This is a genomic window from Streptomyces sp. NPDC054872 (genome assembly GCF_053610705.1).
The window spans coordinates 57672-115342 of record NZ_JBSGYY010000009.1 but is presented as its reverse complement, the minus strand read 5'-3'; the positions used below and the strand labels follow the sequence as shown (position 1 = coordinate 115342).

50 protein-coding genes and 1 pseudogene (2 of these 51 cut by a window edge) are annotated in these 57671 nt (G+C 70.8%); 36 read left to right on the top strand and 15 right to left on the bottom strand.

Going from position 1 to position 57671, the window contains the following annotated elements; all coding sequences use genetic code 11:
- Window positions 1-124: the 5' portion of a hypothetical protein gene (locus tag ACWGIH_RS13565; RefSeq protein WP_351173867.1), read on the bottom strand. It extends 50 nt beyond the left edge of the window; 124 of the gene's 174 nt are visible here — the first part of the coding sequence; the start codon lies at window positions 122-124; its stop codon lies off the left edge, out of view.
- A 304-nt stretch (window positions 125-428) separates the two neighbouring features.
- Between ACWGIH_RS13565 and ACWGIH_RS13560 the strand changes: the two genes are divergently transcribed.
- The 4 genes from ACWGIH_RS13560 (at window position 429) to ACWGIH_RS13545 (ending at window position 3963) form a co-directional block, all read left to right on the top strand.
- Entirely contained in the window at window positions 429-1082 is a 654-nt protein-coding gene (locus ACWGIH_RS13560; protein ID WP_135331070.1) for a response regulator transcription factor, read from the top strand.
- 6 nt (window positions 1083-1088) lie between these two features.
- Window positions 1089-2321 carry a sensor histidine kinase gene (locus tag ACWGIH_RS13555; RefSeq protein WP_453443337.1) on the top strand — a complete coding sequence of 411 codons (1233 nt, stop codon included), beginning with the start codon at window positions 1089-1091 and terminating at the stop codon, window positions 2319-2321.
- Window positions 2322-2714: 393 nt separating this feature from the next.
- On the top strand, window positions 2715-3011 hold the full coding sequence (locus ACWGIH_RS13550; protein WP_055544889.1) for a DUF4193 domain-containing protein: 297 nt from the start codon (window positions 2715-2717) through the stop codon (window positions 3009-3011).
- 13 nt (window positions 3012-3024) lie between these two features.
- Window positions 3025-3963, top strand: coding sequence for a hypothetical protein (locus ACWGIH_RS13545; RefSeq protein ID WP_453443336.1), 939 nt, complete (start codon window positions 3025-3027; stop codon window positions 3961-3963).
- Between the two features lie 97 nt (window positions 3964-4060).
- Here ACWGIH_RS13545 and ACWGIH_RS13540 read toward each other — a convergent pair whose 3' ends face one another.
- On the bottom strand, window positions 4061-4510 hold the full coding sequence (locus ACWGIH_RS13540) for a DUF3093 domain-containing protein (protein WP_453443335.1): 450 nt from the start codon (window positions 4508-4510) through the stop codon (window positions 4061-4063).
- Window positions 4511-4568: 58 nt separating this feature from the next.
- On the opposite strand from ACWGIH_RS13540, the gene ACWGIH_RS13535 reads away from it, so the two are divergent.
- From ACWGIH_RS13535 to ACWGIH_RS13460, 16 genes are all read left to right on the top strand, one after another.
- A complete protein-coding gene (locus ACWGIH_RS13535; RefSeq protein WP_363209930.1) occupies window positions 4569-5153 on the top strand; it encodes a PaaI family thioesterase in 585 nt (194 codons plus the stop codon).
- Window positions 5150-5686, top strand: a complete 537-nt coding sequence (gene dut, locus ACWGIH_RS13530) for a dUTP diphosphatase (RefSeq protein WP_453443333.1) — start codon at window positions 5150-5152, stop codon at window positions 5684-5686. The genes ACWGIH_RS13535 and dut overlap by 4 nt, the downstream gene beginning before the upstream one ends.
- 1 nt (window position 5687) lies before the next feature.
- Window positions 5688-6461 carry a DUF3710 domain-containing protein gene (locus ACWGIH_RS13525; protein ID WP_453443332.1) on the top strand — a complete coding sequence of 258 codons (774 nt, stop codon included), beginning with the start codon at window positions 5688-5690 and terminating at the stop codon, window positions 6459-6461.
- 316 nt (window positions 6462-6777) lie between these two features.
- Complete coding sequence (kdpF, locus tag ACWGIH_RS13520) at window positions 6778-6867, top strand: K(+)-transporting ATPase subunit F (protein WP_033264828.1); 90 nt, start codon at window positions 6778-6780, stop codon at window positions 6865-6867.
- 8 nt (window positions 6868-6875) lie between these two features.
- A complete protein-coding gene (gene kdpA / locus ACWGIH_RS13515) occupies window positions 6876-8540 on the top strand; it encodes a potassium-transporting ATPase subunit KdpA (protein WP_453443330.1) in 1665 nt (554 codons plus the stop codon).
- Between the two features lie 107 nt (window positions 8541-8647).
- On the top strand, window positions 8648-10762 hold the full coding sequence (gene kdpB, locus ACWGIH_RS13510; protein ID WP_453443486.1) for a potassium-transporting ATPase subunit KdpB: 2115 nt from the start codon (window positions 8648-8650) through the stop codon (window positions 10760-10762).
- A gap of 23 nt (window positions 10763-10785) precedes the next feature.
- Entirely contained in the window at window positions 10786-11466 is a 681-nt protein-coding gene (locus tag ACWGIH_RS13505; RefSeq protein WP_453443329.1) for a potassium-transporting ATPase subunit C, read from the top strand.
- 167 nt (window positions 11467-11633) lie between these two features.
- On the top strand, window positions 11634-14885 hold the full coding sequence (locus ACWGIH_RS13500; RefSeq protein ID WP_453443327.1) for an FtsX-like permease family protein: 3252 nt from the start codon (window positions 11634-11636) through the stop codon (window positions 14883-14885).
- A gap of 183 nt (window positions 14886-15068) precedes the next feature.
- Window positions 15069-17798, top strand: a complete 2730-nt coding sequence (locus ACWGIH_RS13495; protein WP_453443325.1) for a hypothetical protein — start codon at window positions 15069-15071, stop codon at window positions 17796-17798.
- Window positions 17791-18711 (top strand): ABC transporter ATP-binding protein, encoded by a 921-nt coding sequence (locus tag ACWGIH_RS13490; protein ID WP_453443324.1) that lies wholly within the window; start codon window positions 17791-17793, stop codon window positions 18709-18711. Before ACWGIH_RS13495 ends, ACWGIH_RS13490 begins: the two co-directional genes overlap by 8 nt.
- A 162-nt stretch (window positions 18712-18873) precedes the next feature.
- Window positions 18874-20100, top strand: a complete 1227-nt coding sequence (locus ACWGIH_RS13485) for an alginate lyase family protein (RefSeq protein WP_453443323.1) — start codon at window positions 18874-18876, stop codon at window positions 20098-20100.
- Between the two features lie 74 nt (window positions 20101-20174).
- Window positions 20175-20855, top strand: a complete 681-nt coding sequence (locus tag ACWGIH_RS13480; protein WP_453443321.1) for an ABC transporter ATP-binding protein — start codon at window positions 20175-20177, stop codon at window positions 20853-20855.
- A 129-nt stretch (window positions 20856-20984) separates the two neighbouring features.
- Window positions 20985-23531, top strand: a complete 2547-nt coding sequence (locus ACWGIH_RS13475; RefSeq protein ID WP_453443319.1) for an ATP-binding protein — start codon at window positions 20985-20987, stop codon at window positions 23529-23531.
- A gap of 44 nt (window positions 23532-23575) precedes the next feature.
- Window positions 23576-24259: a response regulator gene (locus ACWGIH_RS13470; RefSeq protein WP_453443485.1), complete on the top strand. Its 684-nt coding sequence runs from the start codon at window positions 23576-23578 to the stop codon at window positions 24257-24259.
- Window positions 24260-24348: 89 nt separating this feature from the next.
- Window positions 24349-24747, top strand: coding sequence for an OB-fold nucleic acid binding domain-containing protein (locus tag ACWGIH_RS13465; RefSeq protein WP_160507673.1), 399 nt, complete (start codon window positions 24349-24351; stop codon window positions 24745-24747).
- Window positions 24748-24750: 3 nt separating this feature from the next.
- Window positions 24751-25491 carry a DUF3159 domain-containing protein gene (locus ACWGIH_RS13460; protein ID WP_453443317.1) on the top strand — a complete coding sequence of 247 codons (741 nt, stop codon included), beginning with the start codon at window positions 24751-24753 and terminating at the stop codon, window positions 25489-25491.
- Between the two features lie 72 nt (window positions 25492-25563).
- Here ACWGIH_RS13460 and ACWGIH_RS13455 read toward each other — a convergent pair whose 3' ends face one another.
- The 4 genes from ACWGIH_RS13455 to ACWGIH_RS13440 all read right to left on the bottom strand — a co-directional run bounded on the left by ACWGIH_RS13455 (window position 25564) and on the right by ACWGIH_RS13440 (window position 27619).
- Complete coding sequence (locus ACWGIH_RS13455) at window positions 25564-26241, bottom strand: potassium channel family protein (protein WP_453443315.1); 678 nt, start codon at window positions 26239-26241, stop codon at window positions 25564-25566.
- Entirely contained in the window at window positions 26241-26909 is a 669-nt protein-coding gene (locus tag ACWGIH_RS13450; protein ID WP_367045579.1) for a potassium channel family protein, read from the bottom strand. The genes ACWGIH_RS13455 and ACWGIH_RS13450 overlap by 1 nt, the downstream gene beginning before the upstream one ends.
- A 141-nt stretch (window positions 26910-27050) precedes the next feature.
- Window positions 27051-27290, bottom strand: coding sequence for a hypothetical protein (locus ACWGIH_RS13445; RefSeq protein WP_190082440.1), 240 nt, complete (start codon window positions 27288-27290; stop codon window positions 27051-27053).
- The gene (locus ACWGIH_RS13440) at window positions 27290-27619 is read right to left on the bottom strand and encodes an ArsR/SmtB family transcription factor (protein WP_363209915.1); all 330 of its coding nucleotides are present in this window, start codon (window positions 27617-27619) and stop codon (window positions 27290-27292) included. Before ACWGIH_RS13440 ends, ACWGIH_RS13445 begins: the two co-directional genes overlap by 1 nt.
- A gap of 218 nt (window positions 27620-27837) precedes the next feature.
- Here ACWGIH_RS13440 and ACWGIH_RS13435 point away from each other — a divergent pair, with 218 nt between their 5' ends.
- The 5 genes from ACWGIH_RS13435 (at window position 27838) to ACWGIH_RS13415 (ending at window position 36554) form a co-directional block, all read left to right on the top strand.
- A complete protein-coding gene (locus tag ACWGIH_RS13435) occupies window positions 27838-30114 on the top strand; it encodes an MMPL family transporter (protein WP_453443312.1) in 2277 nt (758 codons plus the stop codon).
- A 61-nt stretch (window positions 30115-30175) separates the two neighbouring features.
- The gene (locus ACWGIH_RS13430; protein WP_453443310.1) at window positions 30176-32224 is read left to right on the top strand and encodes an APC family permease; all 2049 of its coding nucleotides are present in this window, start codon (window positions 30176-30178) and stop codon (window positions 32222-32224) included.
- 107 nt (window positions 32225-32331) lie between these two features.
- Window positions 32332-33699, top strand: a complete 1368-nt coding sequence (locus ACWGIH_RS13425) for a class I SAM-dependent RNA methyltransferase (RefSeq protein ID WP_453443308.1) — start codon at window positions 32332-32334, stop codon at window positions 33697-33699.
- A gap of 120 nt (window positions 33700-33819) precedes the next feature.
- Window positions 33820-35358: a cryptochrome/photolyase family protein gene (locus tag ACWGIH_RS13420; RefSeq protein WP_453443307.1), complete on the top strand. Its 1539-nt coding sequence runs from the start codon at window positions 33820-33822 to the stop codon at window positions 35356-35358.
- A 35-nt stretch (window positions 35359-35393) separates the two neighbouring features.
- A complete protein-coding gene (locus ACWGIH_RS13415; protein ID WP_453443306.1) occupies window positions 35394-36554 on the top strand; it encodes a spore photoproduct lyase family protein in 1161 nt (386 codons plus the stop codon).
- A 493-nt stretch (window positions 36555-37047) separates the two neighbouring features.
- Here the strand turns inward: ACWGIH_RS13415 and ACWGIH_RS13410 are convergent, their stop codons facing one another.
- Both ACWGIH_RS13410 and ACWGIH_RS13405 read right to left on the bottom strand, forming a co-directional pair.
- Window positions 37048-38967 carry a discoidin domain-containing protein gene (locus ACWGIH_RS13410; protein WP_453443305.1) on the bottom strand — a complete coding sequence of 640 codons (1920 nt, stop codon included), beginning with the start codon at window positions 38965-38967 and terminating at the stop codon, window positions 37048-37050.
- 47 nt (window positions 38968-39014) lie between these two features.
- Window positions 39015-40829: a coagulation factor 5/8 type domain-containing protein gene (locus ACWGIH_RS13405; RefSeq protein WP_453443303.1), complete on the bottom strand. Its 1815-nt coding sequence runs from the start codon at window positions 40827-40829 to the stop codon at window positions 39015-39017.
- A 401-nt stretch (window positions 40830-41230) separates the two neighbouring features.
- Between ACWGIH_RS13405 and ACWGIH_RS13400 the strand changes: the two genes are divergently transcribed.
- Entirely contained in the window at window positions 41231-42283 is a 1053-nt protein-coding gene (locus tag ACWGIH_RS13400) for a LacI family DNA-binding transcriptional regulator (RefSeq protein WP_453443302.1), read from the top strand.
- A 26-nt stretch (window positions 42284-42309) separates the two neighbouring features.
- On the opposite strand, the gene ACWGIH_RS13395 is transcribed toward ACWGIH_RS13400, so the two are convergent.
- Together ACWGIH_RS13395 and ACWGIH_RS13390 are read right to left on the bottom strand one after the other, a co-directional pair.
- Entirely contained in the window at window positions 42310-42798 is a 489-nt protein-coding gene (locus tag ACWGIH_RS13395) for an ATP-binding protein (protein WP_453443300.1), read from the bottom strand.
- A gap of 8 nt (window positions 42799-42806) precedes the next feature.
- On the bottom strand, window positions 42807-43670 hold the full coding sequence (locus tag ACWGIH_RS13390) for an MEDS domain-containing protein (RefSeq protein WP_453443298.1): 864 nt from the start codon (window positions 43668-43670) through the stop codon (window positions 42807-42809).
- 128 nt (window positions 43671-43798) lie between these two features.
- Between ACWGIH_RS13390 and ACWGIH_RS13385 the strand changes: the two genes are divergently transcribed.
- Window positions 43799-44707, top strand: coding sequence for an aminoglycoside phosphotransferase family protein (locus tag ACWGIH_RS13385; protein WP_453443297.1), 909 nt, complete (start codon window positions 43799-43801; stop codon window positions 44705-44707).
- Window positions 44708-44733: 26 nt separating this feature from the next.
- On the opposite strand, the pseudogene ACWGIH_RS13380 reads toward ACWGIH_RS13385, so the two are convergent.
- From ACWGIH_RS13380 to ACWGIH_RS13370, 3 genes and pseudogenes are all read right to left on the bottom strand, one after another.
- Window positions 44734-44892, bottom strand: a pseudogene (locus ACWGIH_RS13380) (TOBE domain-containing protein); the annotation flags it as partial.
- Window positions 44893-45081: 189 nt separating this feature from the next.
- The gene (locus ACWGIH_RS13375) at window positions 45082-45489 is read right to left on the bottom strand and encodes a TOBE domain-containing protein (protein ID WP_453443295.1); all 408 of its coding nucleotides are present in this window, start codon (window positions 45487-45489) and stop codon (window positions 45082-45084) included.
- A gap of 108 nt (window positions 45490-45597) precedes the next feature.
- A complete protein-coding gene (locus tag ACWGIH_RS13370; protein WP_453443294.1) occupies window positions 45598-46404 on the bottom strand; it encodes an arylamine N-acetyltransferase family protein in 807 nt (268 codons plus the stop codon).
- Between the two features lie 107 nt (window positions 46405-46511).
- Between ACWGIH_RS13370 and ACWGIH_RS13365 the strand changes: the two genes are divergently transcribed.
- From ACWGIH_RS13365 to ACWGIH_RS13340, 6 genes are all read left to right on the top strand, one after another.
- Window positions 46512-47666 (top strand): epoxide hydrolase family protein, encoded by a 1155-nt coding sequence (locus ACWGIH_RS13365; RefSeq protein WP_453443293.1) that lies wholly within the window; start codon window positions 46512-46514, stop codon window positions 47664-47666.
- Between the two features lie 129 nt (window positions 47667-47795).
- Window positions 47796-49028, top strand: a complete 1233-nt coding sequence (locus tag ACWGIH_RS13360) for an enterochelin esterase domain-containing protein (protein WP_453443291.1) — start codon at window positions 47796-47798, stop codon at window positions 49026-49028.
- A 118-nt stretch (window positions 49029-49146) separates the two neighbouring features.
- Window positions 49147-49527: a cell division protein SepF gene (locus ACWGIH_RS13355; protein WP_160507707.1), complete on the top strand. Its 381-nt coding sequence runs from the start codon at window positions 49147-49149 to the stop codon at window positions 49525-49527.
- A 164-nt stretch (window positions 49528-49691) separates the two neighbouring features.
- Window positions 49692-50858: an ATP-binding protein gene (locus tag ACWGIH_RS13350; RefSeq protein ID WP_453443290.1), complete on the top strand. Its 1167-nt coding sequence runs from the start codon at window positions 49692-49694 to the stop codon at window positions 50856-50858.
- Window positions 50855-51178: a nucleotide pyrophosphohydrolase gene (locus ACWGIH_RS13345; protein WP_453443289.1), complete on the top strand. Its 324-nt coding sequence runs from the start codon at window positions 50855-50857 to the stop codon at window positions 51176-51178. The genes ACWGIH_RS13350 and ACWGIH_RS13345 overlap by 4 nt, the downstream gene beginning before the upstream one ends.
- Window positions 51179-51455: 277 nt before the next feature.
- Window positions 51456-51938 carry a DUF6099 family protein gene (locus ACWGIH_RS13340; RefSeq protein ID WP_453443288.1) on the top strand — a complete coding sequence of 161 codons (483 nt, stop codon included), beginning with the start codon at window positions 51456-51458 and terminating at the stop codon, window positions 51936-51938.
- 65 nt (window positions 51939-52003) lie between these two features.
- Here the strand turns inward: ACWGIH_RS13340 and ACWGIH_RS13335 are convergent, their stop codons facing one another.
- Together ACWGIH_RS13335 and ACWGIH_RS13330 are read right to left on the bottom strand one after the other, a co-directional pair.
- On the bottom strand, window positions 52004-52228 hold the full coding sequence (locus ACWGIH_RS13335) for a hypothetical protein (protein WP_453443287.1): 225 nt from the start codon (window positions 52226-52228) through the stop codon (window positions 52004-52006).
- Window positions 52229-52513: 285 nt separating this feature from the next.
- Entirely contained in the window at window positions 52514-53437 is a 924-nt protein-coding gene (locus ACWGIH_RS13330) for an LLM class F420-dependent oxidoreductase (protein ID WP_453443286.1), read from the bottom strand.
- Between the two features lie 178 nt (window positions 53438-53615).
- On the opposite strand from ACWGIH_RS13330, the gene ACWGIH_RS13325 reads away from it, so the two are divergent.
- The 3 genes from ACWGIH_RS13325 to ACWGIH_RS13315 form a co-directional block, all read left to right on the top strand.
- The gene (locus ACWGIH_RS13325) at window positions 53616-54068 is read left to right on the top strand and encodes a cold-shock protein (protein ID WP_453443285.1); all 453 of its coding nucleotides are present in this window, start codon (window positions 53616-53618) and stop codon (window positions 54066-54068) included.
- Window positions 54069-54190: 122 nt separating this feature from the next.
- Entirely contained in the window at window positions 54191-55711 is a 1521-nt protein-coding gene (locus tag ACWGIH_RS13320; protein WP_453443284.1) for a 3' terminal RNA ribose 2'-O-methyltransferase Hen1, read from the top strand.
- Window positions 55708-57671: the 5' portion of a polynucleotide kinase-phosphatase gene (locus ACWGIH_RS13315; RefSeq protein WP_453443283.1), read on the top strand. Its footprint extends 643 nt past the window's final position; 1964 of the gene's 2607 nt are visible here — the first part of the coding sequence; its start codon is at window positions 55708-55710; the stop codon falls past the right edge of the window. The genes ACWGIH_RS13320 and ACWGIH_RS13315 overlap by 4 nt, the downstream gene beginning before the upstream one ends.

Sequence of the window (57671 nt, the reverse complement as noted above, 5' to 3'; positions counted from 1 at the left end):
GGAGATCTTCGAGCTCGGCCTGCTCGACCTCGGCAAGGAAGTCGTCGCCCGTCTCACGGGCCTTCGTGAGGTCGGATTCCGTGGCCTTTATGCGCTGCAGCAGTCCTGCGGTAAAAGCGTCCATGGTTGCGCCCCCTCGGCTGGGTCGTGGGTCGATGGCACGGGGGTGTGCCCTCAAGAAGGGGCGATCACGTCTCAAGCCGCCCTGGAGGAAGCGGTTCGTGGCGCGCCACATACAAAGCGTGATCGCGGGGTGTGAGGTCGTCCTCCCCTCGCTCCCTCTCACGGAAACCTCAACCCCCGGAGAAAATCCCGCATTCCCCGGCCGGGACACCGCCTTACAGCCGGTTTATGGCCGAAAGGGGCAGGATGGAGGCCACACCCCACGAACAGACCTGCCCGCAGGGGCACAGAGGAAGGACAGCGCCGTGCGCGTACTCGTCGTCGAGGACGAGCAACTGCTCGCCGATGCGGTGGCCACCGGACTGCGCCGGGAGGCCATGGCCGTCGACGTCGTGTACGACGGAGCGGCCGCCCTGGAACGCATCGGGGTCAATGACTACGACGTCGTGGTGCTCGACCGGGACCTCCCGCTCGTGCACGGGGACGACGTCTGCCGCAAGATCGTCGAGCTCGGCATGCCGACCCGTGTCCTGATGCTCACCGCGTCGGGTGACGTCAGCGACCGCGTGGAGGGCCTGGAGATCGGCGCCGACGACTATCTCCCCAAGCCCTTCGCGTTCAGCGAGCTCACGGCACGCGTGCGTGCCCTCGGCCGGCGTACGAGCGTGCCGCTGCCGCCCGTCCTGGAGCGCGCCGGGATCAAGCTCGACCCGAACCGCCGCGAGATCTTCCGCGACGGCAAGGAGATCCAGCTCGCGCCGAAGGAATTCGCCGTCCTCGAAGTGCTGCTGCGCAGCGAGGGAGCCGTCGTCTCCGCCGAGCAGCTCCTCGAGAAGGCATGGGACGAGAACACCGACCCGTTCACGAACGTGGTCCGGGTGACCGTCATGACCCTGCGGCGAAAGCTCGGCGAGCCCGCCGTCATCGTGACGGTGCCCGGCTCCGGCTACCGGATCTGATCCCGGGTGGCCGCGACCCCGGCGCCGCCAGCAGCGCCTCCGAAACCCACCTGGGACCCCAGGAAGGCCGAACCGCCCTTCCCGTGGCTGCGCCCCACGATCCGCATACGCCTCACGCTGCTGTACGGCGGCATGTTCCTGATCGCCGGCATCCTGCTGCTCTCGATCATCTACCTGCTCGCCGCGCAGGCACTGAACGTGGGCAGCGACCTGCCGTTCAAGATCGTTTCCGGCCAGGTGGCCAGCGACATGTGCAACTTCCCGAGCTCACCGTCGGCCGGCGAGCTCAACAACGCCATGAACGCCTGCGTCAACGAACAGCGCCAGCACGCCCTGGACAACCTCCTGAGCCGCTCGCTGCTCGCCCTGCTCGGGCTCGCGGTGATCGCCTTCGCCTTCGGTTACGCGATGGCGGGCCGCGTCCTGTCACCGCTGGGCCGCATCACGCGCACCGCGCGCAGGGTGGCCGGCACGGACCTGTCGCGGCGCATCGAACTGGACGGCCCGGACGACGAGTTGAAGGAGCTCTCGGACACCTTCGACGAGATGCTGGACCGCCTTGAGCGGGCCTTCACGGCCCAGCAGCGGTTCGTCGGCAACGCCTCGCACGAGCTGCGCACGCCGCTGGCGATCAACCGCACGCTGCTCGAGGTGCACCTCTCCGACCCGGGGGCGCCCGCCGAGCTCCAGCAGCTCGGCAAGACGCTCCTGGCGACCAACGAACGCAGCGAGCAGCTCGTGGAGGGCCTGCTGCTGCTCGCCCGCAGCGACAACCAGATCGTGGAGCGCAAGCCGGTCGACCTCGCCGAGGTCGCCGACCGCGCCGTCGACCAGGTGCTGACCGAGGCGGACGCGAAGGGCGTGGAGATCCGCGGTGAGCGCGGCCCGGCCGTCGTGCAGGGCAACGGCGTCCTCCTGGAGCGGATCGCCCTGAACCTCGTCCAGAACGCCGTCAGGTACAACGTGTCGGGCGAGGGTTGGGTCGAGGTCACCACGGAGGCCCAGCACGGCCAGGCGGTTCTCGTGGTGTCGAACACGGGCCCCGTGGTGCCCGCGTACGAGATCGACAACCTCTTCGAGCCGTTCCGGCGGCTCAGGACCGAGCGCACCGGCAGCGACAAGGGCGTGGGACTCGGCCTGTCGATCGCCCGGTCGGTGGCACGTGCCCACGGGGGCCGTATCATCGCGGAGCCGCGCGAGGGGGGAGGGCTCGTGATGCGGGTCACCCTTCCTCTCTGAGATGCTGCCGCGGACGCGCCGCCATGTTCGCTTTGCGCGGAATTTTCGGGACCTGTTCCCGAAGACTTTCTGTGCGATCGATCACAGGGGCGAATTTTCGGCCATCTACTCTCCGTGATCGTGAAAGTCGTTGGAAAGCCGGGAAAATCCGGGTTTTCAGGGGTCTTGATCACGGGAAGTACACGGGGTGGCGCCTGTGGAGTGCGACATTCGGACCGTGTACGGTCCCGATCGCCATCCAAACCGATCACCTCTTCAGGGGTGCGGTTGGGTGTCGATTGAGTAACAGACCTTGATGTGAGGCAAAATCTCCGCCTCAGGTCGGGCACAAGTCCGGCCTCTCACGCGTTACGTGCGCTGAGACACCGCAGACACCCAGAGGGGGAGAGCGACATGGCAACGGACTACGACACCCCACGCAAGACCGACGATGACGTCAACGAGGACAGCATCGAGGAACTGAAGGCGCGGCGGAACGACAAGTCGACCTCGGCAGTGGACGTCGACGAGTTCGAGGCCGCAGAGGGCCTTGAGCTGCCCGGCGCGGACCTGTCGAACGAGGAGCTCGCCGTACGGGTGCTCCCGAAGCAGCAGGACGAGTTCACCTGCATGAGCTGCTTCCTGGTGCACCACCGCAGCCAGCTGGCCAGGGAGAAGAACGGCCAGCCGATCTGCCGCGACTGCGACTAGGGCAGGGTCGGCCGTGACAGGCTCGACCCCGCCGAGGAAGCGCCGCTTCGGCAAGCGCGGAGCGGACCAAGAGAGCGCCGTCCCCAACGGCGTGCGTGACGACGAGCGGGGCTCTTCCCCCACAGGAACAGCCTCGCTCGGACCGGCGAACGCCCTGGAGCCGGCACACGACGAGACGGCGGCCGACAAGGCGTCCAGGACCTACGGGTCCAAGGGCCGCGTTGCCGCCGTCACGGACGGAGTCATGGCGGGCGTACGCATGAGCGGACGCGGCGCCAAGGCCGGCATCGGCTATCTCGCCGACCGGCTCATCGAGAACGCCCCGCGGGTCCCGATCCGCGATCTGAGCACCCTTCGCAGACAGTTCCCGGGCCTGGACGCGGAGCGGCTCGCGGACAAGCTCATCTCCGGCGCGGCCAACGCGACCTCGACGGTCGGTGCCGGGGTCGGCGCCGCGGCGATGATGCCCGTGCCGCCCGCGATGCCCGCGGAGATGGCCGCCGAGATCACCGGGGTCGCGGCGATCGAGCTGAAGCTCATCGCCGAACTCCACGAGGTCTACGGCAGGCGCCCGCCGGGCAACCTCAAGGAGCGAAGCTCCGCCTACCTCACCGCGTGGACCGAGGAGCGCGGCATCGACGTGGTCAAGCCCGCGTCGATCAACGCGGCGCTCGGCGGCCAGATGAAGCGCGAGCTGCGCCAGCAGATCATGAAGCGCATGGTGCGGAACCTCCCGAACCTGATGCCCTTCATGGTGGGCGCCGCGGTCGGGGCCGTGATGAACCGCCGGGACACCAGGAAGCTCGCTGAGCGGGTCCGTGCGGACCTGCGGAGGTCGCAGGTGCCCTGGGACGCCCTGCCGGAGCTGCCGCCCCTTGAGCAGCCCGTGAAGCCGTTCGACCCCCTGCGCCCGCTGCGCCACGGCACGCCGCCCGAGGAGCTGGGGCGCTGACGCGGCAGGACCCGGATGAAGGTCCCCGGCAGCAGTCCCCGAGGCAGCGGATCCCCGGCCCCCCTAGGGGGCGGATCACCGAGAAGGCAGCAGACCCCTACGAAGAAGTCCGGACCGCCGTGAGCGCTGCCGCGAGCGCCTCGGGGTGCCGCGTCGACACGTACACGTACGGAGTCGGGTCCTGCGGGTCCGTGATCTCGACGCGCAGTGCCGTGGGGATGTAGGCGCGCAGCAGCATGAAGGCGCGCGGGTCGGCCTTCGGGCCGCGCCAGGCGCGCGCCCCTTCCGCGTCGAGCACCTCGGGCTCGCCCAGTGCGGCGACCGGGATCTTCGCGTCGCCCGCGACGAGCGAACCCGCCACCACGCGGATCCGGGGGGAGCCGTACGAACTGGTGACGACCGCGGCGACCGCCGTCCCGGCGACCAGGCCGCCGAGCAGCGGCAGGGTGCCGAAGGGGAGCATGATCAGCGCCGTCGCGATGCCGACCAGGAGCGAGACAAGCCACCAGGAACGGGGCGCCGTCAGGCGTTCTTCGTAAGGCTGCATGTACGCAAGCTTGGCACGATGAGCTGTGTGACCGGACTCGCGGGTAAGGTCTGCGGCTGTGAGTGGTACTTCAGCAGCTCTGACGCCCCCGGCCGACGCAATAGCGCCCGTCCGCCACCCCGACGCGCCCGCCCCCGGCGAGCTCATCGGAGCCCACTACGAGCACTGCTTCGGCTGCGGCGAAGGGCAGGCCCACGGCCTGCACCTCGCGACGCGTGCCGGTGAAGGCGTGGGCGTCACCGCCGAGTTCACCGTCCGCGAGGCCCACCAGGGCGCTCCGGGCCTCGCCCACGGCGGAGTGCTCGCCACGGCGCTCGACGAGACGCTCGGCTCGCTGAACTGGCTGCTGCGGGTGATCGCCGTGACCGGCCGGCTCGAGACCGACTTCGTGCGGCCCGTGCCGCTGGGCACCGTGCTCTTCCTCGAGGCCGAGGTGACGGCCGTCTCCGGACGGAAGATCTACTCCCGGGCCACCGGGCGGATCGGCGGCCCCGAGGGGCCCGTGGCCGTCCGCGCCGAGGCCCTCTTCATCGAGGTCAAGGTCGACCACTTCATCGACAACGGCCGCCCGGAGGAGATCCGGGCCGCCATGGACGACCCGGACCAGATCCGCCGCGCACGTGCCTTCGAGGTGAACCCGTGACCCCCGCACCCCGCCCGGAGCTCGACGTGCTGATCCGTCGCGTCGACTCCGATGTACCGCTGCCGTCGTACGCGCAGCCCGGCGACGCCGGAGCGGATCTGCGGACCACCGAGGCGTGCGAACTCGCCCCGGGCGAGCGGGCGGTATTGCCCACCGGGGTGTCTGTCGCGCTGCCGGAGGGGTACGCGGCCTTCGTGCACCCGCGTTCCGGGCTCGCGGCCCGCTGCGGTGTCGCCCTGGTGAATGCCCCGGGGACGGTGGATGCCGGGTACCGTGGAGAGATCAAGGTGATCGTGGTGAATCTCGACCCGCGCGAGCGCGTGCGGTTCGAGCGCTTCGACCGGATCGCTCAACTGGTCGTCCAGCAGGTCGAGAAGGTGCGCTTCCGCGAGGTGGCGGAGCTTCCCGACTCGGCGCGGGCCGAGGGGGGCTTCGGGTCCACCGGCGGCCATGCCGCCGTGGGCGCCGGCTCGGGTGACAAAACGGGTGGGAATCGATACGCATCGGTCGTATCTGACCGGGAAGGACAGTGACGTGTTCGGACGTCGCAAGAAGGACAGTGCCGCCGAGGACGCGGCGGGCGAGGCCGAGCAGGTCGTCGAGGGCCCTGACGGTTCTGACAGCGACGACACGGCCGCGGCGCCGTCGCGCGCGCGGCTCGAGCCCGAGCCCCGCCCCGACGGCCCCTGGGACGTCTCGGAGGTCCGGGAGCCCGGTGAGGGCCGCGTGGACCTCGGTGGCCTCTTCGTACCGGGTGTCGAGGGCATGGAGCTGCGTGTGGAGGTCGCGGGAGACGCGATCGTCGCCGCGACCGTCGTGCTCCAGGACAGCGCCATCCAGCTGCAGGGCTTCGCCGCCCCCAAGAAGCAGGGCATCTGGGGCGAGGTCCGCGAGGAGATCGCCTCGGGCATCACCCAGCAGGGCGGGGTCATCGACGAGGTCGAGGGGCCCCTCGGCTGGGAGCTGCGCGCGCAGGTGCCGGTGCAGCTGCCGGACGGCACGGGCGGCGTACAGGTCGTGCGCTTCATCGGTGTCGACGGTCCGCGGTGGTTCCTGCGCGGGGTCATCTCCGGCCAGGGCGCGGTGCAGCCGCAGGCCGCGGGTCTCCTGGAGCAGATCTTCCGGGACACCGTCATCGTGCGCGGTGACGGCCCGATGGCGCCTCGTGACCCGATCGTCCTGAAGCTGCCGGACGACGCGCAGATGGTCGCCGAGGGCGCTGTCCAGCAGGAGCAGCAGGAGGGCTCGCGCTTCTCCGGTGGCATGGGTCAGCTCCAGCGGGGCCCCGAGATCACCGAGGTGCGCTAGGCACTTCCCCCTCGACAAGCAGTACAGGCCGATGGGTCGCATTCCCGGACGGGAGTGCGGCCCATCGGTGTTTTCGCAGGTGAGAGCGGTGGGGCGTAGGCATCCGTAAGAAAGCCGTCAATGGAGTGCCGACGGACGTAAGGGAGCCGTCAACGGCGGTCTTTTCCGGCCAGGGAGGGGGTTTGCTCAAGGCGCCGGATCAATCGCATCTCATCTCTCTCATCTAGGAGCACACGATGGCCGACGTGGCCTTCGTCGTCACCACGCTCGCGGTCTTCGCGCTGGTGGCGCTCATCGCCAAGGGGGTGGCGAAGCTGTGACTGCCGAGAACATCGTCGGTCTCGTCGTGGCCGTCGCCCTCCTTGGCTATCTCGTACTCGCTCTTGTGTTCCCGGAGAGGTTCTGAGTACGGACATGAGCCCTGTTCTTGCCGGTGTGCTCCAGTTCCTGGCGCTGATCGTGGCGCTCGCCCTGGCATACCGTCCGCTCGGCGACCACATGGCCCGGGTCTACTCCTCCGACAGGCATCTGCGCGTGGAGAAGTGGATCTACAAGGGCATCGGCGCCAACCCGAACGCGGAGATGCGCTGGCCCGCCTACCTGCGCGGAGTCCTCGCCTTCTCCGCCGTGAGCGTGCTGTTCCTGTACCTCCTGCAGCGGCTCCAGGGCTCCCTGCCCGGATCGCTCGGCTTCAAGGCGATCGACCCCGACCAGGCCTTCAACACCGCCGCGTCCTTCGTGGCGAACACCAACTGGCAGTCGTACTACGGCGAACAGGCCATGGGGCACGTCGCACAGACCGGCGGCCTCGCGGTGCAGAACTTCGTGTCCGCCGCCGTCGGCATCGCCGTCGCGGTGGCCCTGGTGCGTGGCTTCGCACGCTCCCGCACCGGAGAGCTGGGGAACTTCTGGGCCGACCTGGTGCGCGGTGTCGTACGCGTTCTGATCCCGATATCGGTGCTCGGCGCGGTCGTCCTCGTCGCCTGTGGCGCGATACAGAACTTCTCGGGCATCCACGGGGTCGGCCAGTTCATGGGCGGCAGCCAGGAGTGGAACGGCGGGGCGGTGGCCTCGCAGGAGGTCATCAAGCTCCTGGGCACCAACGGAGGCGGCTACTTCAACGCCAACTCCGCCCACCCTTTCGAGAATCCGAACGGATTCTCCAACCTCTTCGAGGTCTTCCTGATCCTGGTGATCCCCTTCGCCATCACGCGGACCTTCGGGCGGATGGTCGGTTCCCTCAGGCAGGGGTACGCGATCCTCGCCACGATGGTGACCATCTGGGTCGGATTCACCGCGCTGATGATGTGGACGGAGTTGCACCACGGAGCCCCCGCCCTCGACATCGCGGGCGGCGCGATGGAGGGCAAGGAGACACGGTTCGGGATCGCCGGGTCGGCCATCTTCTCGGTCGCCACGACCCTCACGTCGACGGGCGCGGTCAACTCCTTCCACTCCTCCAACACCGGCTTCGGCGGCGGACTCGACCTCCTCGGCATGCAGCTGGGCGAGATCGCGCCCGGCGGCACGGGATCGGGTCTGTACGGAATGCTGATCATGGCGATCATCGCGGTGTTCATCGCCGGGCTCATGGTGGGCCGTACGCCGGAGTACCTGGGCAAGAAGCTCGGCACCCGCGAGATCAAGCTGGCGGCCTGCTACATCCTCGTCACCCCGGCCCTGGTGCTCGGCTTCACGGCGGTGTCGATGGCGCTGCCCACGCCCAAGGACTCGATGCTCAACTCCGGGGCGCACGGCTTCTCGGAGATCCTCTACGCCTACACGTCGGGCGCCAACAACAACGGTTCGGCGTTCGCCGGTCTCAGCGCCGACACCGACTGGTTCAACACCACGATCGGTCTCGCGATGCTGCTCGGCCGCTTCCTGCCGATGGTGTTCGTCCTCGCGCTCGCCGGCTCGCTGGCCGAGCAGAGGCCGATTCCGGCGACGGCGGGCACGTTGCGTACCGAGAAGCCGCTGTTCACCGGCCTGTTGGTCGGCACCATCATGATCATCACCGGTCTCACGTACTTTCCCGCGCTCGCGCTCGGACCGCTGGCCGAGGGGCTGGCGTCATGACCACCGGCACGGAGAAGGCGACCGGCACGGAAAAGCCGATCAATACAGAGAAGCCGATCAACACAGAGAAGCCGATCAACCCAGAGAAGGCAGAGGAGCCCGGCTCCATGTCCATCGTTACTCCCACCCGCGCGCCGCACCAGGACGTGCCAGGCGGCCATGAGGGCCACCAGGACAGCGGCCGGGTCGGCGGGGGTCTGTTCGACCCCAAGCAGCTCCTGAAGTCCTTCCCGGACGCCGTGCGGAAGCTCGACCCGCGGCTGATGGTCAAGTCGCCCGTCATGTTCGTGGTGCTCGTCGGCTCGGTGATCACCACCGTCCTGGCGGTCAAGGACCCGGGGGACTGGTTCGGCTGGGCGATCGCGGCCTGGCTCTGGCTGACCACGATCTTCGCCAACCTGGCGGAGGCGGTGGCCGAGGGCCGCGGCAAGGCGCAGGCGGACACCCTGCGCAAGGCCAAGACCGACACGGTCGCGCGCCGCCTGAACGGCACGGCCGAGGAGCAGGTGCCCGGCACCGCGCTGCGCATCGGCGACCTGGTCGTCTGTGAGGCGGGCGACGTGATCCCCGGCGACGGTGATGTCGTCGACGGTGTCGCGAGCGTCGACGAGTCGGCGATCACCGGTGAATCGGCGCCGGTCATCCGGGAGTCGGGCGGCGACAGGTCCGCCGTCACCGGCGGCACGAAGGTCCTCTCCGACCGCATCGTCGTCAAGATCACGACGAAGCCCGGTGAGACCTTCATCGACCGCATGATCAACCTGGTCGAGGGCGCGGCCCGGCAGAAGACGCCGAACGAGATCGCCCTCAACATCCTTCTCGCGTCCCTCACCATCGTCTTCCTGCTCGCCGTCGTCACGCTCCAGCCGTTCGCCGTGTACGCCGGAGCCGAGCAGTCCATGATCGTGCTTGCCGCGCTCCTGGTCTGCCTGATCCCCACGACCATCGGGGCGCTGCTGTCCGCGATCGGCATCGCGGGCATGGACCGCCTGGTCCAGCGCAACGTCCTCGCCATGTCCGGCCGGGCGGTCGAGGCCGCCGGTGACATCTCGACGCTGCTGCTCGACAAGACGGGCACCATCACGCTGGGCAACCGGCAGGCCGCCGAGTTCGTGCCGGTGCGCGGGACGACCGAGGCCGAGCTCGCGGATGCCGCCCAGCTGTCGTCGCTCGCCGACGAGACGCCCGAGGGGCGCTCCGTCGTCGTCCTGGCGAAGGAGAGGTACGGGCTTCGCGAGCGTTACCAGGGGGAGTTGGAGGGGGCCGAGTGGGTCGCCTTCACCGCGCAGACGCGGATGTCGGGCGTCGACCTCGTCGAGGGCGGCGCCGGGCGCAAGGTCCGCAAGGGCGCGGCCGGTTCGGTCGTCGCCTGGGTCACGCGGAACGGCGGCACCGTCTCCGACGACACCCGGACCCTGACCGACACGATCTCGCAGGCCGGCGGCACCCCGCTCCTGGTCGCCGCCGACGACGAGCAGGGGGCCCGTGTCCTCGGCGTCATCCATCTGAAGGACGTCGTCAAGGAAGGCATGCGGGAGCGGTTCGACGAGCTGCGGCGCATGGGCATCAAGACGGTCATGATCACCGGTGACAACCCGCTGACCGCCAAGGCCATCGCGGACGAGGCGGGCGTGGACGACTTCCTCGCCGAGGCCACGCCCGAGGACAAGATGGCGCTGATCAAGCGGGAACAGGCAGGCGGCAAGCTCGTCGCGATGACCGGTGACGGCACGAACGACGCGCCCGCGCTCGCCCAGGCGGACGTGGGCGTGGCCATGAACACCGGGACCTCGGCCGCCAAGGAGGCGGGGAACATGGTGGACCTGGACTCCAACCCCACCAAGCTCATCGAGATCGTCGAGATCGGCAAGCAACTCCTGATCACGCGGGGGGCGTTGACGACCTTCTCGATCGCCAACGACGTCGCGAAATACTTCGCGATCATCCCCGCGATGTTCGCCGTGGTGTATCCCGGTCTCGACAAGCTCAACATCATGAACCTGTCCTCTCCGGAGACGGCCATTCTGTCGGCCGTCGTCTTCAACGCGCTGATCATCGTCGCCTTGGTGCCGCTGGCCCTGAGGGGCGTGCGGTACCGGCCGATGAGCGCGGACAGGATGCTGCGGCGCAACCTCGGCGTCTACGGAGTCGGCGGTCTCGTCGCGCCGTTCGTCGGCATCAAGATCATCGACATGGTCATCTCCCTCATCCCCGGGCTGTAGTTCCTGAAAGCGTGCTGATCGTCATGAACAACTCCGTCGCAAGTACGGCACGGCTGCTGGGTGCGGGTCTGCGTGCCCTGGTCGTGCTGACCGTGATCTGCGGTGTCATCTATCCGCTCGCCGTCACCGGGATCGCCCAGGGCCTGTTCCACGACAAGGCCAACGGCTCCGAGATCAGGAGCGAGGGCGAGGTCGTCGGCTCCGAACTCATCGGGCAGCGCTACGACTTGCCGCTGAAGAAGGGCCAGGAGACCGCCGCGCCCGACCTGAAGTGGTTCCAGCCCCGGCCGTCCAACGGTCTCGGCTCCAACCAGGACGCGGGGGTGAACACCCGGTACGACCTGATCCTGTCGGGCGCGACGAACCTGGCCGGTGACAACAAGGACCTGATCGCGAACGTCAAGGAGGCCAAGGCCGCCGTGGTCAAGGACAACTCCACGGCCGGCTTCCAGGTCAAGCCGTCGGACGTGCCGGCCGAGGCCGTCACCTCGTCCGGCTCGGGGCTGGACCCCCACATCTCCCCGGAGTACGCGGAACTCCAGGCCCACCGAGTGGCCGAGAAGAACGGACTTGCCGTGCGCACGGTCGAGAAGCTGGTCGACGAGCACACCGACGGGCGGATCCTCGGTTTCATGGGCGAGCCCCGCGTCAATGTCCTCCAGCTCAATGTGGCGCTGAAGGAGCTTGCCGGCGGCAGGGGTTGATTTTCGCCGACAGGAGCTGATCTTCGCCGGCAAGAGCTGATCCCAGGAGCTGATCCTCCCTCAACTCCCTTGTGGCTCATGGTGATTCGGTCACAGCGACCGAAGCATTGCGGGCCACAATCGCGTACGTCCATACTGTGCCGGTCACGCGGGGGGAGACCGGTGCGGTGAGCGGACGGCGCGTGCCCGCCGTGGTGCGAAGCGGCCGGTACCACGGGATGGTGCTCGGGGCAGCCGGGCTTGCCGTCCTGCTGGCGGCCACCGTCCTCGCGGCCCTCGCCGCGCTGACCGAGAAGGCCGTCGAGGGCGGCGTACGCCAGCGCCTCACCGCGGACCGGGAAGCCGCCGTGGAGGTCGCCGGGCGCTACGACGCGGACGGTGTGCGGCGGCTGGACGCCGACGTACGCGCCGCGGTCGGCCGCACCTACGGCGAGGTGCCCCATCGGACCCGCCTCGCGCTGCGGGCACCGGCGGCGCGCAACGACGAGCTCTCCGTGACCGAGGCAGGTGGCCGGCGCCGCGAGGACGCCACCATGTCCGTGGTCGCGCTCGAAGGGGCCGGGTCGCACGCCGGTCTCGTGGCCGGCCGGTGGCCGCGCACGGGCGCCGCCGACTCCGCCGACGCGCCGGTGGAAACCGCGCTGACCAGGACGTTCGCCGCCGAACTCGCGGTCCGCACGGGCGACTCGGTGTTCGTGCGCGGCGCTGGTGGGCGTCCGGTGCGGATGCGGGTCGTCGGGCTCTACGGGACCGAGGGGCGCGCGCCCGCGGTCTGGGCCGGGCTCAGCAGTACGTTCGGGACGCCCGACTCCATCGCGCTCGTACCCCGCGGCGCGTTCACAGAGCGGCCCGGCCTCGCGAAGGACGCGGGCGCGCTGTGGCTTGGTGTGCCCGAAGCGCGGGGTCTGCGGCTCGGCGACATCGCGCCGCTGGCCGAGCGGGCCCGGCGGTTCGGAGGCAGCGATGCCTCGCTCTCGGTGCTGCGAGGCACGGACCCCGCGGTGGAACTGACGGTCTCGGCAGGGCTGCGCAGGGCGCTGGACCGCCTCACCACGCCCATCGCCGTGGCCCGCGCGGGGCTCTACGTACCCGCCACGCTGCTTGCCGCCCTCGCGGTCGCGGCCCTGGTGCTCACCGGGCGGCAACTCGCCGAACACCGCCGCGCGGAGCTGGCGTTGCTGGCCGCACGGGGCGCCGGGACGCGGCGGCTCGTGCTGTCGACCGGGGTGCAGTGGGCGGTGGTGGCCCTTCCGGTGGGGGTGGCCGCGCCCTTCCTCGCGGGACCGCTGCTGCGGCTCCTCGAAGGCGCGGGGGTGCTGCACGGCGGGGTGCCCGACGCCGCCGCGATCGGTGCCGCCTGGGTGGCCGCCGCCTTCGCCGTCGTGGTGCACGGATGCGCGGTGCTGCTGCCGACGCTGCGGTTGGCGCGGGACCGGCAGGCCGTGAGCCGGCTTCGGCTGCGGGTGGGGAGGTTCGCGGGGGCGCAGCGGGTGGGGGCCGATGTGGTGCTGGCGGCGGTGGCCGTCCTCGGGTGGCTGCAGCTGCGGCAGTACCGCTCTCCGGTGACCGGTGACGGCGTCGACCCGGTGCTCGTGTTCGCGCCGGTGGTGATGACCACCGCGGCCGCCCTGCTCGTGCTGCGCCTGCTGCCCTTCCTGACGCGGCTGGTCGAGCCGCCGGCCAGGCGGGGCAGGGGGCTCGTGCTGCCGCTCGGCGGTTGGCAGATCGCCCGGCGCACGGCACGGCACGCCGGGCCCGCCCTGGTGGTCACGCTGGCCCTGGCCGTCGCGGCCCTGAGCGGCACCGCCCTCGCCGTTCTCGACCGGGGGGACCACGACCAGGCCGCTTTCCAGGTGGGCGCCGACCTGCGGATCGAACCGGGGGAGGGCGTGCCCGCCGGGAGCCGGCGTGCGACGTACGGTGCGTTGCCGGGGGTCGACGCGGTCACTCCCGTGGTGACCACGGAGGGATACATCGGGCAGGACACGGTGGCCGTCACCGGTGTCAACACCGGGCGCGGGCCTGTGCCTTCGCTGCGGGGCGACCTCGCAGAGCGGCCGGTGCGGGAGCTCGTCGCGCCGCTGGGGAAGGGGATTCCGGCGCACGGGCTCGACGTCGGCGGCACGCGTCACATGCGTGAACTGCCGCTGCGGGTGCGGTTGTCGGCCGACGGGGCCGGTCGCGCCGTGCCGGTGCGGCTGACGGTCTTCTTCGAGGACGACGACGGTCTGGTCCACTCAAGTGCGCTTCTTCTCAAGGAAGGCGACTCTCGATCCCTTCCGTTGAAGGTGCCCGTACGAAGCGGTGGCCTGCGGATCCTGCAGATCGACCTGAGCATGGCGGGCGAGACCGTGCGGCGCACCTACCGTCTGCGGATCGACCGGGTGCCGGGGCTCACCCGGCAGGCCGACTGGCGTGACCTGCGCGAGGACGCGCCGGACCGGTACGGGGCGGGATGTCCCGGGGCCGAGCGGCCGCGCGGGACGGTGGGGAAGGCGCCCGGCCCCGTGCTGTGCGGCGACAGGCCTGGAGCCGGAGTGCTGCTCGACGCGGTGCTTCGCGGGCCCGACACGCGGCTCGAGTACCCGACGTGGAGCGTCCGGCTCGGCACGGACAGCGCCAAGGGCCGCCCCGCGACGCCCGCTCTCGCCGATCGCGCGCTGCTGGACTCCGGGGCGGTGCGGGTCGGGGACGTCGTGACGGTGCGGCGCGGCACGGGTGGCAGTGCCCGGCTGAAGATCGTCGGACGGATCGAGGCGGTGCCGGGCGAGGCGCGGGACCGCCCCCGACTGCTTGCCGACTCGCGGGCGATGGCGGCCCAATGGGTGCTGAGCGGGGCGTTGCCGGGGCCGGAGAGCGCGTGGTGGGCGGGGGCCGTGCGCGGTGACGCCGGCGCCGCCTGGGAGGCGGTGCGGGACAGCCCTCGGCTCGGAACAGCCGTGGACGTGCCGCACGCGCGCGTGGCCCTCGGTGAGGACCCGCTGCGGCGGGGCGCCCGTGGCGGCCTCTGGCTCTGCCTCGCCCTCGCACCGGCGTTCGCCGTCATCGCCTTCACGCTGCATACGGTGCTCGCGGCGCGGGCCAGGGAACGGGAGTTCGCGCTGCTGCGGGCCCTGGGACTGCGAAGGGGCCAACTCGCCGCGTACCTGTGGACGGAACAGCTGGCGCTGGCGGGCGTGGCGGCGCTCCTCGGCTCGCTCCTCGGAGCGGGCCTCGCCGCGGTGATCATGCCCGTGGTGACGGTGGACGCGGCCGGGGACCCGGTCTTTCCCGAACTGCTCACCGAGGTGCCGTGGGTGCGGGTGTGGGTGGTGGCGGGCGGAGTGACGCTGGTGGTGTGCGGGGTGGTGAGTGGGGTGGTGCGGGTCCTCGGGCGGGTGGATCTGGGGCGGGTTCTCCGGGCGGGGGAGGACACGTGAGGGGGCCTGCGGGGCGGCTGAGGTGTTCGCGGGTGCGGGGTGGCGTCGGTCTGCGTCTGCCGCGCTCGCCGTCGTCCGGTGGCCGGTGGGGTGCTTCGGCTCTGGAGTCCCGGGAGCCGGGCTTCGGGCGGACACACCTCCACGTTCCCCCCTTCGTCCTGCACTGCCAGGTGGGGAGGGCTGATGCGGGTTAGGGGCGTGGTGCGGGAGGAGTTGGGGGCTCTCGGGGGTCTGGCCCTCGTGGTTCTCGTGCTCTGCGGCCTCGCTGCCGGTGGGCCGGGTCTGCTGGAGGTGGCTTCGGGGCACGCCCTGGGGCACCGGCTTGAGCAGGTGCAGCGCGACGCCCCGGGAATCACCCACCGGATGCGGTTCGGACCGGAGGAGAAGCGGCCCGGGGCGGAGAGCACCCTGGACGCCGATCTGCGGAGGTACTCGAAGATCGTCGAGAACGCCACCCCCGCCGCCCTCCGCGGGCAACTCCTGCGCGACTCCACCCGCATCGCCCTGCCCGGCGTACGCACCCGCGACGGCACCACGCTGTCCCTCGTGTACGCGAGCGATGCCCCGCCCCGCTCCGCGTACGCCGCTGGACGGCCCCCCGCCGCCAGGGGACGCGTCGTGGAGATCGCCGTTTCCACCCGTACCCGTGACGCCCTGAAGCTGCGGCTCGGGCAGGAACTCCGGCTCGGTCCTGGGGCGTTGGAGATCGCGGACGCTCCGGCGCGGGTCGTCGGGTTCTACGCCGCCGATGGCGAGCGGCGGCTCTGGCGCGAGCAGCCCCTGCTCGCGCGGACGGGGCGGGAACCGCGGGGCGGGGCGGTGCGGTACGCGGGCGCCCTGCTCGCCCCGCGGGGCGTCGAAGTGCTGCAGAGCCAGGCCGATGCCGACCTCACCGTGACGTGGGGCATGCGCCTTGACCCCGGCGAGAACGCCGCGCGCCACGTCGGCGGCCAGGGGCAGCGCGACTTCGAGCGTCACATGCTTCGCTACCCGGAGTCCGTACGGAACGTCACGTGCGAGATGGGGGTGGCCGGTGGCGGCATGTACTGCGCCATCGGTGCGCATCCGGCCGCCCAGGCGGAGACCGCCACCGAACTGCCGGACGCCCTGGACGAGTTCCGGGCGCAGTGGCGGCAGGGCAGTGTCGTGATCTCCTTCGCGCTCGCCTCGGTGACGGCGGTGGGGCTGGCCACCGTGGTCGTCGGCGCGCTGCTCTCCGTACGCCGACGCCTCGACGCGCATCGGCTGCGACGCGCGCGTGGGGCGTCGGCCCCGGGGATCGCCCTGGGGCGTGCAGCGGTGACCGCGCCGGCCGTGCTGCTGGGGTTCGTGGGCGGGTGCGCGGCCGCCTCGGTACTGCCGGGGGTGTCGGCGGCGTACGGGCGAGGGCTGCTCGTCGCCCTGGGCGCGTGGCTCGTGCAGCCCCTGCTGACCTGGTGGGCCGTCCGCGACCGGGCCCTGCTGCGGGACAAGGGGACGAGCGGCGGCCGCCGCGTCGTCGCCGAGGTGAGTGTGGTGGCCCTCGCTCTCGCGGGAGTCCTCGCGCTGCGGGCCCGCGGGACGGCGGGCGGGGCGGGCGGTGACCCCCTGCTCGCCGCCGTCCCCGTACTCCTTGGGCTCGCCACGGTCGTGGTGCTGGTGCGCCTCTACCCGTGGCCGGTGCGCCTCGTCGCCCGCCGGGCCGTCCGTGGCCGCGGAGCCGTGGCCCTCGTCGCGCTCCGCGGCGCCGCGAAGGAGGCCCCCGCGCGGGCGCTCGCCCTGCTCGTCCTGGTGGTGACGCTGGCCGGTGCCGTGTTCGGCGGCCTGGTCGCGGAGACGCTCACGGAGGGGCGGCGGGACACCGCCGCCTGGCGGGTGGGCGCCGATGCCTCCTTCCTCGGAGCGGGGCGCGACCCTGACACCGCGGGGCGCCTGGCACGCGCGCGTGGCGTGCGGGCGACGGTGGCGGTGCGGCAGCTGCGGGTCGATCCGGTGAGCGCCACGGACGGCGGGCGGTACGGGATCGCGAGCCTGGTGGGCGTCGACGGCACACAACTGCGGTCCGCCGCGGGGAGTTCGGCGGCGGCTCGCGCGCTGCGGGACGCCGGTCTCGGCGAAGGCAGGGCCAAAGGCGGCGGGCGTGACATCCGTGTGCTCGCCGACGCCGCCGACGCGGGGGACGTGCTGACCATCACCGTGCACGGCAAGGAGCGCCGCCTGCGCGTCGTGGGCACCCTCCCCGAGGCCGTGCGGCGCGACCCCGCTCTGGGCCCCGTACGCTCCTCCACCGAGGCGAGGGACCACCTCCTGCTCGCCGACAACGGGGACCTCAAGGGCTTCGACGCGAGCGAGTTCGAGGAGTCCGCCCTGCTCCTGTACGGCCCGCGACTGGACGCCGGTGAGCTGCGCTCGGTCGTCCCGCGCGCCGCACCCGGCGCCGCCACCGGAGAGCTGCGGATCCGTGCCGAGGAGCAGTCCGAGGCCGAGGAGGACGGTCTGATCGTGGCCATGACCGTCGCGCACACCGCCTGCACCGCCGTGGCTGTGTTCCTCGCGCTGCTCGCCCTCGTCCTCGAACTCCTGCTGTCCGCGCCGGCACGCGGCAGCACCGCCGCCCGGCTGCGCACGCTGGGGCTCGGCGGGCGGGCCACCGCCGGGCTGCATCTGCTCCAACTGCTGCCCATGGTGCTCGCGGCCGTGGCCGGGGGTGTCGTGCTCGGTCTGACCCTGCCCGGACTGCTCGGCCCTGCCCTCGACCTGCGGGTGTTCACCGGCGGGCCCACCGCGCCCGCCCTGCGGACCGACGCCCTGTTCACGGCGGTGCTCGCCGCCGGCACCGTCACCCTGGTGGCCGTCGCGGTGGGTGTGGAGACGTGGCTGGGGCGGCGAAAGGGGCTCGGAGCGGTGCTGCGACTGGGGAGGAACGATGACTGAGCTCGCCGATCTGGAGGCTCGCGCGAACGCCGCGCGCCGTCCCGCACAGGACGAGGGACTTGTCGTCTGCGACAACCTCGTACGCGTCTACCGCACCGAGAAGGTGGAGGTACAGGCCCTCCAGGGACTCGACCTGGTGGTCGGCGAGGGGGAGTGCGTGGCGCTCGTGGGAGCGTCCGGGTCCGGCAAGTCCACCCTCCTGTCGATCCTCTCCGGACTCGACCTGCCGACCGCGGGCCGGGCCAGGGTCGCCGGGCACGATCTGCTCTCCATGGGGCGCCGCGAGCGCCTCGGCTACCGCAGGAACACCGTCGGCTTCGTGTGGCAGCAGACCGGGCGCAATCTGCTGCCGTACCTCACCGCCCTGGAGAACGTCGCGCTGCCGATGAGGTACGCGCGCGTGCCCCGAGGTGAACGCGCGGCGCGGGCCGCCGAACTGCTCGGCGTGCTCGGCGTCGCGCACTGCGGTGCGAGGCGGCCAGCCGAGCTGTCCGGCGGCGAGCAGCAGCGCGTCGCCGTGGCGGTCGCCACCGCCAACGCCCCGCGCGTGCTGCTCGCCGACGAGCCCACCGGGGAGCTGGACACGGCCAGTGGCGAGGAGGTGTTCGCCGCCCTCCGCCGCGCCAACGAGGAACTCGGGACGACCGTCCTGGTGGTCACGCACGATCCGCTCGTCTCCGGCCAGGTCCGCCGCACGGTGCGCATCCGGGACGGCCGTACGGCCACGGAGACATTGCGTGAACGGGGCGGCGCGGGCGAAGAGTTCACGGTTCTGGACCGAGCCGGGCGATTGCAGCTGCCGCGCGACTACGTGGAGCGCTACGGGCTGCGCGGGCGCGTACGGCTCACGGAGGAGCCGGACCACATCGGGGTCTGGGGCGAAGACCCGGATTCCTCCCCGCCCGGCGCTTGAGCAGGTCGTCCGCCGCTCTGCGCGGACGGCACCCGCCCTTACATACAGGACACCACTGACGTACACCTTGACGGACGTCAGGTCCGTACCTATGGTCACGGCCCAACACGCGTGTTCAGAAAGGCACTTGACGTTCACATACGAGAATGGATGGCCCTTCGCATGGCTGACACCCCCACACCCGTGCGCCACCACCGCAGACCCCGCACGGCAGTCCTCGCGACCCTCGCCTCCGTGGTGACCGCACTGGTCGCCGCCCTCCTGGCCTGGCCCGGCGCCGAGCGCGCCGACGCCGCGCCGAGCACGTTCGCGCACCCCGGAGTCACCGTCTCCCGCGGTCAGCTGGACTTCACCAGGGAGAAGGTCAACGCCGGCGCCCAGCCCTGGAAGGGCGCCTACGACCAGATGATGGGCAGCAAGTACGCCTCCCTCTCGCGCACGCCCAAGCCCCGCGCGGTCGTCGAATGCGGCTCCTACTCCGACCCCAATTACGGCTGCACCGACGAGCGCGAGGACGCGATGGCCGCGTACACCACGGCCCTCGCCTGGTATCTCACCCGTGACGACCGTTACGCGAAGAAGTCCATCGAGCTGATGGACGCCTGGTCCGGCACGATCAAGGACCACACCAACAGCAACGCCCCGCTGCAGGCCGGCTGGGCGGGATCGTCCTGGCCGAGGGCCGCCGAGATCATCAAGCACACGTACACCGGCGGCTGGGCCAACTCGGGCCGCTTCGCGACCATGCTGCGCGACGTCTACCTGCCCGAGATCATCAACGGCTCCAACTCCAACGGCAACTGGGAGCTGTCGATGATGGAGGCCGCCATCGGCATCTCCGTCTTCATCGAGGACAAGGGGTCCTACGACAAGGCGATGGCGAAGTTCCGCACGCGCACCGCCGCCTACGTCTACCTCGCCTCCGACGGCGCGCTGCCCAAGACCGTGCCCAGCCAGAACCTGGACACCCGCGCCAAGATCGTCAAGTACTGGCAGGGGCAGGGCACCTTCACCACCGGGCTCTCCCAGGAGACGTGCCGCGACTTCACCCACACCGGATACGGGCTCTCCGCGATCTCCCATGTCGCCGAGACCAGCCGCATCCAGGGCGACGACCTCTACAAGACGGACGTCGGCGAACGGCTGCGCCAAGGGCTCGGCTTCCACGCCAAGTACGAACTGGGCGAGGCCCCGCCGAGCTCGCTCTGCGGCGGATCGGTGCACCGGGGCCTCGGGCCCGTCACCGAGGTCGGCTACAACGCGCTGCACCACCGCCTCGGCCACGCCATGAGCAACACCCAGAAGCTCACCGAGAAGAACCGCCCGGCAGGTTCCAACAACCTGTTCGTCGCCTGGGAGACCCTGACCCACGCGGACAACCCGAGCTGATACGGACCTTGTTGGGCCGGGCGCGCGGTGACCATACTGGCGCCCGGCCCCACAGGGCCGCACGGGGGGTGGGCATGACCGAGCGCGCGATCGTCGTCGAGGACCTGCACCGGACGTACGGCAGCGGCGCGTCCGCCGTGCACGCCCTGCGTGGCGTCTCCTTCGCCGTCCCGCGCGGCGAGCTGCTCGCCCTGAAGGGGCGGTCGGGGTCCGGCAAGACCACGCTGCTCAACCTCGTCGGCGGGCTCGACACCCCGGACGCCGGCCAGATCACCGTAGAGGGGCTCGACCTCGCGGGACTCGGCGAGGACGGCCTCCTGGAGCTGCGCCGCGACCGTGTCGGCTTCATCTTCCAGTCGTTCGGGCTCATCCCGATCCTCACCGCCGCCGAGAACGTCGGCGTACCCCTTCGGCTCCGGAAGACCGACCCCCACGCGCGTGAGGAGCGCGTCGCGCTGCTGCTCGCCCTCGTCGGTCTGTCCGACCACGCCGAGCAGCGGCCGGGCGAGCTCTCCGGAGGGCAGCAGCAGCGCGTGGCGATCGCCCGCGCGCTCGCCAACAAGCCCGCCCTGCTCATCGCTGACGAGCCCACCGGGCAACTGGACGCCGAGACCGGGCTCGCCGTGATGGAGCTGCTGCGTGCCGTCGTCCGCGCCGAGGGCGTCACCGCCTTGGTCGCCACCCATGACGCGGCGCTGCTCGACCTCGCCGACCGCGTCTTGGAGCTGCGCGACGGCGAGATCGTCGGGCGCTGACCTCCGGGGCCCGCCACATCAGGGTTGTGTCAAGGTGCGCCCGCGGGTACACCTTCGTCCGTTTTGCGAGCAATGTTGGCCGTAAGGTCGACTCTGCGTACACAGCAGTATCGGGAAGACAATGGGGCCATGGCACGCGGCAAGCTTCGGATATACCTCGGTTCGGCACCGGGCGTCGGCAAGACGTACGCGATGCTGTCCGAGGCGCACCGCCGCATCGAGCGCGGCACCGACTGCGTGGTCGCCTTCGTGGAGCACCACGACAGGCCGCGCACCGAGGTGATGCTGCACGGCCTCGAGCAGGTGGCCCGCACAGAGCTCGACCACCGGGGCACCCTCTTCACCGAGATGGACGTCGACGCCGTCCTGCGGCGCGCGCCCGCCGTCGCCCTCGTGGACGAACTGGCGCACACGAATGTCCCCGGCTCGCGCAACGCCAAGCGCTGGCAGGACGTCGAGGAGCTCCTCACCGCGGGCATCGACGTCGTCTCGACCGTGAACATCCAGCACCTGGAGTCCCTCGGCGACGTCGTCGAGTCGATCACCGGCGTACGCCAGCGCGAGACCGTGCCGGACGAAGTGGTGCGGCGCGCGGACCAGATCGAGCTCGTCGACATGTCGCCACAGGCGCTGCGCCGCCGCATGGCGCACGGCAACATCTACAAGCCCGACCGCGTCGACGCGGCCCTCTCCAACTACTTCCGGCCCGGCAACCTCACCGCCCTGCGCGAACTCGCGCTCCTCTGGGTCGCCGACCGGGTCGACGAATACCTCCAGCAGTACCGCGGCGAGCACGACATCCGCTCCACCTGGCAGGCCCGTGAGCGCATAGCCGTCGGGCTCACCGGCGGACCTGAGGGCCGCACGCTGATCCGCCGCGCATCCCGGATGGCGGCCAAGGGCTCCGGCAGCGAGATCCTCGCCGTCTACATCGCCCGCAGCGACGGCCTGACCGCGGCCTCGCCCAAGGAGCTCGCGGTCCAGCGCACCCTGGTGGAGGACCTGGGCGGCACCTTCCACCACGTCATCGGCGACGACATACCGGCCGCGCTGCTCGACTTCGCCCGCGGCGTCAACGCCACCCAGATCGTCCTCGGCTCCTCGCGCCGCAAGACCTGGCAGTACATCTTCGGACCCGGCGTCGGCGCGACGGTGGCCCGCGAATCGGGCCCCGACCTGGACGTCCACATCGTCACGCACGACGAGGTCGCCAAGGGGCGCGGGCTGCCCGTGGCGCGCGGGGCGCGGCTCGGCCGGTCCCGGAGCATCTGGGGCTGGCTGGTGGGCGTGGGCGGCCCGGCGCTCCTGACGCTGCTCCTCACCCATGTCGACGCGGACCTCGGTCTCGCCAACGACATGCTGCTGTTCCTGACGCTCACCGTCGCCGCCGCGCTGCTCGGCGGTCTGCTGCCGGCCCTGGCTTCGGCGGCGTTCGGCTCGCTGCTCCTGAACTACTACTTCACGCCGCCGCGGCACCTGTGGACGATCTCCGACTCCAAGAACATCGTCGCGATCATCGTCTTCGTGGGCGTCGCGATTTCCGTGGCCTCCGTCGTGGACCTCGCCGCCCGCCGCACCCACCAGGCCGCCAGGCTGCGCGCGGAGTCGGAGATACTCTCCTTTCTCGCGGGCAGCGTGCTGCGCGGCGAGACGAGCCTGGACGCCCTCCTCGAACGCGTGCGCGAGACCTTCAGCATGGACTCGGTGGCCCTCCTGGAGCGCGCGAGCGACGTCGCCCCCTGGACCTGCGCGGGCCGGGTCGGCGAGGGCCGCACGCTGGAGCGCCCCGAGGACGCGGACGTGGACATGCCGGTCGGCGACCACATGGCGCTCGCCCTGTCCGGCCGGGTGCTGCCCGCCGAGGACCGCAGGGTGCTCGCCGCGTTCGCCGCGCAGGCCGCCGTGGTCCTCGACCGCCAGCGCCTGCGGGACGAGGCACAGCAGGCCCGGACCCTCGCCGAGGGCAACCGCATCCGCACCGCGCTGCTCGCCGCCGTCAGCCACGACCTGCGTACGCCCCTCGCGGGCATCAAGGCAGCCGTCACCTCCCTGCGCTCCGACGACGTGGCGTGGTCCGAGGAGGACCAGGCCGAGCTCCTCGAAGGCATCGAGGCCGGCGCCGACCGCCTGGACCACCTGGTCGGCAACCTCCTGGACATGTCCCGCCTGCAGACCGGCACCGTCACCCCGCTGATCCGCGCGATCGACCTCGACGAGGTCGTCCCGATGGCGCTCGGCGGGGTCCCCGACGGCAGCGCGGACCTCGACATCCCCGAGACGCTGCCGATGGTCTCCGTGGACAAGGGCCTCCTGGAGCGCGCGGTCGCCAACATCGTCGAGAACGCGGTCAAGTACAGCCGCGCCGCCGAACCGGTCCTGGTCTCCGCGAGCACGCTCGGCGACCGCGTCGAACTACGGGTCGTGGACCGCGGCCCCGGCGTCCCCGATGCCGCCAAGGACCGCATCTTCGAGCCCTTTCAGCGCTACGGTGACGCTCCGCGCGGCGCGGGCGTGGGCCTGGGCCTCGCGGTCGCCCGCGGCTTCGTGGAGTCCATGGGCGGCACGCTGGAGGCCGAGGACACCCCCGGCGGCGGCCTCACCATGGTCCTCACCCTGCGGGCGGCGGCGGGCGGACCGCCGGCGCTGCCGGACCTCTCCGCCCGGGCCGTCTCATGAACACCGCCACCGACAAGACCCACAAGCCCGAAAGGCAGGTACGGATGACCCGGGTGCTCGTGGTCGACGACGAGCCGCAGATCGTACGCGCCCTCGTGATCAACCTGAAGGCGCGCAAGTACGAGGTGGACGCGGCCCCGGACGGAGCCACCGCGCTCCAGCTCGCCGCCGCTCGCCACCCCGACGTGATCGTGCTCGACCTCGGTCTGCCCGACATGGACGGCGTCGAGGTCATCAGGGGTCTGCGCGGCTGGACGCGCGTCCCCATCCTGGTGCTCTCCGCGCGGCACAGCTCGGACGAGAAGGTCGAGGCGCTCGACGCGGGCGCCGACGACTACGTCACCAAGCCCTTCGGCATGGACGAACTCCTGGCCCGGCTCCGTGCCTCCGTCCGCAGGGCCGAGCCCACCGGAGCGGGCGAGGAGGACGTGATGGTGGACACGGGGGACTTCACGGTCGACCTGGCCGCCAAGAAGGTCAACCGCGGTGGACGCGACGTACGCCTGACGCCCACCGAGTGGCACCTCCTGGAAGTCCTGGTGCGCAACACCGGGCGTCTGGTCAGCCAGAAGCAGCTGCTGCAGGAGGTGTGGGGCCCTTCGTACGGTACGGAGACGAACTACCTGCGCGTCTACATGGCGCAGCTGCGCCGCAAACTGGAGGCGGACCCCGCTCATCCGCGGCACTTCATCACCGAGCCGGGAATGGGTTACAGGTTCGAGCGATGAGTCAAGGGTCAAGGCGGGGCTGAGCGGGCATAAGCACAGATGAGCGCACCCATTGCGGCGCTGTCGGCGACCCCCGGTACGCTTCCTGTATGAGTGCTGTTCCTGGTTCCGAGAAGCCGGCAGGCCGTTTCCGGCGCATGCTCGACCGGCTGTCCTCCTCCCAGGAGGATCTGGAGTCGGAGGAGCTGCGCGAGGATGCCGAGACGGCTGGATGCACCCGTATCGGAGACTGCCACGACCGCCAGATAGTCACGGTTACTGGTACCTTGCGCACGGTCACCCTGCGACCACGCGCCGGCGTACCCGCCCTGGAGGCGGAGCTGTTCGACGGCTCCGCGGCTCTGGACGTGGTGTGGCTCGGCAGGCGCTCCATCGTGGGGATAGAGCCGGGGCGCAGGCTGATCGCGTCCGGCCGGATCTCGATGAGCCGGGGCCGCCGGGTGCTCTTCAACCCGAAATACGAACTCAGACCCCTCGGACGGGAGTAGCCGGTGACGTCCCTCGACAAGCCGACGGACCAAGGAAGCACGGATCAGGACGCCGATTCCCGGGCCGTGACCGAGGCCGCGCTCTTCGAGGCCTTCGGCGGCGTGCGGGGCATGGTGGAGACCGTCGTCCCTGGCCTCCTCTTCGTGACGATCTTCACGATCAACAAGGACCTGCACATGTCGGCCATCGCGGCCCTCGCGGTGTCCCTGGTGCTCGTGGCGGTCCGCCTGGTCATGAAGGGCACCGTCAAGCACGCCTTCAGCGGCGTCTTCGGGGTTGCCTTCGGTGTCGTCTTCGCGATGATGACCGGCAACGCCAAGGACTTCTACCTGCCGGGCATGCTCTACACCCTGGGCCTCGCCCTCGCCTACATCATCACGGCCATCGCGGGCGTCCCGCTGATCGGCCTGATCCTCGGCCCGGTCTTCAAGGAGAACCTCTCCTGGCGGACCCGCAACCCCGGCCGCAAGAAGGCGTACACCAAGGCGAGTTGGGCCTGGGGTCTGATCCTGCTCGCCAAGTGCGCGATCCTCTTCCCGCTCTACTGGTGGGCGGACACGACCCAGTTCGGCTGGGTCCTGATCGCCCTGAAGATCCCGCCCTTCCTGCTCGCCGTCTGGCTGACCTGGGTCTTCCTGGCGAAGGCTCCGCCGCCGATCGACGTCTTCGCGGAGATGGAAGCGGCCGAGAAGGCGGAGGAAGAGCGCAAGGCCGGCGCCGGGCAGCACCGCCGCGAGGCCTAGCCAGAACTGAACGAGGGGGCCGCCCGGGATACTCCGGGCGGCCCCCTCGTCACGTACGAGTGAGGGCGGCGATCAACTCGCCGTCTCCTCCCTGCGCACCGACAGCAGGTCTTCCAGCTGCTCCTCGCGGGCCTGGGCCGCGACGAACAGCAACTCGTCCCCCGCCTCGAGGGAATCATCCGGGGTCGGCGCGAGGACGCGCGTTCCGCGGATGATCGTCACGAGCGAGGTGTCCTGGGGCCACTGGACGTCGCCGACCGTCGTGCCCGCGAGCGCCGACTCGGGCGGCAGGGTCAGCTCGACGAGGTTCGCGTCGCCGTGGCTGAAGCGCAGCAGGCGTACGAGATCACCGACGCTCACCGCCTCCTCGACGAGCGCGGACATCAGACGCGGGGTCGAGACCGCGACGTCGACGCCCCAGGACTCGTTGAAGAGCCATTCGTTCTTGGGGTTGTTCACGCGGGCGACGACCCGCGGCACGCCGTACTCGGTCTTCGCGAGGAGCGAGACGACGAGGTTGACCTTGTCGTCGCCGGTCGCGGCGATCACCACGTTGCAGCGCTGGAGCGCCGCCTCGTCGAGTGAGGTGATCTCGCAGGCGTCGGCGAGCAGCCACTCGGCCTGCGGGACGCGCTCGACCGAGATGGCGGTCGGCGCCTTGTCGATGAGCAGAATCTCGTGCCCGTTCTCCAGGAGCTCACCGGCGATGGAACGTCCCACCGCGCCTGCTCCGGCAATGGCGACCCTCATCAGTGACCGCCTTCCTCGGGGCCTTCGGCGAACGCCGCTTCGACCTTCTCGACCTCGTCGGTGCGCATCATCACGTGCACCAGGTCGCCCTCCTGGAGCACCGTCTGCGAGGTCGGCAGGACCGCCTCGCCCAGCCGGGTGAGGAAGGCCACGCGTACGCCGGTCTCCTCCTGCAGTTCACTGATCTTGTGGCCGATCCAGGACGCGGACGCGTGCACCTCGGCGAGCTGTACGCCGCCGGTGGGGTCGCGCCACAGCGGCTCGGCCCCGGAGGGCAGCAGCCTGCGCAGCATCTGGTCGGCGGTCCAGCGGACCGTGGCGACGGTGGGGATGCCAAGGCGCTGGTAGACCTCGGCGCGGCGCGGGTCGTAGATGCGGGCGGCGACGTTCTCGATGCCGAACATCTCGCGGGCCACACGGGCGGCGATGATGTTGGAGTTGTCGCCGCTGCTGACCGCGGCGAAGGCGCCCGCCTCTTCGACGCCGGCCTCGCGCAGGGTGTCCTGGTCGAAGCCGATGCCGGTGACGCGACGGCCGCCGAAGCCGGAGCCCAGACGGCGGAAGGCGGTGGGGTCCTGGTCGATCACGGCGACCGTGTGCCCCTGTTGTTCCAGGGTCTGCGCGAGAGCGGATCCGACTCTCCCGCAGCCCATGATGACGATGTGCACGCCCGTCCTTCCGGCTGTGTCAATACTTTTTGCTCAGGCTGAACGGTAAAAGCGTCTCAGACCGACGCCCAAGCTACACACGCACGGTCCGCGGAGGGCACCCCCGTGCACCTGCCGGTGCTCGCGGGGGCCGGTACGGGCTCAGTCCACGCTGCGCAGCAGGCCCTCGACGTTCTTGAGCCGGTAGCTGAGCTCGACGATCTGCAGCCGCGCCGCTTCCTGCTCCGACCTGGCGCGCTCGACGACCTCGCGGTACTGCTCCATCGCCTCGGCCCACTGGCGGTCACGCTCGCGGTTGCGCTGCGACTGGAAGTAGGCGACCGACACGACCGCGCCGGCGAGTATCAGGAAGAAGGCGACCGGGATGATCACGTCGTCCATTAAGACCCCTCAGGTGAGTGCTGTCCTGCCTCGTCGGACGCGTCCTCCCGGACGGCCGCGAGGATCGTGTCCACATTCAGGCGCACGTCGAACGGCGCCAGTTCGAAGTACTTGAGCGCCTTGCCGTCGTCGGAGAGTTCCAGGCGGCCGACGACGAGACCGGCCTTCTCCAGACGTTCGAGGTGCATGTAGAGCAGGGGCCGGGAGACGCCGAGCCGCCGCGCCAGTTCGCTGACGTACAGCTGCCCCGGGGCGAGCTCGGTGATGATCCGGATCCGCTGGGCGTGGCCGACGGCGGAGAGAAAGGCGAGCAGCTCTTCGCTGTCCATGGCCCGCCTTCTCGCTGGTGTTCTCACTGGTCCCGAAGCCTGTCGGCCAAACCTGTCAGCCAAGACTTACGCATGACGGGAACCACTGTCAATCCACCTCCGCCCGGCATCGAATGACAGTTGACGGCTCGTTCCTTCACCTGTCAGTCTCAACTTACACATGAAGGACGTGAAGGACCGTGCCGGGCTCGGGAGCCCGCGAAGGGGTGGGGATGGTCATGGGGAAGCGATCGGTCACGGTGGGCGTGGCCAGATGGAGCGCGCTGCATCCGGGGCGCGCGATCATCGGCTGGCTGGTGTTCGTGGTGCTCTGTCTGGGCGGCGGCATCGCCACCGGCATGAACAGCGCGAGCAGTGAGGACTACCGCGTGGGGGAGGCGGGACGCGCCGAGGCCCTGGCGACCGAGGGCGGCGTCCAGCTGCGGCCCACGGAGCAGGTGCTGATCCGCTCCGAATCGGGGCCGCTGGACAAGGCGGCGGCCGACGCCGCCGTCAAGGACGTCACCACCCGGATGAAGTCGCTGTCGGAGGTCGCGTCGGTCGCGGCCCCGGTCCGCTCCGAGGACGGACGCGTCCTGCGGATCCAGGTGGAGCTGAACGGGCCCGACCAGGACGGCAAGAAGAACGTCATCCCGCTCCAGGCCCAGACCGAGCAGGTCAAGAAGGCCCACCCGGGCCTGGTGATCGAGGAGACCGGCGCCGCCTCGGTGAGCAAGGGCGTCAACGACCAGCGGGGCGAGGACCTCGCCTTCTCCGAGACGATCACGCTTCCCATCACGCTGATCACGCTCGCCCTGGTCTTCGGCTCCGTGGTCATGGTCGGCGTACCGCTGCTCCTCGCCATCACCTCGATCATGGCGACCATGGGCCTGGCGATGCTGGCCTCGCACCTGCTGCCCGACACCGGCGTCGGGATGAACATGATCCTGCTCATCGGCATGGCGGTCGGCGTCGACTACACGCTCTTCTACCTCAAGCGTGAGCGCGAGGAACGGGCCCGCGCGGGCGGCCGCCTCACCTCCGAGGCTCTGGTCGAGGCGGCCGCGGCCACCGCGGGCCGCGCGATCGTGGTCTCCGGACTCGCCGTGATCGTCTCCACCGCCGCCCTCTACCTCGCGGGCGACGTCATCTTCGACTCCCTCGCCACCGGCACCATCCTGGTCGTGGGCGTCGCCGTGGTCAGCTCGGTGACCGTGCTCCCCGCGCTGCTCGTCAAGCTCGGCCGGCGCACGGAACGCCGGGCGCTGAATCGGCAGGCGCAGGGCAAGCCGGTGAGGACGTACGGCGAGAAGAAGCCCGGACGGGCCTGGAACGCGCTGCTGACCCCGGCCCGCAAGCGCCCCGCGCTCACCCTCGGCCTCTCCGTCCTCGTCCTGCTCGGCCTGGCGCTGCCCGCCCTGGACATCGAGCTCAAGGACCCGGCGCGCGACAGCTTCTCGCGCGACATCCCGGCCATGCAGGGGTACGACCGACTGCTCGACGCCTTCCCCGAGCAGCGCGTCCGGCACCAGGTCGTGGTGCGGGCCGAGGCCTCGCAGGCCGGCGAGGTACGCGACGCCCTGACCGCGCTGGACCGCAGGGCGCAGGCCGACCCGCTGTTCGCGCACCCCTCCGCGGCTCCGCTCCTGCGCACATCGAAGGACCGCAGGACCACCACACTGGAGCTCAACGCCCCGCACGCCACGTACTCGGACAAGGCCGTCGCCTCCCTCGACCACCTGCGCGACGACCACCTCCCCGCCACCGTGGGCAAGCTGCCCGGCGTCGAGACGGCCGTCACCGGCGAGGTGCCGCGCGGCACGGACTATGTGGAACACCAGAACCAGAAGCTGCCGCTCGTCCTCGGTTTCCTGCTCCTGATGACCTTCGCCATGACGGTCGTCGCGTTCCGCTCGGTGATCCTCGGACTGCTCGGCATCGTGCTGAACCTGCTCTCCGCCGCCTCCGCGCTCGGACTGCTCGTCCTGGTCTTCCAGGGGAAGTGGGCCGAGGAACTGCTCTCGTTCGTCTCGCTCGGCGGGATCTCCTCGCGGGTGCCGCTCTTCCTCATCGTGATCCTCTTCGGGCTCTCGATGGACTACCAGGTCTTCGTGGTCAGCCGGATCCGGGAGGCCGCGCTGAACGGCGTACCCACCCGGCAGGCCGTCATCGAGGGCATCGGCTCGTCGGCCAAGGTCGTCACGAGTGCCGCGATCGTCATGGTCACCGTCTTCGCGAGCTTCGTGATGCTGCACATCCTGGAGATGAAGCAGATGGGCTTCGTCCTCGCGGCGGCCGTCCTGCTCGACGCGTTCGTGATCCGCATCATGATCCTGCCGGCGGCGCTGCTGCTCCTCGGCCGTGCCACCTGGTGGCCCTCCCGTGCGATCCACCGCGCCGAGCAGCGGGTGGCCGAGCGGTACGGGGCGCGGGAGGTGCCGCAAGCACCGCAGACCACCGACGGCCGTCCGGTTTCCGGGCATTGGGCGGAGCCCCCGGCGGCGCGTCGTGGCTAACCGGCGCGGTTAGGGGGTGGTGGGTGGGCGGGCACCCATTCGAACGCTTACGATCCTCTGCGTGTCCAAACTGACCGACGTGCCCAAACGGATCCTCATCGGGCGCGCACTGCGCAGCGACCGGCTCGGAGAAACCCTCCTGCCGAAGCGCATCGCTCTACCGGTGTTCGCGTCCGACCCGCTCTCCTCCGTGGCCTATGCCCCGGGAGAAGTGCTCCTCGTCCTCTCGATCGCGGGTGTGTCGGCGTACCACTTCAGCCCCTGGATCGCTGTCGCCGTCGTCGTGCTGATGTTCACCGTCGTCGCGTCGTACCGCCAGAACGTGCACGCCTACCCGAGTGGTGGTGGCGACTACGAGGTCGCCAACACCAACCTCGGACCCAAGGCCGGGCTCACCGTCGCGAGCGCCCTGCTCGTCGACTACGTCCTGACCGTGGCGGTGTCGATCTCCTCGGGCATCGAGAACCTCGGCTCGGCGGTCCCGTTCGTCGTGGAGCACAAGGTCCTCTGCGCCGTCGCCGTCATCGTGCTCCTCACGGTGATGAACCTGCGTGGCGTGAAGGAGTCGGGCAAGCTCTTCGCCATCCCGACGTACGTCTTCGTCGCCGGCGTCTTCATCATGATCGCCTGGGGTGCTTTCCAGAGCATCGTCCTGGGCGAGACGATGAAGGCGCCCACGGCGGACTACGAGATCAAGCCCGAGCACCAGGGCCTCGCGGGCTTCGCGTTGGTCTTCCTGCTCCTGCGGGCCTTCTCCTCCGGCTGTGCCGCGCTCACCGGCGTCGAGGCCATCAGCAACGGCGTCCCGGCCTTCCGCAAGCCCAAGAGCAAGAACGCGGCGAGCACCCTGGCCCTGATGGGCGCGCTCGCCGTCACCATGTTCTGCGGCATCATCGCGCTCGCCATGACGACCAAGGTCCGCATGGCGGAGAACCCGGCCAAGGACCTGTTCCACAACGGTGTTCCGGTCGGCGGCGACTACGTCCAGAACCCGGTCATCTCCCAGGTCGCCGAGGCCGTCTTCGGCAACGGCAGCTTCCTCTTCATCGTCCTGGCCGCGGCCACCGCGCTCGTCCTCTTCCTCGCGGCCAACACGGCCTACAACGGCTTCCCGCTGCTCGGCTCGATCCTCGCGCAGGACCGCTACCTGCCGCGCCAGCTGCACACCCGCGGCGACCGGCTCGCCTTCTCCAACGGCATCGTGCTGCTCGCGGGCGCCGCGGCCCTGCTCGTCGTCATCTACGGCGCGGACTCGACCCGCCTGATCCAGCTCTACATCGTCGGCGTCTTCGTCTCCTTCACGCTCAGCCAGATCGGCATGGTCCGGCACTGGAACCGCCACCTGCGCAAGGAGAAGGACCAGGCCAAGCGGCGCCACATGATCCGCTCGCGGGCGATCAACACCTTCGGCGCCTTCTTCACGGGCATGGTCCTGGTCGTCGTACTCGTCACGAAGTTCACGCACGGCGCGTGGGTCGCCCTGCTCGGCATGGTGATCTTCTACGCGACGATGTCCGCGATCCGCCGTCACTACGACCGCGTCGCCGAGGAGATCGCCGCCCCGGACACCCCGTCCGACGACAGCGTGCGGCCCTCGCGCGTGCACTCCATCGTCCTGGTCTCCAAGATCCACCGGCCGACGCTGCGCGCCCTGGCCTACGCCAAGCTGATGCGCTCGGACACCCTCGAAGCGCTGAGCATCAACGTCGACCCGGCGGAGACCAAGGCCCTGCGGGCCGAGTGGGAGCGGCGCGGCATCACCGTCCCGCTGAAGATCCTCGACTCGCCCTACCGCGAGATCACCCGGCCGATCATCGAGTACGTGAAGAACCTCCGCCGGGAGAGCCCGCGCGACGTGGTCAGCGTGATCATCCCGGAGTACGTGGTGGGCCACTGGTACGAGCACCTGCTGCACAACCAGAGCGCGCTCCGGCTCAAGGGCCGCCTGCTCTTCACTCCTGGCGTGATGGTCACCTCCGTCCCCTACCAGCTCGACTCCTCCGAGGCCGCGAAGAAGCGGGCCCGGAAGCGGTCGGAGTGGAACGCGCCGGGTGCGGTGCGCCGGGGACCGGTGGAGAAGCGCCCCAAGGAGCCCAGCAACAAGGCCTGACCCCCGCGGTTGGTGAGCGGCCGGACAACACCCACGTAGACTGGTGGGCTGTTGTCCGGCCGTTTCCTTTCGGCCGATGCCCCCTTACGTAGTGGAGTCACCCCGCCATGCAGGCAGAACCGAAGAAATCGCAGGCGGGGAACTCGAAGGAGGGCTCGCAGGCGGCCTCCCTCATCGGGCAGGAGTACGAGGTCGAGGTGGGCCCGGTCGCCCACGGCGGCCACTGCGTGGCCCGTACGGCGGAGGGCCGCGTCCTCTTCGTGCGCCACACGCTCCCCGGCGAGAAGGTCATCGCGCGCGTGACCGACGGCGACGAGGAGTCCCGCTTCCTGCGCGCGGACGCGGTGACGGTCCTCGACCCCTCCAAGGACCGCGTCGAGGCCCCCTGCCCGTACGCGGGCCCCGGCCGCTGCGGCGGCTGCGACTGGCAGCACGCGAAGCCGGGCGCACAGCGCCGCCTCAAGGGCGAGGTCATCGCCGAGCAGCTCCAGCGGCTGGCCGGTCTGACCCCCGAGGAGGCGGGCTGGGACGGCACGGTCGTCCCGGCCGAGGGCGACAAGCTGCCCCCGGGCGAGGTCCCGGCCTGGCGCACCCGCGTCCAGTACGCGGTGGACCCCGACGGCAACGCGGGCCTGCGCCGCCACCGCTCGCACGAGGTGGAGCCGATCGAGCACTGCATGATCGCCGCTCCCGGGGTCTCCGAGCTCGGCATCGAGAAGCACGACTGGGCCGGCATGGAGTCGGTAGAGGCGATCGCAGCGACCGGCTCCCAGGACCGCCAGGTAATCCTGGAACCGAAGCCGGGCGCGCGCCTGCCCCTCGTCGAGCTGGACAAGCCGGTCTCGGTCCTCCGGGTCGCCGAACAGGACGGCGGCATCCATCGCGTCCACGGCCGTCCCTTCGTCCGTGAGCGCGCCGACGGCCGCACCTACCGCGTCGGCAACGGCGGCTTCTGGCAGGTCCACCCGAAGGCCGCCGAGACGCTGATGCTCGCCGTCATGCAGGGCCTGACGCCGCGCAAGGGCGACACCGCCCTCGACCTCTACTGCGGTGTGGGCCTGTTCGCGGGCGCCATCGCCGACCGGGTGGGCGAGAAGGGCGCGGTCCTCGGCATCGAGTCCGGCAAGCGAGCCGTCGAGGACGCCCGCCACAACCTCGCCGCCTTCGACCGCGTCCGCATCGAACAGGGCAAGGTCGAGGCCACCCTGCCGCGCACCGGCATCACCGAGGTCGACCTGATCGTCCTCGACCCGCCGCGCGCGGGCGCGGGCAAGCAGACGGTCCGCCACCTGACGAAGCTGGGCGCGCGCCGCATCGCGTACGTGGCCTGCGACCCGGCCGCGCTCGCCCGTGACTTGGGCTACTTCCGCGAGGGCGGCTACCGGGTGCGGTCGCTGCGGGCGTTCGACCTGTTCCCGATGACGCATCATGTGGAGTGCGTGGCGATTCTGGAGCCTGCGGCCAAGGGTTCCTGAACCGCGGGCCCGCGCGGGCGGCGTCAGGGCGCGGGTAGCTGCGCGGCTGGCCGGACGTCGTGACTGTCCGCCCGGCGTGTGTCGCCGGCGGGGCGTCCTCTCGTGCGCTTTGATCCCGGTATGACGGCGAAGGCTGAGAAGACGGAGAAGGCGGAAGAGTCCGGTGCCCACCACTGGCTGTTCGGCGATCAGCTCGGGCCCCACTTCGTCGATCCGGCGCGGGGCGGCCCGCACCGGGACGCGCCGCTCCTGATGATCGAGGCCCGCAGCGTCTTCAGGCGGCGGCGTTTCCATCGTGCCAAGGCCCATTTGATCCTGTCGGCGATGCGGCATCGGGCCGCGGAGCTCGGTGACCGCGTGCGGTACGTCAAGGCGGACACCTACCGGGAGGGCCTGCGGCAGGCAGTGGGGGAGGACACCCCCGTCACCGTGCACCACCCGACGTCCCACGCGGCCCGCGCCTTCGTGGACGGGCTGCCCTCCGTACGCGTCCTGCCCGCGCGCGGTTTTCTCGTGACGCACGACGAGTTCAGGACCTGGGCGGACGGCCACGGCGCGAAGCACCTCCGGCAGGAGGACTTCTACCGCTGGGTCCGCCGGACGCACGACCTGTTGATGGAGGGCGACAGCCCCGTCGGCGGGAAGTGGAACCTGGACCACGACAACCGGGAGCCCCCGCCGAAAGACGCCGCCGACCTGGGCGTACCGGCGCCGTACCATCCTCGCGAGAGCGACATCGACGGCGAGGTGCGCGCCGATCTCGACCGCTGGGCGCGTGACGGGGACGTCGAGTTCGTCGGCGACGACGGGCCCCGCACGTTCCCCGCCACGCGCCGCGAAGCACTCGCCGCGCTCCGTCGCTTCGTCGCACACCGGCTCGCCACTTTCGGGGCGTACGAGGACGCCGTTCTCGCCGAGGACAGGACGATGAGCCACAGCCTGCTCTCCTCCTCGCTCAACCTCGGCCTTCTCGACCCGGCCGAATGCGTCGAGAAGGCCGAGGCGCGATGGCGGTCGGGTGACGCGCCGCTCAACAGCGCCGAAGGCTTCGTACGGCAGATCGCGGGCTGGCGCGAGTTCGTCTGGCACGTCTACTGGTACTTCGGCACCGAGTACCGCACGAGCAACACCCTGCGCCATCGCGCCCAACTTCCCGACTGGTTCACGGAGTTGTCCCCGGACGGGACCGACGCGAACTGCCTGACCCACGTCCTGGGGCAGGTCCGCGAGACGGGCTGGACACATCACATTCCGCGCCTGATGATCCTGGGCAGTTTCGCCTTGCAGCGCGGGTGGGAGCCGGGGGCCGTCACCGACTGGTTCCACCGCAGCTTCGTCGACGGCTACGACTGGGTCATGGTGCCGAACGTGGTGGGCATGTCGCAGTACGCGGACGGGGGCCGCATGACCACCAAGCCCTACACGTCGGGCGGCGCGTACATCGACCGCATGAGCGATCTCTGCGGGCCCTGCCGGTACAAGCCGTCCGTACGGGTCGGCGAGGACGCCTGTCCCTTCACCGCCGGGTACTGGAATCTGCTGCACCGGCACCGCGAGCGGTTCGAGCACAACGCGCGGATGTCGCAGGCGGTGCGGGGCCTCGACCGGCTCTCCGATCTCGACGAGCTGCTCGAGCAGGAGCGCGGCCGCCGGGATTGACGGCAGGACGAGAAGACCCGGGAGAGGATCAGCACGTGGACAGGGCGGCGGAGGAACCCGAGCAGCAAGCGCTCTTCGGGTGGGCGGACACCGAACCGGGGCGGACCCCGCAGCAGCCCTTCCGCGACAGCCCGCAGGCCCGCCGGATGCTCGACGTGCGCGAGGTCTACGCGGAGCCCGCCGCCCTCGACTCGCCACGCGGCCGGCAGATCATGGCCCGGCTGCCGAACGCGCGCGTGACCGAGGTCCCCAGTCACTGGAACATCCCCGAACTGCACGGCAATGACGGCAACATCGGCCGGTGGGTCCGCATCAAGACCGAGACGCTGGTCCTCGGGGTCAAGCACACCCTGGCCACGCGACCCAACGGCAGATCGGCCGACTGGATCGCGCCCGGCCCCTCCAACGGCTGCGCGATGGCCTGCGCCTACTGCTACGTCCCCCGCCGCAAGGGCTTCGCCAACCCCATCACCCTGTTCACCAACATCGAGGCGATCGTGGCCCACGTACGGCGTCACGTACGGGCTCAGGGCCCCAAGACGGAACCCAACCAGTGCGACCCCGAGGCCTGGGTCTACGACATCGGCGAGAACGGCGACTGCTCCGTCGACGCTCTGGTCTGCGACAACACGGCAGACCTCATCGCGGCGTTCCGCGGCCTCCCGACGGCGAAGGCCTCCTTCGCGACCAAGTTCGTCAACCCTGATCTGCTCGCGCTCGACCCGCAGAACCGCACCCGGGTGCGGTTCTCGGTCATGCCGGCCGACGACGTCCGGCTGCTCGACATCCGCACCAGCCCGGTCGACGAGCGGATCGCCGCGGCCGCCGACTTCGTCGACGCCGGATACGAGGTCCACTTCAACCTCTCGCCCGTCGTCCTCCGCCCCGGATGGCAGCGGGACTGGGCCGATCTGCTCACCCACCTCGACGACGTCCTGCCCGCCCGCGTGAAGGAACAGGCGGCGGCCGAGGTCATCATGCTCACCCACAACCAGGCGCTCCACGAGGTCAACCTGGGCTGGCACCCCCGCGCCGAGGACGTGCTGTGGCAGCCGGAGGCCCAGGAGACGAAGCGCTCACAGAACGGCGCCCTGAACGTGCGCTACTCCCTGGAGATCAAGCAGCAGTCCCTGGCGCGCATCCGACAACTGATCGCGACACACGCGCCGTGGCTGCGCGTCAGGTACGCCTTCTGAGCGCGCGGGGCAGACGGCTGCGTGAGGCGGCCCGTCAGCCCGCCGTCGCAACGCCGCCAGGGGTCGGCTTCCCCGCGGGCCGGCAGGGAGCCGCATCGCCGACGAGGCGGCTCCCGCCAGGCCCCTCGTGGTGGGAAATCCCGCATCACACCCATGGAGGGCACCGCGCGAGGAAGCGACGAGGGGGAGCCTCGTTCCTCGCGCCCGGGGCGGCCGACGCCACCCGGTGCGCGGTGGCTGCCGTCAACCAGCCGCTCCGATCGCGCCGTCACGACGTTACTCCGCCATGGCTTCACTGTCCGCACACACGCGGAGATGGTACGAACCGTTGCACTCTGTGCGTTTCCGCCTCGCCGGCCGGGCGGTGACTTCAGCTGGTCGGCGCGTGCGTCGGCGACGCGGGGCGGGGGCTGGACCCGGATGCGGGGCCGTGTCGGCCCCGCATCCCTGCCGCCCCCCGCCCGAGAGGGCGACCTCAGCCCTTCTGCTCGACTCAGCCCTTCTGCTCGACCCGCACCCAGTCGATCTCCGCCTTGACCCCGCCTGCGGCGATCTTGTTCACGCTTGCCTGCGGCAGGCCCCAGTACGGCTGGGTGACCTTGTTCCAGCCGGCCGGGTAGGCGCCGCCCAGGGCGAGGTTGAGGATCACGTACTGGTCGTGGTCGAAGACCCACTCGCCGCGGGTGGACTCCAGCTTGTCGCGCGTCGTTTCCTGCACGAGGCGGTCGTCGACGTAGAAGCGCATGCCCGTCGGTGTCCACTCCACCGCGTACGTGTGCCACTGGTCGGCGGTGCCGCCGCCCGGATAGGTCTGGCGGGCGCCGATGTTGCCGTCCGCCGAGTAGCCGGGACCGTGCAGCGCGGAGCTCGTCCAGTCCCCGTAGCCGATGTTCTCCATGATGTCGGTCTCGCCGGAGGCGGGCCACGAGACGTCCGGATCGTCGACATCACTGCCCAGCATCCAGAACGCGGGCCAGAAACCGTCGCCGACCGGCAGCTTCATGCGGGCGCTGACCTTGCCGTACGTGAAGTCGAACTTGGTGTTGGTGTCGACGCGGCCCGAGGTGAAGTCATAGGTGCCGCCGCCCGCGGTGGTGCAGTTGTCGCAGTACTTCGCCTCCAGGGACAGACTGCCGTTCTCCGTACGGATGTTGTTCGTGGAGTCGACGTACGCCTGCGACTCGCCGTTGACCGAACCCATCTCCTGACCGGTCCTGACGACCCGCCACTTGGAGCGGTCCAGGCTCGCGCCCGTGAAGTCGTCGAAGAACGTCGTCCGGTACGCCCCCGACTGGTCCCCCGGGAGCGCCGGATACGCGGCGGACGCGCTGCCGCCCGTACCCCACACCTCGAACTCGTAGAGCGAGTAACCGAATTGGGCCGTGGACGGAGCGGGGTTGTAGAAGGACCGGCGTTCCTTGCCGAGCATCCGCACATAGCGCCCTGTGGCCGGCTGAGAGAGCTTCACGCTGTCGTGCAGACCCACCGCGTCACCCGGCGACTTGACGTTGGCCCGCCGTGCCGCGACCTCCGAGGCGGAGGGTTTGTGCACGGTGCGCCAGTTCTGGTTGTCGTCGGAGACCTGGAGCTCGTAATCGACCGCGTAGGCCGCCTCCCAGTACAGGTCCACGGTGTCGATGGTGGAGCGCGCCCCCAGGTCGACCGAGACCCAGCGGTTGGCGTTCCAGTCGCTGGACCAGCGGGACTGATCGGCCTTGAGGTCGGCGGGCCGGCCGCCGTCCGTCACGAAGGACGGTGAGTTGCCCGCGTGCTGATAGCGGTTGGAGTAGGCGGGATGGTGCAGGGCGAGGTTCGAGCGGGTCGTCGAGGCCGGGGCGGGTTCACCGCCGTAGACCTTGAAGGCGTGCAGCGAGTAGCCCCAGGGCGTGGCGCGTTCGACGCCGCGCATCCTGACGTAGCGTCCCGTCACCTCCCGGGGATACGTGTGGGTGGTGACGGTGCCGCCGGTGCCCGCCGTCTCGGTGTAGAAGGGCGTCCAGTCGGTGCCGTTCTTCGACACCTCAAGGACGTACTTCTTGCCGTGGGCGGCTTCCCAGTCCAGCACGACGCGATCGACGCGCAGGGTGGTGCCGAGGTCGACGCGTATCCACGCGTCGTCCGCGAACTGGCTCGACCAGCGGGTCGAGGCGTTGCCGTCGAAGGCGGCGCCGGGGCCGGCACTGCCCGCCTCGTTGCCGGACGCGGTCGCGGATGCCGGGTTCGCGGCGTACGCCTCGGCCGCGCGGTCGGTGTCCCAGGCCGCGGCGGCGGCAGTGGCCGGGCTGCCCGGATTGTCGGCCGGCGCGGCGGAGGCGAGGCCCGTCAGCAAGGTCAGGGCGCAGGCCGTCGCCAGCGCGACGACGGGGGCGATTCTGCGGGTGCGGCTCTGTCTTCGGGGGGTGCCGGAGTGCATGCTGCTCTCCTTGCGGGTGGGTGAACTGGCCGGTGGGAGAAGGCGGTTCAGGGGTACTGGACCACCTGGGACGGCACCGTGTCGGAGCCCGAAGTGGGGTTGCCCGTCGAGTTGATGACGTGCGCGTACTGGCCCTTGCCGCCGAGCGAGACGACGAGCAGGTGGTGGAACTTCACGCCGGACTTGTTCGGGGCCTGGAATCCGTGCTCCTGCACGATGGACGGATCGACGTTGTAGTAGCAGTAGCTGCCGAGTCCCCAGGCCTCGTGCGTGTTGACGGAGTCGGCGACCTTGTACGCGGCGTAGCCCCGGATGCTGCCGTTCTGAATGGCGGCCTGGTTGGGGGCGTCGTACGCCTTCTCGTTCTGGTAGAAGATCGTGCGCCCGCGCTCGCCGTTCCACTGCACGTCGTACTTGTTGAAGTGCTCCACGAACAGGCCGGTCGCCAGTACGTCCGCGCCGTTGACGACCACGCCGTAGTCGGCCCGGTTGGTCTCCCAGCCGACGCCGTCGCCGTGGTCCGCGCGCCAGACCCAGGTGTGGTCGACGATGGTGTGGCGGCTGTTGACCACCATGCTGGTGGTGGCTTTGCCCGCGCCCGCGCCGCCGATACGGATGAACACGTCCTGGACGGTGGTCGGGTTGCCGACGTGCGAGGCGCTCGCGCCCGAGGGGCCGATCTCGACGAGCGTCCTGGAGTTCTGCGGTCCCGCGTCGACCAGGAAGCCGGCCAGCCGCACGCCGTCGACGTCGGCGGTCTTCACCGCGGTGACCCCGTTGTCCGGGATGAGGGTGGCGTAGCCGATGCCGAGGACGACGGAGTTCGCCCGCTTGACCTCGATCGGCTGGGCGAGGTGGTAGATGCCGGGGGTGAGCAGCAGGTGCAACCCTTGGGCGAGGGCGGCGTTGAGGGTGGCCGCGCTGTCGCCCGGCTTGGCGACGTAGAAGGCGGAGAGGGAGAGGGACTGGCCCTGCGGGGTGCCGCGGCCCCAGCTGGTGCCGCGGGCGTTGGTGCGCAGGGCGGGCAGGAAGACCTTGTACTCGGCGCCGTCGAGGTAGATGAAGGGCTTCTCCCGGGAGTACGGGGTGTTGTTCAGGGTGGTGTACGGCGGGTTGGGGAAGGAGTCGCCGGGCGCGCCCTCCACCCCCGAGAACACCATGTTCCACACCGCGTTCAGCCAGCCGCCGATCGAGCTGTCGCGGGTGTACCACTGCTGCTGGGAGTACGGCTGGACGGTGCCGTCGATGCGGCTGTCGGCGATGTAGCCGCCGCTGGCCCAGCCGTAGCCGTTGGGGGCGAGGTTCAGGTCACCGCGGATGTGCATGCGGCGGAACGGCGCGGCCTGGGAGACCGCCCAGCGGTTGGCGCCGCTGACCGGGGAGAGGGAGAGGTTCTCCGCCGAACGCCAGAAGTTCTGGGTGGCGTTTCCGTTGAACCAGCCCGCGTCGACGGTGACGTCACCGTTGAAATGGGTGTCGTCGGGGGAGAGCCCCAGGCCCATGATCGAGGTGTAGAAGCCGATCTGGGCGTTGAGGCCGCTGTAGGTGCCGGGCTTGAACAGCAGGGCGTAACGGGCCGTGCCGAACTGCGCCGACTCCTGCTTCCTGAATATCTCGTCGAGCTTCCCCTGGATGCCGCCGGTGGACGGGTCGAAGACGATGACGTTCGGGCCGAAGTCGGGCGCGAAAGCGTTGGCGGGCTGTGGGCGGCGGGCGGCGGGGGCCTGCGTCGGAGGTGCGTCGGGAGCGGCGACCGCGTGGGAGGCGAGCATCCCGGTGGCCGGGACCGCCAGAGCGGCGGCCAGGGCGGAGCGGCGGGAGAGGGTGGATCTCGCGGCGGGCGCAGGCTGGTGCTCAGACATGGCAAGTCCTTCTGTCGCTGGGCGGTTGACGCTCTGAAGTGCTGGTGGTGGGGGCGACGCCGCTCCGGAGTGATCGGGGCAGAGCTGTGCCGCTTGCGGTCGGTCCGGATTCCGGAGTTCGTTCAGAACCTGAACGGTGATCGCTGAGAGAGCGCTCTCTCGCGTTGGATAGTTGTGTCTGGGACAAGGCGCGTCAAGGGGGTGCGCACGATGTCGCGCTGACTGAGCGGAAAGAAGTCAACTAGGTGCCTCTGTGCGCAAGTTGAAGTCAATCGTCGATACGTGGGTGTTATGTCCGGCGGTGCTGTTGTGCGTCAGCCGCCGTAAGTGCAAGCGGACTTGCCCCCGCAGCAGGCAAGGAGAGCCGAACACCCGCCCGCCCCGGTTGCTATAAAGACCCCGTGACTGCCGACGCCTCGCGCCCCGTTCGCCCCGTGACCCTGGAGGACGTGGCCCGGACGGCCGGGGTCTCGCGCGCCACCGTCTCCCGGGTCGTGAACGGCGCGCCCACCGTCGACAAGGTGCTGCGCCGCAAGGTGGAGGAGGCGGTCGAGGCCACCGGTTACGTCCCCAACCAGGCCGCCCGTTCCCTGGTGACCCAGCGGACCGACTCCATCGCCCTGGTCGTGTCGGAGCGGGAGCGCCGGCCGATCACGGCTCCCTTCGTCGGCCGGATGTTCACCGACCCGCACTTCGGCCGGGTGGTCGGCGGCCTCCTGGACGTGCTGCGCCCGGCCGGGGTCCAGATGGTCCTGATGCTGGTGGACGACGACACCTCGCGCCGGCAGTTCCTCTCGTATCTGCGCCAGGGCCACGTGGACGGGACGGTCCTCGTCTCCTCGCACGCCTCCGATCCGCTGCCCCGCCTCCTCGCGGAGACCGGGCTGCCCGCCGTGCTCGCGGGGCGCCCGGCGGAGACGGTCCCGCTGCCGTACGTGGAGGTGGACCAGCGGGCGGGGGCGCGGATGGCCGTCGACCGTCTGGTGGCCGGAGGGCGCCGCACGATCGGCAGCATCGCGGGACCGCAGGACATGCCGGCCGCCCAGGAGCGCCTCCAAGGCTTCCGCGACGCACTGGCCGCGCACGGCATCACCGACGCACCCTGGGCGGAGGCGGACTTCACCCGGGTGGGCGGCGCCGAGGCGACGCGGCGGCTCCTCGCCGAACGCCCGGACCTGGACGGGGTGTTCGTCGCGTCGGACCTCATGGCGCAGGGCGCGCTGCAGACGCTCCTGCGTGCGGGCAGACGGCTGCCGCGGGACGTGGCGGTGGTCGGCTTCGACGACAGTGAGGCCGCCGGTGCCTGCGAGCCCGCCCTGACCACGGTCCGGCAGCCGGTGGAGGAGATGGCCGCCGAGATGGCCCGGCTGCTCCTGGGGCGGATCGAGCGGCCGGGGAGCGCGCCGCTGTCGATGGTGTTCCGTCCGGCGCTGGTCGAGCGGGCATCGGCATGAGCGGTTTGCCGGCCGTACGGCCCGGCTCAGGACAGCAGCGCCACCAGCGTGACCGTGGTCCCGGCCGGGCAGACCGCGACGTCGAAGTGGTCCGCCAGGGCTTGGGCGAGCCACAGACCCCTGCCGCTCTCGGCCTCGTCCCCGTCGGGGAGGGCCGCCGCCGCGCACGGCTCCGCCCTCGGCAGCCCCGGGCCGCTGTCCCCGATGACGCACCGCAGTCCCTCGGCCGTGTGCGCGAGGTGGATGCGGCCCTTGCCGCCGCCGTGCACGACGGCGTTGCTGGCGACCTCGTGCACGGCGAGCACGAAGTCGCTGAGCCGGGGATCGCAGAGGCCGGCGTCCTCGGCGCGGCGGTTGACCAGGAAGCGCAGGCGCGCCAAGTCGGCCATGGTGAAGGGGAGTTCCAGGAGGATTGCCCTGCCCGGTGGCGGGGCGAGGATGGCGTCGGTGTGTTCCCGGTGCGGGGCCGGGTCACCGCCGTTGTCGTCGTTGCCGATGCCGCGGTTGAGGATCACTTCGCGGATCACCCTTCGCCCAGGACCAGTTGAGGCACGTCGACGGCTCCGCAGAGCCGTATCACTCTGTCCTGCTCGGGCCGTGAGCGGACCGCAAGGAGGTGGTCGTGGGGCAGGCCGCCCGCGAGCCGCACCAGCGTCGATGCGGCGTGTACGTCCATGAAGCACAGCTCGGAGAGATCGAGCAGGCACGGACGGTCCGGGCCGGCCAGGGCGCGCGCGAGCGCGGAGTCGAACTCCTCGCGCGTGGCGAGGTCGACGTCTCCGGCGACCCGCAGTTCGGTGCCCGTCCTGGCTATGTCCAGGGCGCCGAGGTGGCGCAGGATCTGTTTGGGGTGGGCGCGGTGGACCCGGTCCAGGAGACCCTCGCCGAACTTGCGCCGGTCGTACTCGCAGATGGCGGTGAACCCGATGTCGGCGAAGAGCGGCGAGAGCCCGGTCTCGTACTCGACCAGGAGCTCTTGGTCGACGCCCGGTTCGGTGGCCCAGCCCATGTCGCCGACCGCCCGGATCCCGGAGAAGCCGTCGTGCCGTGCCTTGTCGGCCAACTCCAGCCAGGTGGCCGCGCGTTCGACGGGATCGAAGCCGGTGACCGGGTCGTACCCGGGGACTTCGTTGACGACGACAAGGCGGCCGTCCATGAGCGCGGACCCCAGGGGAAAGCCGCCGGCGCTCAGTTGCTCGGCCGCGACCGCGGGAGTGGTCGCCCGGTCGGTGAAGAACACCACTTGCTCGCCGCGCGACAGGCCGATGTCGGCGTACGCGGCACGGAGTTCCCAGCGGGTTTCGTCGTCGTCGAATCCGAGGCATGCGTGGTCCCCGGAGTTCAGACGGGTGACGGAGACCGTCCTGGTCACAGAACTGGCATCCATGGGGCAGAGCCTAAGGTCCGCGCGAGACGGCGCGGCCGTCGTGATCACTGTTGACTGAAGTCGTTCCAATCGCTCGACAACTCGATAATTCGTTGCGCGGCGTGATTGCGGGAGACGATGATCCCCGCATGGTTTCGACTCCTCCTGATGGCCGTGCCGGGATCGACGCCGCTCTGGTGAAGCGTCTGGTCGCCGCCCAGTTTCCGCAATGGCGCGACCTGCCCGTCAGGCCCGTGGAGGTCGACGGCTGGGACAACCGCACGTACCGCCTCGGTGACACCCTCACGGCCCGGCTGCCCACGGCCGCCGGCTATGTCCCCGCGGTGGCCAAGGAGAACGAGTGGCTGCCGCGGCTCGCGCCGTCCCTGCCCTTCGCCGTCCCGCCGATCCTCGGCGCGGGTGTGCCGGGGGAGGGCTACCCCTTCCCTTGGTCGATCCGCGGCTGGATCGACGGCGAGACGTCCGCTCGCGGACGCATCGACGACATGCCCCAGTTCGCGCTCTCCGTCGCGGAGTTCATCCTCGCCCTGCAGCGCTGCGACACCACCGGCGGTCCGCTCGCGGGCGAGCACAGCTGGTACCGAGGGGCGTCACCGGCGTACTACGACGAGGAGACCCGGCGGTGCCTCGCCGCTCTCGAAGGCCGGGTGGACACGGAGAGGGCGGCGGCCGTCTGGGAGGCCGCCCTCGCCGCCGAGTGGCGTGGGGCGCCCGTGTGGTTCCACGGCGACATCGCCCCGGGCAACCTGCTGGTCGCCGACGGCAAGCTGACCGCCGTCATCGACTTCGGCACCTCGGGCGTCGGGGACCCGGCCTGCGATCTGGTGATCGCGTGGGGGGTGTTCGCGGGCGAGAGCCGGGAGGCGTTCCGGCGCGCGGTCGGGCAGGACGCGGGCACGTGGGCGCGGGCCCGTGGCTGGCTCCTGTGGAAGTGCCTGCTGACCCTGTCCGAGAACATCGGCACCGCCCCGGAGCGGGCGGCCGTCGACCAGCGGATCATCGCCGACGTCCTGGCCGACCACGAACTCTTCGGCTGAGCCGGGCCCGCGGGGAGGGCGGCGCCTCACGTGGGCACGACGGTGACCTCCGTCGCCTTCGCGCTGGTCCACACCCGCGTCCCGTCGACGAGGCCGAGGCCGAGGTCGGCGGCGGCCTGCGGGGTGATCTCGGCGACGAGGTCGGGGGCCTGGGTCGAGGTAATCAGGAGCCGGAGCCTGCTGCCGATGTCGTCCTTGCCGTCGTCGTTGCCGCAGGCGGCGAGCGGGCACGAGCAGGGCGGCCGTCAGCGCAACGGCCGCGGGGCGGCGCCGTACAGGGGTGGGCGCGAGCGGCATGAGCGTGGAACTCCCGGAAGCCGGGCCGACGGCGCGGTCCGGTCCGTAGCGGCGGGCCCCGGGGTGCGGACCAGGGGTCAGGTGCGATCGATGTGCACGCTGGTGGACTTCACGCGGGCGGTCGCCTGCATGCCGACCTCCAGACCGAGCTCCTCCACGGCCTCCCGGGTCAGGAGCGAGACGAGCCGGTGCGGACCTGCCTGGATCTCGACCTGGGCCGCGACATCGCCGAGCTTCACGGCGGTGACGATGCCGGGAAAGGCGTTGCGGGCCGAGGTGTAGGGCGCCTCGTCCTCGCCGTTGGCTCCCTGCGTCTGCCCCTGCGCGACCTCGACGGAGAACGCGGCGAGATCACGGCCGTCGATGAGCCGACGGCCGCCTTCGTCCCGGTGGGTGGCGACCCGCCCGGCGTCCGCCCAGCGACGAGCGGTGTCGGGGCTGACGCCGAGCAGGCGTGCCGCCTGTCCGATGGTGTAGGACTGCATGCGCGCCACGATAGGCCGCGTTACCTGGCATCTACAACACTTCTGGGGTGTTCCTCCGTGGCAGATGCGAGCGCCTTGGAGGAACGGTCAAGAGGCGGGCCGAGCGGCTCAGGACGTGGCGTCGCCGCCGCGGACCACAGTCTCCCGCACCTGCGGCACCTGCTTCAGGGTGATGCCGAAGTGCGTGGCGTACGCGTCGAGCACCTCGGCGTCCGTGGCCAGTTCGGCGGTGTATCGCTGCCCGGCCTCCGTCGTGGTGAGGGTGCGGCCGCTGAGGGTGATCCGTCCGGCCTCGGTGAGCATCGAGCAGACCAGCGACCGCGTGAAGTGGGACCGGGGCGAGGCGCGGTGCCACCAGGCACCGGAGGTGAAGTCACCCAGCGCGCGCGGGCGCCGGTCGACCACGTACTGCGCCTTGCCGTCCCTGCTGACGTCCAGGTCGCCTTCGGGGGTCTCGGTGATACGGAAGGTGCCGCCGGGGTCCTGTTGGTCGCCGCGCTCGGAGTAGGCCAGCGGGAAGTGGCTGTGCGTGCCGAAACCGACGTCCGCGAGCAGGTCGTCACCGTCGGAGGTGCGCACGTGCAGCGCAAGGTGGTCGTAGGGAATCCCGGGCCGCCCTTCGGCGTCGTACACACGGGCCTGCAACAGGGTCACCTCGAAGCCGAGCGCGGTGAGCAGTGCGGCGAAGGCGCCGTTGAGTTCGTAGCAGAAGCCGCCGCGGCGGGCGTCGACGACCTTCGCGACCAAGGAGTCCTCGGTGAGGTCGATGTCCTCGCCGAGGTGGATGGAGAGGTTCTCGAAGGGGACGGCGCGCAGGTGCGCGAGGTGCAGGTCGTGCAGGGCCCGCGCGGTGGGAGTGGCGGGGCGCTCGGCGCCGATGCGGCGCAGGTAGGCATCCGTCGTATCAAAATCCATGCGCAGATTCTCGCGCGTCGACGCATCATGGGCCTGCCCCCGCCGCACAGTCGTCGCTTCGGCGCCGCGGCGCTCCGGGCGCCCCTGCTTCCGTACCGAAGGAACCAATGCCGGCCGAACCCGTTCCCTTCCGGACCTCCGTCTCCGACGACGTGCTGAACGACCTGCGGACGCGCCTGGAGCGCACCCTGTTCACGCAGCCCTCCGACTCCACCTACTGGGCGGCGGGCGTCGACCCCGGTTATCTGCGCGAACTCGTGGCCTACTGGGCCGACGGCTTCGACTGGCGTGCCGCCGAGGCCCGGCTCAACGCCTTTCCCCAGTACGTCGCCGAAGTCGCCGGACGTCGCGTGCACTTCGTGCATCTGCGGGGCCGCCGCCCCGAAGGCGCCCCCGCGCCGCTGCCGCTGATCCTGAGCCACGGCTGGCCGAGCAGCTTCGTGGAGATGCTGCGGGTCGCCGGGCACCTGGCCGACCCGGGCGCGCACGGCGGTGACCCCGCCGACGCCTTCGACGTGGTGATCCCCTCGCTGCCCGGCTTCGTCCACTCCGAGTTGCCGCGCGAGCCGTTCACCCGCAGGGGCGTCGCCGAGATCTGGCACGAGCTGATGACCGGGACGCTGGGCCACGAACGCTTCGGGGCCTTCGGCGGAGACATCGGCGGCGGGGTCACGCAGTGGCTCGGCGCCCTCTATCCGCGGACCGTGGCCGGGGTGCACATCACCTCCGCTGTGATCACGGAACAGTTCGACGCGGAGCCGCCGACTCCCGAGGAGCGGTCGTATCTCGACGCGCTGGCCGCGTACGACGAGGGTGACCAGGGCTACAGCGAGATCATGTGCACCCGTCCGGACACGATCGCCGCGGCCCTGATGGACTCGCCGGCGGGGCTCGTCGCCTGGATCGCCGACAAGTACCGCGACTGGAGCGACTGCGGCGGCGATCTCGAGGCCCGCTGGGACAAGGACACCCTGCTCACCGTCGCGACCCTCTACTGGGCCACCGGCAGCATCGGCTCCTCCTTCCGCCAGTACTACGACTACCCACGGAACAAGCCGGTGCCGCCCATCACCGTCCCCGGCGCCATCACCCTCAGCCATGAACCGGCGTTCGCGGACTACCCCAGGAGCCTGGCCGAGCGCGCCTTCACCGACCTGCGCCACTGGAGCACCCCGAAGCGGGGCGGGCACTTCATGGCACACGAGGAGCCCGAGCAGGTGGCCCGGGAGCTGCGAACGTTCTTCCGGCCGCTGAGGAGCTGATCGGGGACGCGGCGGCGCGCCGGTGCATGACGTACGGTGACGTGGGTTAGGTTAGGCTTAGCTAACTTGATGTTGTCGTGTGGCTGGACCAGGAAGGCGGGGAACGATGCGGGTCCTCTTCGTGTGCGGATGAGCCTGACCATGGGGGTGCCCGCGGCCGATGCGGCGCCCCGCGAGATCGCGGGCACCGCGCCCGGCGTCGAGCGCGTCGCCGCCCGTGCCGCCGACGCCACCGAAGCCGAACGCGCCGTCGTCCTGGAGGAGTTCTGGGCGGATGCCGCGCGCCGTGGCACTCCCCTGATCGAGGCTCTGGAGGGCGACCCGGACCACCGCGCCGTGACGTTCCTGTGGCGGGGCCACCGGGCCACCCGGCAGGTCCTGCTCATCGCCGAAGGCGTCGCGGACCGTACGGATCTCGCCGCGTCCCGGCTGAGCCCGCTGCCCGGCACGGACATCTGGCACCTCACCTACCGGCTGCGCGCCGACCACCGCGGCTCGTACCGCATGGCGGCCGACATCTCCCCCGGCGAACCGCCCGCATCCGCCGAACTCCTCCAGCGGCGGCTGCTCTCCCTCTCCGCGCACGCCGCAGCCGACCCGCTCAACCGCCGTAGGATGCCGGGGCGTTGGCCCGACCGCGACCACTCCGTGTACGAACTCCCGCAGGCGCCCGCCCAGCCCTGGGCCGGGCGGCGCGCCGGTGTGCCCCGCGGCAGTGTCGAGCGGCACCGGCTGCCCGCCGGGGTGCTCGGCGCCGAGCGGGACGTGTGGACGTACCTGCCGCCGGGCGGCCGGACGGCCGAGCTGCCGGTGCTCGTGCTGAACGACGGCGACATGTGGTTCGGGCGGCTCGCCTTCCAGGACACGCTGGACGCGCTCGTCGCCGACGGCGCCGTGCCGCCGCTCGCGGTCCTCGCGCCGGACGCCGTCGACAGGGCCACGCGCACCCGGGAGCTGGGCGCGCACGACAGCCAGGTGCGTTTCCTCGCCGACGAACTGCTGCCGTGGGCGGCCGGCCGCCGGTCCCTCACCACCGACCCCGCGCGCACGCTCGTCGCCGGTCAGGGCCTCGGCGGGCTGACCTCCCTGTACGCGGGGCTCCTGCGGCCGGAACGGTTCGGCAACATCCTTGCCCAGTCCGCGCCCGTCTCGGGTCTCGACGTCAGCGCCTCACGGCCCGTCACCGTGCGCCTGGATGTCGGACTGCGTGAGGAAGAAATTCTTGATCATCATCGCGCTCTGTACGAGACCCTGCGCTCGCGCGACTGCCGGGTGACCCTGAACGCGTACAACGGCGGTCATGACTGGGCCTGTTGGCACGTTTGTCTGACCGAAGGGCTTGTGGGACTCCTGGGACACTGACCCGCCGGCACTGGCACACTGGTTCGCTCGCCCCGTGTCGGTGTTGGGCTGAACGGGTGAGGTCGCGTAAGAATGAGCCAGTGCAGATATCGAGTGCGAGCCAGGACGGGGTGGAGCGTTGAACAGCCACGACGTCACCGATGAACAGTGGGAAGGGCTCGCCCAGGTCGTACCGCTGCGCAGCCGTAACGAATGGCCGTCCTGGCCCGGCCACCGCGCGATGCCCGACGCGGAGACCGAGGCGCGGCGGCGTTTTGTGGTGATGCGGGTGAACATCTTCGCGGACGCCCGTGAGGTCGCCGAGACGGTGATGGCGCAGATCCCGGTCCTCCTCGACCTGACCGGGGCGGAGACGGAAGTCGCCAAGCGCGTACTGGACTTCAGCAGCGGCGTGGTCCTCGGCCTCGGCTGCGGGATGCACCGGGTCGACAAGAACGTCTTCCTTCTGGCGCCGCCAGGCACCGAGGTGCAGGGGCTCGTCGCGGCGGCACAGTCGTAGCGGACGCCGCCGTCTCGGTCGCAGTGGTCGCCGCCGTCGCGGTCGCCTGTGCGATCGCCTGAGCAGGGACACAAAGGTTCGGCGCCCCCGCGGAATCCCTCATTCGTAGGAAGGTCACTTGGGCGGAACGGTTCACCAGAGCCGTGTCCCCCTACCGTCCGGACATGACTGTGCACCTCCCGGAGGCGGGCGCCGAGCCACCGAAGGGTCCGGACCGGAGCCGCGTCACCGAACTGCGCCTTTCGGCCTTCGCCTCGCACCGGGGCGCCGTGTTCCCGCTCGGTCCGCTGACCCTCGTCGCGGGGCCGAGCGGAAGCGGCAAGACCACCGCACTCGCCGCGTACGAGGCGCTGGCGAGACTCGGTGCGGGCGACGAACTCGTCGACGTCTTCGCCGATCCCGTGGCCTGCGTGCCCGACCGCGCACGGGGCGACGGACAGCACCGCCGCGGTTTCCGCATCGGCTGCACGGTCGACGGTCCCGTCGGGGCGGTGCGGCTCGACCTCGCCGTACAGGCCGAGCCCGAACTGCGCGTCGTGGGTGAGCGGCTGACCCGAGGCGGGCTCACCCTCCTGGAGACGGCGCTGCGCGACCCGGGGCGGCGTGCGGTGCAGGCCGCCTGGCACACGGCGGGCATGACGCCGGTGACGCGCGGTCCGCTGCCGGACGACCGGCTCGGCACGGCGCTGCTCCCGCTGCGGGTCGCGGGCAAGACGGAGGGGCAGCGCCTGGTGCTCGCCGCGGCCGAGCAGGTGGTGGTCGCGCTGCGCTCGGTGTTCCCGTGCGCTCCTCGGCCCGGCCTCATGCGGCTGCCCGTGCCTCCTGGACTCATCGGTGCGGGGCGCCTGTTGAGCGGTTGCGACAACCTCGCCGAGGTTCTTCTCCGTACGAGGCAGGAGTGCGGCCACCGCCACGCGCGGCTGGTAAGCGCGGTACGGGCTGGTTGCGCCGGGCCGGTCGCCGATGTCTTCGCGGAGGTGGCCGACGACGGGTCGGTCCGTGCGCTCATCGACCGCGGCGGCGGCATCAGGTCGCCCGTCGGGCGGCTCGGGGACGGCGAGTTGCGGTATCTGGCGCTGGCCCTGGTGCTGCTCACCGGACCCGGGGTGCTTGAGGTGGACCCGGTGGCCGAGGTGCCGTCGGCCTACCAGAGCCTCACCGTGCTCGCCGACGGACTCGACCACTTTCTCGACCAGCGGCAGAAGCGCGCACTCGCCGAACTCGCGGCGGGCACCTGCGAGCGCGGCCACATCCGCCTCGTCGGGACGGTGAACGACGCGTCATGGGGCGCGCTGGTGGGCGAGGCCGCGATGGTAGACCTGGGGGCGTGACGGAACTTGATGTAGCGGGACTGCAGCGCAGGCTGGCCGACTTCGCGGCGAAGCGGGACTGGGAGCAGTACCACACGCCGAAGAACCTGGCCGCCGCGCTCAGCGTGGAGGCGTCCGAACTGGTCGAGATCTTCCAGTGGTTGACCCCGGACGAGTCGGCACGGGTGATGGAGGACCCGGAATCGGCGCACCGGGTGACGGACGAGGTCGCTGACGTGCTGGCCTACCTGCTGCAGTTCTGCGAGGTGCTCGGCATCGACGCACTGGCGGCGCTCGACGCGAAGATCGACCGGAACGAGCGGCGGTTTCCCGCGGGGTGAGAGCACGCACGGTTCACGGGTGTCTGGTGTCCGGTGAGCCCTGTACGTGATCCATCTCTGTACGTGATCCCTGTACGTGATTCCTGCGCGGTCGCAGATCTATGCCGCGTAGATTTGTCACTCTCCGGAGTGGACGCGTTGTCCACAGTCGATAACTTGTCCACAGATTTCCTGGTTGCTCTGGCTTTTCGTCCCGCTGGCACTCACTCTGGGTAGTGAGCAAGGGAGTTCGGGCGAACGTGCGGTGGGTGTGCGCGCGGGATGGGTGGGGATGCGCATGGAGGCGATGCGGCTCATCGAGGCGAGCAGGCACGCACTGGCGCGGAGCCAGGACCCCTCGGACATCGTTGCCGAGGTGTGCCAGTCCCAGGCCCTCGCGCAGGCGATCGGCAGCCGGCTCGCGATCGCCGGCCCTCCGGAGTTACGGGGGGAGGCGCTCGGCCTGAGCGAGGTCGGCGGCAGAGGCTGCGGGGTTCTGATCACCCCGGCCCTCGGGACGGAGGAGATCCGGGCGGCGCGGCTCACGGGCATCGGCCAGGCACACGAGGTGCTGCGCGGGCTCGACGAACTGCTCGGCGATGTGGGGATCGCGCTGGTCGGTGTGGCCATGGGCGCGGACGACGAGGGGGTGTACTGGCAGTGTATGGAAGCGATCGACGCCGCCGACGAGTCGAGGGACCGGGTGCTCGAGATGCTGCGCAGGCTCGCGGTGCGCGAGCAGAGCCTGCCCGAGCCCGACTCGGCGGCGGGGTCGCCATGATCCGGGGCCGCGCCGGGGGCCGGGTGCGGCCGGTCGGTACGAGCGCCGGGGGAGTGCCGGTCCCGTCAGGAGCGGTTGGGCTCGTCGCCGGCGGGGGGACGAGGCGCGGGGGGCGTGGTGTCGTCGGCCGTCGTGGACTGCTGCAGATCCGCGTCGAGCCGGGTCAGGTCCGCGTTGAGCGCGGCCATCAGCTCCTCCATCTGCTGGAGCAGGCCCTGGGGTGGGCCATGCTGCTCGGGCACGGACGGTTCGCGCGCGGCCTCCTGCTCGGGTACGGCTTCCTGGGACATGGCGGCCTCCTCGGCCCTCGCCCTCCAGTTGGCGGAGGGCAGCTGATGCGAGCGACGCACCACCGGCAGCTGCCGCCGGCGCGGGTGCCGGGCGGTCCGGCTCCGCCCGAGCCAACGATCATCCGCGGCGACGGGTCACTGGGGCGGGGCCACACCGGATGCGGGGTTGACGGAATTTCACCCGGCCGGGGCGGCGCGCGACCGCGGGGGCCGGTGGAGTTGACGGGAGCGCGGCAGGGGCCGACTCCACCGGCGCGGGCCGGCCACGGGGCGGCCGCCGGGCGGTCAGGCCAGCTGCGACATGACCTGCGAGGAGATCAGCTCCAGGTGGTCGAGGTCGTCCAGATCGAGGATCTGGAGGTACATGCGCTGCGAGCCGACGGCCTGGTAAGCGGCGATCCTCTCCACGACCTCGGCCGGGGAGCCCGCGAGCCCGTTCGCCTTCAAGTCCTCCACCTCGCGGCCGATCGCGTCGGCACGGCGCTTCACCTCCGCGTCCGTCTTGCCGACGCAGGCGACCAGAGCGTTGGAGTAGGTGAGGTCGTCGGCCTTGCGGCCGATCTCCTCCGCGGCGGTGCGCACGCGCTTGAACTGCTGCTCGGTATCGGTGAGAGAGGCAAAGGGAATGTTGAACTCGCTTGCGTAGCGGGCCGCCAGGGCGGGCGTCCGCCTGGCGCCGTGGCCGCCGATGAGGACGGGCACCTTGGGCTGCGCGGGCTTGGGAAGAGCGGGGGAATCGGAGAGCTGGTAGTAGGTGCCGTCAAAGGTGAAGCGGTCGCCGACCGGGGTCTCCCACAGGCCGGTGACAATGGCGAGTTGTTCCTCCAGGCGCCCGAACTTCTCCTTCGGGAAGGGGATTCCGTACGCGGTGTGCTCGGCCTCGTACCACCCCGAGCCGAGGCCGAGCTCGATGCGGCCGCCCGACATCTGGTCGACCTGCGCGACCTGGATCGCGAGGACGCCGGGCAGCCGGAAGGTGCCGGCGGTCATCAGGGTGCCGAGCCGGATCCGCTGGGTCTCACGGGCCAGCCCGGCGAGGGTGATCCAGGCGTCGGTGGGGCCGGGAAGACCGTCGGAGGAGCCCATCACGAGGTAGTGGTCGGAGCGGAAGAAGGCGCTGTAGCCGAGGTCGTCGGTGGCCTTGGCGACGCGGAGGAGCGTCTCGTAGGTCGCACCCTGCTGCGGTTCGGTGAAGATTCGAAGGTCCATGCAGCTATCTTGCCCGGACGCCCGATGCAGTTTGAGTCGCCCGCAGGCCGTGTTGCGGCTGGTCGCCCCAGGCGCCCGAGGGGCCGTACGGCCGTGTGGCACAGCAGCCCGGAGGCTAGGCTTCGGCACTGGCTGTCCGGGCGAGGGGCCCGGGGATGGTGTCGGGGTAGGGGTCGAGATGGTCGCTGGCAGAGTTGTCCGGTTCGACGGCGCGCGGGGGTATGGGTTCATCGCCCCGGAGCACGGTGGGGAAGACGTGTTCCTGCACGCCAACGATCTGCTGATCCCGGAGCCCTTGGTGCACACGGGGGCGCGGGTCGAGTTCGAGATCGAGGAGGGTGAGCGTGGGCCCAAGGCATCGTCGGTCCGGCTCCCCTCGGGGGCGCAGGCGCAGACGGCAGTGCCGTTCGCGGGTGGCAGGGCACAGGTGCCCCCGTCCATCCAGGCGTCGGCCGCCGGGTTCGACGACGGTGAGGAGCCGACCTGCGATGTACTCAGCGTCGCGGAGTACTCGTTCGAGGTGACCGAGCTGCTCCTTGAGGCGGCTCCGTGGATGACCGGGGAGCAGATCAAGCAGCTCCGCGAGCAACTGGTGCAGCACGGCAGGAGTCACGGCTGGGTGGAGGGCTGACGGGTCGCGAGGGGGACGAAAACCCCTGAGTGAGTCAGTGATGTTCGCTGTACGGTCTAGAGGCGCGCTGGAGCCGCAACCCGTAAGTTTCCGCAGTTCAGATTGCGTTTCGAGGCATACCCGTGTTCCTGACGATCAGTACCTCCGGTACCCCTGAGAGCCCCGCGACCGACCTCGGATTCCTGCTGCACAAGCATCCCGACAAAGCGCAGCGGTTCTCCACGTCGTACGGCACCGCGCACGTCCTGTACCCCGAGGCGTCCGTGGAGCGTTGCACCGCCGCGCTGCTGCTCGAGGTGGATCCCGTGGCGCTGGTGCGGCGGGGCAAGGGGAAGGGGCGGGGTGGGGCACCCGACGCGGCGCTCGCGCAGTATGTGAACGACCGGCCCTACGCCGCTTCCTCGCTGCTCGCCGTAGCGCTGAGCGCGGTGTTCTCCAGCGCCATGCGCGGGGTGTGCAACGCGCGGCCCGAGCGGGCAGGGCAGCCGCTGCCGCTGCACGTCGAGGTGCCCGCGCTGCCGGCGCGTGGCGGCGCGGACCTGGTGCGCAAGCTGTTCGAGCCGTTGGGCTGGACGGTCACGGTGACGCGCGTGCCGCTGGACGAGCAGTTCCCCGAGTGGGGCGACTCGCGGTACGTCCACCTCGTACTCGACGTGCCCGACGGGAAGTTGACCCTCGGGGAGGCGCTTCGGCACCTCTATGTCCTTCTCCCGGTGCTCGACGACGCCAAGCACTACTGGGTCTCGTCGGACGAGGTCGACAAACTGCTGCGTGCCGGTGACGGCTGGCTCGCGGACCACCCCGAGCAGAAGCTCATCACCAGCCGTTATCTGGCCCGGCGCTGGTCGCTGACCAGGGAGGCCATGCACCGGCTCGAACTGGTGCGGCTCGCCGACGCGGACGACACGGATGTCGACGACCTCGACAACGCGGTCGACGACGAGAGCGCCGACCCGGATGCCGAGGAGGGTGCGGACAAGCCCGTGCCGCTCGCCGTGCTGCGACGTGCGGCGATACTCGCGGCGCTGGAGACGGCCGGGGCCGGACGGGTGCTCGACCTCGGCTGTGGCCAGGGCCAGTTGGTGCAGGCGCTGCTCAAGGACACCCGGTTCACCGAGATCGCCGGTGTCGATGTGTCGATGCGGGCGCTGACCATCGCCTCGCGGCGGCTGAAGCTCGACCGCATGGGCGAGCGACAGGCCGGGCGCGTCAAGCTTTTCCAGGGCTCGCTCGCGTACACCGACAAGCGGCTGAAGGGGTATGACGCCGCTGTGCTCAGCGAGGTCATCGAGCACCTCGACGAGGAGCGGCTGCCCGCCCTCGAGTACGCGGTGTTCGGCTCCGCGCGGCCGCGCACCGTTCTCGTGACGACGCCGAACGTCGAGTACAACGTCCGCTGGGAGACGCTCCCCGCCGGGCACGTCCGGCACGGCGACCACCGGTTCGAGTGGACGCGCGAGGAGTTCCGGGGGTGGGCCGGGCAGGTGGCCGAACGGCACGGGTACGGCGTGGAGTTCGTGCCCGTCGGGGACGACGACCCCGAGGTGGGCCCGCCGACCCAGATGGCCGTCTTCACCCAGACCGACAACACCGGCAAGACCAGCAGGGCCGACCAGAACGCGAAGGAGGTGCGGGCGGCATGACGAACGAAATCAGCAACAGCACCGGCAGCAGTTACAGCCCCAGCCCCAGCCCCAGCACCAGCACGGAAGCCGTTCCCGCGGGGCGCGTGCTGTCCGTCACCGACCTCTCCCTCGTCGTCCTCGTCGGCGCCACCGGCTCCGGCAAGTCCACCTTCGGCCGCAAGCACTTCAAGCCCACCGAGGTGCTTTCGAGCGACTTCTGCCGCGGCCTCGTCGCCGACGACGAGAACGACCAGGGCGCGAGCGGCGACGCCTTCGACGTGCTGCACTACATCGCGGGCAAGCGCCTCGCCGCAGGCCGCCGCACCGTCGTCGACGCGACGAACGTGCAGAGCGAGAGCCGCAAGCAGCTGATCGATCTCGCCAGGCAGTACGACGTCCTGCCCATCGCCATCGTCCTGGACGTGCCCGAGGACGTCTGCGCCGCGCGCAACGCACAGCGCGCCGACCGGGCCGGCATGCCCCGCCGCGTCATCCAGCGCCACCAGCGCGAACTGCGGCGCTCGCTCAAGCACTTGGAGCGCGAAGGGTTCAGGAAGGTCCACGTCCTCAGAGGGGTGGAGGAGGTCGACCACGCCACCATCGTCACCGAGAAGCGCTACAACGACCTCTCCCACCTCACCGGCCCCTTCGACATCATCGGCGACATCCACGGCTGCGCCGCCGAGCTGGAGACACTGCTCGGCAAGCTCGGTTACGTCGACGGCACGCACCCCGAAGGGCGTACGGCCGTGTTCGTCGGCGACCTCGTCGACCGTGGCCCGGACTCCCCGGGTGTGCTGCGCCGCGTGATGTCGATGGTCGGCGACGGCACCGCCCTGTGCGTCCCCGGCAACCACGAGAACAAGCTCAGCCGTTATCTCAAGGGCCGCCAGGTCCAGCACACCCACGGACTCGCCGAGACCGTCGAGCAGTTGGAGGCGGAGAGCGAGGAGTTCCGCGCGAGCGTGCGCACGTTCGTGGACGGCCTCGTCTCGCACTACGTCCTGGACGGGGGCAAGCTGGTCGTCTGCCACGCGGGCCTGCCCGAGAAGTACCACGGGCGTACATCGGGCCGTGTGCGCTCGCACGCGCTGTACGGCGACACGACCGGCGAGACCGACGAGTTCGGCCTGCCCGTGCGCTATCCGTGGGCGGAGGACTACCGCGGCAGCGCCGCCGTGGTCTACGGCCACACCCCCGTGCCGAACGCGACCTGGCTGAACAACACCATCTGCCTGGACACCGGCGCCGTCTTCGGCGGCAGCCTCACCGCGCTGCGCTGGCCGGAGCGCGAACTGGTCGACGTACCGGCGGAGCGGGTCTGGTACGAACCGGCCAGGCCGCTGCGCACCGAGGCCCCCGGCGGCCACGACGGGCGGCCGCTCGACCTGAACGACGTGCACGGCCGCCGCGCGGTGGAGACCCGTCACGCGGGACGTGTCGCGGTGCGCGAGGAGAACGCGGCGGCGGCCCTGGAGGTCATGAGCCGGTTCGCCGTCGACCCGCGGCTCCTTCCGTACCTCCCGCCGACGATGGCGCCCACCGCGACATCGCAGCGTGAGGGCTACCTGGAGCACCCGGCCGAGGCCTTCGCGTCGTACGCCGGTGACGGGGTCGGCCGGGTCGTGTGCGAGGAGAAGCACATGGGTTCGCGTGCCGTGGCCCTGGTGTGCCGCGACGCGGACGTGGCCCGCGAGCGCTTCGGCGTGGACGGCCCGACCGGCTCGCTCTGCACCCGCACGGGCCGCCCCTTCCTGGACGACGCGAAGGTCACCGAAGAGATACTCGGCCGCCTGCGCACCGCCGTCACCGAGGCGGGCCTCTGGCAGGAGCTGGACACCGACTGGCTGCTGCTCGACGCCGAGTTGATGCCCTGGTCGCTGAAGGCCTCCGGTCTGCTCCGCACGCAGTACGCGGCCGTGGGGGCCGCGTCCGGAGCCGTCTTCCCCGGCGCGATAGCCGCCCTGGAAGCGGCGAC

What these genes read in the sequence shown, in the direction of transcription:
- ACWGIH_RS13550 (WP_055544889.1), top strand. Translation starts at nt 2,715, where the DNA reads ATGGCAACGGACTACGACACCCCACGCAAGACCGACGATGACGTCAAC.
- ACWGIH_RS13540 (WP_453443335.1), bottom strand. Translation starts at nt 4,510, where the DNA reads ATGCAGCCTTACGAAGAACGCCTGACGGCGCCCCGTTCCTGGTGGCTT.
- kdpA (WP_453443330.1), top strand. Translation starts at nt 6,876, where the DNA reads ATGAGCCCTGTTCTTGCCGGTGTGCTCCAGTTCCTGGCGCTGATCGTG.
- kdpB (WP_453443486.1), top strand. Translation starts at nt 8,648, where the DNA reads ATGTCCATCGTTACTCCCACCCGCGCGCCGCACCAGGACGTGCCAGGC.
- ACWGIH_RS13505 (WP_453443329.1), top strand. Translation starts at nt 10,786, where the DNA reads ATGAACAACTCCGTCGCAAGTACGGCACGGCTGCTGGGTGCGGGTCTG.
- ACWGIH_RS13495 (WP_453443325.1), top strand. Translation starts at nt 15,069, where the DNA reads ATGCGGGTTAGGGGCGTGGTGCGGGAGGAGTTGGGGGCTCTCGGGGGT.
- ACWGIH_RS13490 (WP_453443324.1), top strand. Translation starts at nt 17,791, where the DNA reads ATGACTGAGCTCGCCGATCTGGAGGCTCGCGCGAACGCCGCGCGCCGT.
- ACWGIH_RS13485 (WP_453443323.1), top strand. Translation starts at nt 18,874, where the DNA reads ATGGCTGACACCCCCACACCCGTGCGCCACCACCGCAGACCCCGCACG.
- ACWGIH_RS13480 (WP_453443321.1), top strand. Translation starts at nt 20,175, where the DNA reads ATGACCGAGCGCGCGATCGTCGTCGAGGACCTGCACCGGACGTACGGC.
- ACWGIH_RS13475 (WP_453443319.1), top strand. Translation starts at nt 20,985, where the DNA reads ATGGCACGCGGCAAGCTTCGGATATACCTCGGTTCGGCACCGGGCGTC.
- ACWGIH_RS13470 (WP_453443485.1), top strand. Translation starts at nt 23,576, where the DNA reads ATGACCCGGGTGCTCGTGGTCGACGACGAGCCGCAGATCGTACGCGCC.
- ACWGIH_RS13465 (WP_160507673.1), top strand. Translation starts at nt 24,349, where the DNA reads ATGAGTGCTGTTCCTGGTTCCGAGAAGCCGGCAGGCCGTTTCCGGCGC.
- ACWGIH_RS13455 (WP_453443315.1), bottom strand. Translation starts at nt 26,241, where the DNA reads ATGAGGGTCGCCATTGCCGGAGCAGGCGCGGTGGGACGTTCCATCGCC.
- ACWGIH_RS13445 (WP_190082440.1), bottom strand. Translation starts at nt 27,290, where the DNA reads ATGGACGACGTGATCATCCCGGTCGCCTTCTTCCTGATACTCGCCGGC.
- ACWGIH_RS13440 (WP_363209915.1), bottom strand. Translation starts at nt 27,619, where the DNA reads ATGGACAGCGAAGAGCTGCTCGCCTTTCTCTCCGCCGTCGGCCACGCC.
- ACWGIH_RS13435 (WP_453443312.1), top strand. Translation starts at nt 27,838, where the DNA reads ATGGGGAAGCGATCGGTCACGGTGGGCGTGGCCAGATGGAGCGCGCTG.
- ACWGIH_RS13425 (WP_453443308.1), top strand. Translation starts at nt 32,332, where the DNA reads ATGCAGGCAGAACCGAAGAAATCGCAGGCGGGGAACTCGAAGGAGGGC.
- ACWGIH_RS13420 (WP_453443307.1), top strand. Translation starts at nt 33,820, where the DNA reads ATGACGGCGAAGGCTGAGAAGACGGAGAAGGCGGAAGAGTCCGGTGCC.
- ACWGIH_RS13410 (WP_453443305.1), bottom strand. Translation starts at nt 38,967, where the DNA reads ATGCACTCCGGCACCCCCCGAAGACAGAGCCGCACCCGCAGAATCGCC.
- ACWGIH_RS13405 (WP_453443303.1), bottom strand. Translation starts at nt 40,829, where the DNA reads ATGTCTGAGCACCAGCCTGCGCCCGCCGCGAGATCCACCCTCTCCCGC.
- ACWGIH_RS13390 (WP_453443298.1), bottom strand. Translation starts at nt 43,670, where the DNA reads ATGGATGCCAGTTCTGTGACCAGGACGGTCTCCGTCACCCGTCTGAAC.
- ACWGIH_RS13385 (WP_453443297.1), top strand. Translation starts at nt 43,799, where the DNA reads ATGGTTTCGACTCCTCCTGATGGCCGTGCCGGGATCGACGCCGCTCTG.
- ACWGIH_RS13375 (WP_453443295.1), bottom strand. Translation starts at nt 45,489, where the DNA reads ATGCAGTCCTACACCATCGGACAGGCGGCACGCCTGCTCGGCGTCAGC.
- ACWGIH_RS13370 (WP_453443294.1), bottom strand. Translation starts at nt 46,404, where the DNA reads ATGGATTTTGATACGACGGATGCCTACCTGCGCCGCATCGGCGCCGAG.
- ACWGIH_RS13365 (WP_453443293.1), top strand. Translation starts at nt 46,512, where the DNA reads ATGCCGGCCGAACCCGTTCCCTTCCGGACCTCCGTCTCCGACGACGTG.
- ACWGIH_RS13360 (WP_453443291.1), top strand. Translation starts at nt 47,796, where the DNA reads ATGAGCCTGACCATGGGGGTGCCCGCGGCCGATGCGGCGCCCCGCGAG.
- ACWGIH_RS13350 (WP_453443290.1), top strand. Translation starts at nt 49,692, where the DNA reads ATGACTGTGCACCTCCCGGAGGCGGGCGCCGAGCCACCGAAGGGTCCG.
- ACWGIH_RS13340 (WP_453443288.1), top strand. Translation starts at nt 51,456, where the DNA reads ATGGAGGCGATGCGGCTCATCGAGGCGAGCAGGCACGCACTGGCGCGG.
- ACWGIH_RS13335 (WP_453443287.1), bottom strand. Translation starts at nt 52,228, where the DNA reads ATGTCCCAGGAAGCCGTACCCGAGCAGGAGGCCGCGCGCGAACCGTCC.
- ACWGIH_RS13330 (WP_453443286.1), bottom strand. Translation starts at nt 53,437, where the DNA reads ATGGACCTTCGAATCTTCACCGAACCGCAGCAGGGTGCGACCTACGAG.
- ACWGIH_RS13325 (WP_453443285.1), top strand. Translation starts at nt 53,616, where the DNA reads ATGGTCGCTGGCAGAGTTGTCCGGTTCGACGGCGCGCGGGGGTATGGG.